Origin of the sequence: Microcystis sp. M169S2, from assembly GCF_020245865.1 — a bacterium.
GTDB classification, from domain to species: domain Bacteria; phylum Cyanobacteriota; class Cyanobacteriia; order Cyanobacteriales; family Microcystaceae; genus Microcystis; species Microcystis ichthyoblabe_A.
Map to the genome: position 1 here is coordinate 1 of NZ_JADBUB010000103.1, position 44,790 is coordinate 44,790.

At 45.4% G+C, this 44,790-nt stretch carries 55 protein-coding genes; 19 read left to right on the top strand and 36 right to left on the bottom strand.

The genetic code is table 11. From position 1 onward, the window contains the following. From IM485_RS10465 to IM485_RS10485, 5 genes are all read right to left on the bottom strand, one after another. Positions 1-138 (bottom strand): DUF2887 domain-containing protein (locus IM485_RS10465; RefSeq protein WP_287637689.1); only part of this gene is annotated, 138 nt, incomplete at its 3' end. 28 nt (positions 139-166) lie between these two features. After that, positions 167-3,637 (bottom strand): DEAD/DEAH box helicase family protein, encoded by a 3,471-nt coding sequence (locus tag IM485_RS10470; RefSeq protein WP_287742922.1) that lies wholly within the window; start codon positions 3,635-3,637, stop codon positions 167-169. Between the two features lie 228 nt (positions 3,638-3,865). Further along, on the bottom strand, positions 3,866-5,107 hold the full coding sequence (locus tag IM485_RS10475; protein WP_287742924.1) for a restriction endonuclease subunit S: 1,242 nt from the start codon (positions 5,105-5,107) through the stop codon (positions 3,866-3,868). 148 nt (positions 5,108-5,255) lie between these two features. After that, positions 5,256-5,447 (bottom strand): hypothetical protein, encoded by a 192-nt coding sequence (locus tag IM485_RS10480; RefSeq protein WP_104397518.1) that lies wholly within the window; start codon positions 5,445-5,447, stop codon positions 5,256-5,258. A 3-nt stretch (positions 5,448-5,450) separates the two neighbouring features. Then, positions 5,451-6,962 (bottom strand): type I restriction-modification system subunit M, encoded by a 1,512-nt coding sequence (locus IM485_RS10485; protein ID WP_287742927.1) that lies wholly within the window; start codon positions 6,960-6,962, stop codon positions 5,451-5,453. Between the two features lie 319 nt (positions 6,963-7,281). Between IM485_RS10485 and IM485_RS10490 the strand changes: the two genes are divergently transcribed. From IM485_RS10490 to IM485_RS10500, 3 genes are all read left to right on the top strand, one after another. Beyond that, the gene (locus IM485_RS10490; protein WP_002734734.1) at positions 7,282-7,473 is read left to right on the top strand and encodes a hypothetical protein; all 192 of its coding nucleotides are present in this window, start codon (positions 7,282-7,284) and stop codon (positions 7,471-7,473) included. Continuing rightward, a complete protein-coding gene (locus IM485_RS10495) occupies positions 7,466-7,600 on the top strand; it encodes a type II toxin-antitoxin system RelE family toxin (protein ID WP_287742930.1) in 135 nt (44 codons plus the stop codon). Before IM485_RS10490 ends, IM485_RS10495 begins: the two co-directional genes overlap by 8 nt. 118 nt (positions 7,601-7,718) lie before the next feature. Continuing rightward, complete coding sequence (locus IM485_RS10500) at positions 7,719-7,829, top strand: type II toxin-antitoxin system RelE family toxin (protein WP_253881464.1); 111 nt, start codon at positions 7,719-7,721, stop codon at positions 7,827-7,829. Between the two features lie 79 nt (positions 7,830-7,908). Here IM485_RS10500 and glmS read toward each other — a convergent pair whose 3' ends face one another. The 24 genes from glmS to IM485_RS10620 form a co-directional block, all read right to left on the bottom strand. Continuing rightward, on the bottom strand, positions 7,909-9,810 hold the full coding sequence (gene glmS, locus IM485_RS10505; RefSeq protein ID WP_287742932.1) for a glutamine--fructose-6-phosphate transaminase (isomerizing): 1,902 nt from the start codon (positions 9,808-9,810) through the stop codon (positions 7,909-7,911). 744 nt (positions 9,811-10,554) lie between these two features. Then, the gene (locus IM485_RS10510) at positions 10,555-11,121 is read right to left on the bottom strand and encodes an adenylate kinase (protein ID WP_287742934.1); all 567 of its coding nucleotides are present in this window, start codon (positions 11,119-11,121) and stop codon (positions 10,555-10,557) included. A gap of 70 nt (positions 11,122-11,191) precedes the next feature. After that, positions 11,192-12,511, bottom strand: coding sequence for a preprotein translocase subunit SecY (gene secY, locus IM485_RS10515; RefSeq protein WP_104397522.1), 1,320 nt, complete (start codon positions 12,509-12,511; stop codon positions 11,192-11,194). After that, a complete protein-coding gene (locus IM485_RS10520; RefSeq protein ID WP_287742936.1) occupies positions 12,495-12,725 on the bottom strand; it encodes a hypothetical protein in 231 nt (76 codons plus the stop codon). Before IM485_RS10520 ends, secY begins: the two co-directional genes overlap by 17 nt. Before the next feature lie 161 nt (positions 12,726-12,886). Then, positions 12,887-13,330, bottom strand: a complete 444-nt coding sequence (gene rplO / locus IM485_RS10525; RefSeq protein ID WP_002780095.1) for a 50S ribosomal protein L15 — start codon at positions 13,328-13,330, stop codon at positions 12,887-12,889. A 10-nt stretch (positions 13,331-13,340) separates the two neighbouring features. Then, positions 13,341-13,862, bottom strand: coding sequence for a 30S ribosomal protein S5 (rpsE, locus tag IM485_RS10530; protein ID WP_002757584.1), 522 nt, complete (start codon positions 13,860-13,862; stop codon positions 13,341-13,343). Positions 13,863-13,888: 26 nt separating this feature from the next. Further along, positions 13,889-14,251, bottom strand: a complete 363-nt coding sequence (rplR, locus tag IM485_RS10535; RefSeq protein WP_002746610.1) for a 50S ribosomal protein L18 — start codon at positions 14,249-14,251, stop codon at positions 13,889-13,891. 3 nt (positions 14,252-14,254) lie between these two features. Continuing rightward, positions 14,255-14,815 (bottom strand): 50S ribosomal protein L6, encoded by a 561-nt coding sequence (gene rplF / locus IM485_RS10540; protein ID WP_104397523.1) that lies wholly within the window; start codon positions 14,813-14,815, stop codon positions 14,255-14,257. 105 nt (positions 14,816-14,920) lie between these two features. Continuing rightward, the gene (gene rpsH, locus IM485_RS10545) at positions 14,921-15,322 is read right to left on the bottom strand and encodes a 30S ribosomal protein S8 (RefSeq protein WP_002734721.1); all 402 of its coding nucleotides are present in this window, start codon (positions 15,320-15,322) and stop codon (positions 14,921-14,923) included. Between the two features lie 222 nt (positions 15,323-15,544). Beyond that, positions 15,545-16,084 (bottom strand): 50S ribosomal protein L5, encoded by a 540-nt coding sequence (gene rplE / locus IM485_RS10550; protein ID WP_002734750.1) that lies wholly within the window; start codon positions 16,082-16,084, stop codon positions 15,545-15,547. A gap of 54 nt (positions 16,085-16,138) precedes the next feature. Next, positions 16,139-16,492 (bottom strand): 50S ribosomal protein L24, encoded by a 354-nt coding sequence (gene rplX / locus IM485_RS10555; protein WP_002733835.1) that lies wholly within the window; start codon positions 16,490-16,492, stop codon positions 16,139-16,141. 73 nt (positions 16,493-16,565) lie between these two features. Next, the gene (gene rplN, locus IM485_RS10560; RefSeq protein ID WP_002732358.1) at positions 16,566-16,934 is read right to left on the bottom strand and encodes a 50S ribosomal protein L14; all 369 of its coding nucleotides are present in this window, start codon (positions 16,932-16,934) and stop codon (positions 16,566-16,568) included. 20 nt (positions 16,935-16,954) lie between these two features. Beyond that, on the bottom strand, positions 16,955-17,197 hold the full coding sequence (gene rpsQ / locus IM485_RS10565; protein ID WP_002796423.1) for a 30S ribosomal protein S17: 243 nt from the start codon (positions 17,195-17,197) through the stop codon (positions 16,955-16,957). 6 nt (positions 17,198-17,203) lie between these two features. Beyond that, positions 17,204-17,422 (bottom strand): 50S ribosomal protein L29, encoded by a 219-nt coding sequence (gene rpmC, locus IM485_RS10570; RefSeq protein WP_002746608.1) that lies wholly within the window; start codon positions 17,420-17,422, stop codon positions 17,204-17,206. Then, a complete protein-coding gene (rplP, locus tag IM485_RS10575) occupies positions 17,422-17,841 on the bottom strand; it encodes a 50S ribosomal protein L16 (protein ID WP_002734310.1) in 420 nt (139 codons plus the stop codon). The genes rpmC and rplP overlap by 1 nt, the downstream gene beginning before the upstream one ends. Positions 17,842-17,871: 30 nt before the next feature. Beyond that, the gene (gene rpsC / locus IM485_RS10580; protein WP_008197249.1) at positions 17,872-18,600 is read right to left on the bottom strand and encodes a 30S ribosomal protein S3; all 729 of its coding nucleotides are present in this window, start codon (positions 18,598-18,600) and stop codon (positions 17,872-17,874) included. A gap of 23 nt (positions 18,601-18,623) precedes the next feature. Further along, on the bottom strand, positions 18,624-18,983 hold the full coding sequence (gene rplV / locus IM485_RS10585; protein ID WP_002734454.1) for a 50S ribosomal protein L22: 360 nt from the start codon (positions 18,981-18,983) through the stop codon (positions 18,624-18,626). Positions 18,984-19,104: 121 nt separating this feature from the next. Further along, positions 19,105-19,386 carry a 30S ribosomal protein S19 gene (gene rpsS / locus IM485_RS10590; RefSeq protein WP_002753908.1) on the bottom strand — a complete coding sequence of 94 codons (282 nt, stop codon included), beginning with the start codon at positions 19,384-19,386 and terminating at the stop codon, positions 19,105-19,107. A 30-nt stretch (positions 19,387-19,416) separates the two neighbouring features. Then, complete coding sequence (gene rplB, locus IM485_RS10595) at positions 19,417-20,250, bottom strand: 50S ribosomal protein L2 (protein WP_002771036.1); 834 nt, start codon at positions 20,248-20,250, stop codon at positions 19,417-19,419. A 33-nt stretch (positions 20,251-20,283) separates the two neighbouring features. Further along, positions 20,284-20,589 carry a 50S ribosomal protein L23 gene (locus IM485_RS10600; protein WP_002746599.1) on the bottom strand — a complete coding sequence of 102 codons (306 nt, stop codon included), beginning with the start codon at positions 20,587-20,589 and terminating at the stop codon, positions 20,284-20,286. Beyond that, positions 20,579-21,211 carry a 50S ribosomal protein L4 gene (gene rplD, locus IM485_RS10605; RefSeq protein WP_002732765.1) on the bottom strand — a complete coding sequence of 211 codons (633 nt, stop codon included), beginning with the start codon at positions 21,209-21,211 and terminating at the stop codon, positions 20,579-20,581. Before rplD ends, IM485_RS10600 begins: the two co-directional genes overlap by 11 nt. A 20-nt stretch (positions 21,212-21,231) precedes the next feature. After that, entirely contained in the window at positions 21,232-21,870 is a 639-nt protein-coding gene (gene rplC / locus IM485_RS10610) for a 50S ribosomal protein L3 (RefSeq protein WP_002734589.1), read from the bottom strand. Positions 21,871-22,691: 821 nt separating this feature from the next. Then, positions 22,692-23,030 (bottom strand): P-II family nitrogen regulator, encoded by a 339-nt coding sequence (locus IM485_RS10615; protein WP_002746593.1) that lies wholly within the window; start codon positions 23,028-23,030, stop codon positions 22,692-22,694. A 182-nt stretch (positions 23,031-23,212) separates the two neighbouring features. After that, entirely contained in the window at positions 23,213-23,698 is a 486-nt protein-coding gene (locus tag IM485_RS10620) for a DUF4079 domain-containing protein (protein WP_104397524.1), read from the bottom strand. A gap of 198 nt (positions 23,699-23,896) precedes the next feature. Here IM485_RS10620 and IM485_RS10625 point away from each other — a divergent pair, with 198 nt between their 5' ends. Next, positions 23,897-24,556, top strand: coding sequence for a phosphoribosyltransferase (locus IM485_RS10625; protein ID WP_287742938.1), 660 nt, complete (start codon positions 23,897-23,899; stop codon positions 24,554-24,556). 122 nt (positions 24,557-24,678) lie between these two features. On the opposite strand, the gene IM485_RS10630 is transcribed toward IM485_RS10625, so the two are convergent. Further along, entirely contained in the window at positions 24,679-24,981 is a 303-nt protein-coding gene (locus IM485_RS10630) for a YkvA family protein (protein WP_104397526.1), read from the bottom strand. Positions 24,982-25,225: 244 nt separating this feature from the next. Between IM485_RS10630 and IM485_RS10635 the strand changes: the two genes are divergently transcribed. From IM485_RS10635 to accD, 3 genes are all read left to right on the top strand, one after another. Further along, a complete protein-coding gene (locus IM485_RS10635) occupies positions 25,226-26,035 on the top strand; it encodes a prepilin peptidase (protein ID WP_104397527.1) in 810 nt (269 codons plus the stop codon). 101 nt (positions 26,036-26,136) lie between these two features. Beyond that, on the top strand, positions 26,137-26,286 hold the full coding sequence (locus IM485_RS10640) for a hypothetical protein (protein ID WP_192576009.1): 150 nt from the start codon (positions 26,137-26,139) through the stop codon (positions 26,284-26,286). 19 nt (positions 26,287-26,305) lie between these two features. Beyond that, positions 26,306-27,256, top strand: coding sequence for an acetyl-CoA carboxylase, carboxyltransferase subunit beta (gene accD / locus IM485_RS10645; RefSeq protein ID WP_104397528.1), 951 nt, complete (start codon positions 26,306-26,308; stop codon positions 27,254-27,256). Between the two features lie 131 nt (positions 27,257-27,387). Here accD and IM485_RS10650 read toward each other — a convergent pair whose 3' ends face one another. After that, a complete protein-coding gene (locus tag IM485_RS10650; protein ID WP_104397529.1) occupies positions 27,388-27,771 on the bottom strand; it encodes a Fur family transcriptional regulator in 384 nt (127 codons plus the stop codon). 31 nt (positions 27,772-27,802) lie between these two features. Between IM485_RS10650 and purS the strand changes: the two genes are divergently transcribed. The 6 genes from purS (at position 27,803) to IM485_RS10680 (ending at position 32,138) form a co-directional block, all read left to right on the top strand. Beyond that, a complete protein-coding gene (gene purS / locus IM485_RS10655; protein ID WP_008197271.1) occupies positions 27,803-28,060 on the top strand; it encodes a phosphoribosylformylglycinamidine synthase subunit PurS in 258 nt (85 codons plus the stop codon). Positions 28,061-28,174: 114 nt separating this feature from the next. After that, positions 28,175-28,861, top strand: coding sequence for a phosphoribosylformylglycinamidine synthase subunit PurQ (gene purQ / locus IM485_RS10660; protein ID WP_287742944.1), 687 nt, complete (start codon positions 28,175-28,177; stop codon positions 28,859-28,861). A 426-nt stretch (positions 28,862-29,287) separates the two neighbouring features. Then, a complete protein-coding gene (cdf31, locus tag IM485_RS10665; RefSeq protein ID WP_287742945.1) occupies positions 29,288-30,214 on the top strand; it encodes a CDF family zinc efflux transporter Cdf31 in 927 nt (308 codons plus the stop codon). Between the two features lie 46 nt (positions 30,215-30,260). Continuing rightward, positions 30,261-31,337, top strand: a complete 1,077-nt coding sequence (gene rfbB / locus IM485_RS10670; protein ID WP_287742947.1) for a dTDP-glucose 4,6-dehydratase — start codon at positions 30,261-30,263, stop codon at positions 31,335-31,337. A gap of 194 nt (positions 31,338-31,531) precedes the next feature. Then, complete coding sequence (rpsP, locus tag IM485_RS10675) at positions 31,532-31,780, top strand: 30S ribosomal protein S16 (RefSeq protein ID WP_002780060.1); 249 nt, start codon at positions 31,532-31,534, stop codon at positions 31,778-31,780. Then, positions 31,773-32,138, top strand: coding sequence for a KH domain-containing protein (locus tag IM485_RS10680; RefSeq protein ID WP_104397532.1), 366 nt, complete (start codon positions 31,773-31,775; stop codon positions 32,136-32,138). Before rpsP ends, IM485_RS10680 begins: the two co-directional genes overlap by 8 nt. Positions 32,139-32,147: 9 nt before the next feature. On the opposite strand, the gene obgE is transcribed toward IM485_RS10680, so the two are convergent. Both obgE and IM485_RS10690 read right to left on the bottom strand, forming a co-directional pair. Then, the gene (obgE, locus tag IM485_RS10685) at positions 32,148-33,176 is read right to left on the bottom strand and encodes a GTPase ObgE (RefSeq protein WP_104397533.1); all 1,029 of its coding nucleotides are present in this window, start codon (positions 33,174-33,176) and stop codon (positions 32,148-32,150) included. Positions 33,177-33,563: 387 nt separating this feature from the next. After that, positions 33,564-33,785, bottom strand: a complete 222-nt coding sequence (locus IM485_RS10690) for a hypothetical protein (RefSeq protein ID WP_104397534.1) — start codon at positions 33,783-33,785, stop codon at positions 33,564-33,566. A gap of 170 nt (positions 33,786-33,955) precedes the next feature. Between IM485_RS10690 and sppA the strand changes: the two genes are divergently transcribed. Continuing rightward, the gene (gene sppA, locus IM485_RS10695) at positions 33,956-35,767 is read left to right on the top strand and encodes a signal peptide peptidase SppA (protein WP_287742951.1); all 1,812 of its coding nucleotides are present in this window, start codon (positions 33,956-33,958) and stop codon (positions 35,765-35,767) included. Positions 35,768-35,820: 53 nt separating this feature from the next. Next, positions 35,821-37,980 (top strand): ComEC/Rec2 family competence protein, encoded by a 2,160-nt coding sequence (locus IM485_RS10700; protein ID WP_287742954.1) that lies wholly within the window; start codon positions 35,821-35,823, stop codon positions 37,978-37,980. On the opposite strand, the gene IM485_RS10705 is transcribed toward IM485_RS10700, so the two are convergent. Beyond that, positions 37,970-38,500, bottom strand: a complete 531-nt coding sequence (locus IM485_RS10705; protein WP_194014217.1) for a universal stress protein — start codon at positions 38,498-38,500, stop codon at positions 37,970-37,972. The genes IM485_RS10700 and IM485_RS10705 overlap by 11 nt on opposite strands. 758 nt (positions 38,501-39,258) lie before the next feature. Here IM485_RS10705 and IM485_RS10710 point away from each other — a divergent pair. Further along, positions 39,259-39,645, top strand: coding sequence for a hypothetical protein (locus tag IM485_RS10710; protein WP_103113165.1), 387 nt, complete (start codon positions 39,259-39,261; stop codon positions 39,643-39,645). 2 nt (positions 39,646-39,647) lie between these two features. Continuing rightward, on the top strand, positions 39,648-40,592 hold the full coding sequence (locus IM485_RS10715) for an NAD(P)-dependent alcohol dehydrogenase (protein ID WP_194016219.1): 945 nt from the start codon (positions 39,648-39,650) through the stop codon (positions 40,590-40,592). Between the two features lie 235 nt (positions 40,593-40,827). Here the strand turns inward: IM485_RS10715 and IM485_RS10720 are convergent, their stop codons facing one another. Beyond that, positions 40,828-42,063 (bottom strand): bifunctional sterol desaturase/short chain dehydrogenase, encoded by a 1,236-nt coding sequence (locus IM485_RS10720; RefSeq protein WP_287742956.1) that lies wholly within the window; start codon positions 42,061-42,063, stop codon positions 40,828-40,830. A 211-nt stretch (positions 42,064-42,274) separates the two neighbouring features. Between IM485_RS10720 and IM485_RS10725 the strand changes: the two genes are divergently transcribed. Beyond that, positions 42,275-43,702 carry a glycosyltransferase family 2 protein gene (locus IM485_RS10725; protein ID WP_287742958.1) on the top strand — a complete coding sequence of 476 codons (1,428 nt, stop codon included), beginning with the start codon at positions 42,275-42,277 and terminating at the stop codon, positions 43,700-43,702. 138 nt (positions 43,703-43,840) lie between these two features. On the opposite strand, the gene IM485_RS10730 is transcribed toward IM485_RS10725, so the two are convergent. Beyond that, a complete protein-coding gene (locus tag IM485_RS10730; RefSeq protein ID WP_104397542.1) occupies positions 43,841-44,059 on the bottom strand; it encodes a hypothetical protein in 219 nt (72 codons plus the stop codon). 27 nt (positions 44,060-44,086) lie between these two features. Here IM485_RS10730 and IM485_RS10735 point away from each other — a divergent pair. Next, positions 44,087-44,790: RpnC/YadD family protein (locus tag IM485_RS10735; protein ID WP_287742961.1), on the top strand; the 704-nt coding region annotated here is incomplete at its 3' end.

Consider the following 44,790-nt stretch of genomic DNA (forward strand, 5'->3'; position numbering starts at 1 on the left):
AAGACGAAAAGAAAGTTGTTTGACTTCCACTGAGTCAAAGCGGTAGTTATTCGCTTCGCTGATAGGGAGTTGAATTAATTCAAAGAAGATAGAGGGGAATGATTGAAAGAGTTGATAAAAAATCGTGTCAGTTTTCATGCTTTTATTTCTTCATCCGCGCTTACTCTTAGACCGCATCAACGGACTCATTAAACGATCGCACAATCGAGACGATCCGATCAGCTTCCTGATCATTAAACATCCCATCTAGCCCTTCGGGATGGTTATCAGTAAAGGGAGGCTCGTAGAGCGCCCCCGGATTGATAACTCCGTTTTTAGTGAGGATATCGATGATATTTTCGATAAAACGGATTTGATTGGCCGAGAAGTTTGTCCCCTGCAAATAACGGGCAAAAGCTTGTTTAGCCGCTTGGCGTGCCGCTACGCGGATCCCTGCGGGATCAAGTCCGACGATTTCCAGGATCAGGAGCTTGAGGCTTTTTGTCTGGCCAAAGACCTCCTCAAAACGCTGACGGCTCTCAATTTCTGCGGCCGAAAATAGCATCTCCTCTAGGGCAGATAAATCCGTCTCCGTTAGGGGGATATTGCGCCGCAACTTAGCGATCGCAAGGTGATCCTGATGCTGACGGATATAGGCCTCGACTTTCCGGCGATACTGTTCGCGACTAAAACCGGTCTGATGGAGGTCACTGAGCCGTGTCGAAGTGTTGGGAATATCGACAATCTGCACCTCCCCCATCTCATCGACAAAATCGGTGATCACGATCTGCTGCTTTTGGCGATCAATAAACTTGACCAGATCCCGGACACGCACCCGAATCCCCTCCACCATTGACGGCGTTGCTCTGGTCCACCAGCTTTCGTCCTGCACCTCGCGAATAAAGGCCAATTGTCCCTTAATCATCGGGATATCGGGCTTAGTATCCAGTTGACCGAGAATATCCCGCACTTTGTCCCGCAATCGCTCATAACTACGGTCGGCCTTGAGAATGGCTAATTGCAGTTTCACACAGAGAAGGTCGAATTCCTTGGCCAGGGGATCCTCATTGGGCAGACTATTGGGTAAACCGGCCAAGCAGTCGGCAATGGTGGCCGCGTCCTCCTGACTCAGGTTGTTCCAACGCTGGCGCTGACTAAAGGTCTCCACCTGCGGCAAGCGACGACGCACGAGGAAATTATCCCGGGGCATGGTGGCGATGTGTTGATGGAGTGCATCGAGCAAACTCGTGTATAGGTCGCCGGATCGATCGACTTTGTAAGTAGAGGACTGCTCTCTTGCCCTAGGTGTCGCGCTTGGCTGGGCGGGAGCGAGACGGGTTGCCAACTCGAGGCGATGTTTCACTAGGCGACTGGTGAGGCTTTCGGGTATTTTCTGGCTTGTTTCATCGATATCCTGCTCGAAATACTCGAAATTCCCGCAGAGGTCAAAGACCAGAAACTCGGTTTTATGGTTGCCAGGCCCAAACAAGTCCTGACAGAGACGGGTCCCGCGCCCGATCATCTGATTGAACTTCACCCGGGAGAATACGGGCTTAAAAAAGACCAAATTGACCACTTCCGGCACATCTACGCCGGTATCGAGCATATCCACCGAGACGGCCAAAATCGGTTCTTTGTTGGCTTCGCTGAAGTCATCGAGCAGACTCTGGGCGTAATTGTCGTGACTGTCAATAATTTTGGCGAAATGGCCTTTGTAGTGAGGATAGTTACTGTTAAAGCGATCGCAGATAAATTGGGCGTGTCGGTGATTACGGGCAAAAATAATCGTTTTACCCAATCGATCGCCACTGTTGACCTTTAGCCCCCGTTGCATCAATAATTCTAATGCTTGATCCACGGTGTCGATATTGAACAACCAGTCATTAAAGGCAGCTGCGTTAATTGCCTGCGGTAGTTCGCCGCTTTCCTCGTCCCGGAACTTCTCCTCGTAGTCTAGCTGCTCCTGTGGGGTTAGCTCACTGTATTTAACCCCAGTACGCAGAAACTTAAACGGCACAGTAACGCCCTTGGGGGGGACGAGGTGGCCATCCCTAACGGCATCATTTAACTCGTAGGCGAAGGTAGGCACGCCCTGGGGTAGCTGGAAAATGCGGTAGGTGTCCCGGTCTATTTCCGAGCGCGGCGTGGCAGTTAGCCCCACCAGCAGGGCATCAAAATAATCGAATATTTCGCCGTATTTCTGATAAATGGAGCGATGGGCCTCATCGATGATCACTAGGTCAAAATAACCCACCCCAAAGATTCGCCCCTCTGCATCCATGCGATCGATGGCGTTGAGCATGGTTTGATAGGTGGAGAAGAGGACGTTAGCCCCCGTCACGTCCTTGCTGCGGGTCAGATGCAGGACGGTAACGCTGGGTAGATGACGCTGAAAGGCTCGATAGGCTTGCTTTAATAGGGCATTGCGATCGGCCAGAAACAGGACTCGGTTTACCCAATTGGCGCTCTTGAGCAGTTCCACCAATGCGATCGCAGTTCGAGTTTTACCGGTTCCCGTGGCCATAACCAACAGGGACTTACGGGCGCACTTTTCTTCAAAGGTTTCGGTAATGCGGCGGATGGCCTCTTTCTGGTAGGGGCGGCCGACAATATCCTCGTTAATGGCGGTGTTGCTGAGGCGTTTACGGTGGGAACGGCGGAAAATTAGCCGTTCTAGCTCGGTTTTTCGCAGGAAACCGAGGACGGGACGGGGGGGATAGGTGAGATCATCCCAGAGATAGGTTTCATAGCCGTTGCTGTAGAAAATAACGGGGCGTTGGTTGTAGTTTTTTTCTAAGCAGTCGGCGTAGAGTTTGGCCTGATTTTGGCCGCTGTCGGGGCTTTTGCTGCTGCGTTTTGCCTCCACAACGGCGAGGGGTTTGCCGTCGTCGCCCCATAGTACATAATCGGCGAAACCGCGTCCGGTATCTCCGGGCTTTTGGATGGGCATCCCCTGCAGCTCGAACTCGGTGACGTTGGCTGCTTTGGTATCCCAGCCAGCCTCTTGGAGTAGTACATCGATCAGGTAGCGGCGGGTGTCGGCTTCGTTGTAGTCGTGCTGGTCAGCGATTGCTCGATTTTGGGCGAGGAGGGCATCCCGTTCGGCCCTAGCGGCTGCCAGTTCGGCCTCGGTTTGGCGCTGTTTTGCTTCGGCCAATTGGCGCAGGGCATCGCTTTGGGATAGGCGTTTTTCCAGGTCTTGCAGTTGTTTGGGAGCGGGGGGTGCGGCCGGGGGTATCTTCTGGCGATCGAAGCGAATATCGCCCAATTCTCGCCCATTCTGCCCATAGTAGCGCACGAGCCAGTAGGTGAGATGAAATAGTTCCTCGATCAGGTGCAGGGAGTCCCGTTCACTGATGGGGCTGGTATGGTGGGCGGCGTTGTTGCCGATTCTGTGGATGGTGCGAATTTTGCCGAAAAGTCCTGGTTTAAGGTTATCTTTAAAGGTTTGCTCGTGGATAAGAGCGCCTAGGCTATTGTCCCGGGGCGGTTGCAGGTAGGGGTCGTTTTCATAGAGCCAGCAGACCATTTGTTCTAGGACAAAACGGGTATAGAAGCAACTGGCCCGGGGGTTGCTGAAGACTAATCCCTCCGCTTGGCTGGCATGATCGTAGATTGTCGGGAATTGATCTCGCAGGAAGGAGAAGTTTGAGTCCATATTGCGCTCCCCAGTCTATAACTCTATTATTCCCAAAGTTTTGGCTATCTCTATATTTTACCTGATTATTGTTTAACAGTTATATAAAAAAACAGCAAGTTCGGTTATTTTATCTAGGTTTTTCCCTAGTGACAGTGTGAGATGATAGGAATCTTGGTTAATTGTCCAACGGTCTTTTTTAATGGCATTTCCCACAAGATTATGGCAGTAATCCGCCAGCTGCCATGGCTACAGTTCCCCTCTAAATGCTCTTTGTAAAAGGGAATTAAAGAGATTTTCGGATTGTTCAAGGGCAGATCGATAATAACTCAATTGCTTCTCAACACCTTGACGGAGCTTGACATATTTTTTTTGTTCTTCTATGGGGGGGGTGAAAATCGTGAATTTTTTCAACTCTCTAAGATTAAGGGTCTTTTGAGCTACCCCTCTTGCTTGTTTATCTGCTTGTTGTCTTATCCAATCTGATTGCATCATACCCAACAAAAATTCTGGCTCAATAGTTCGAGAATCTGGTTTAATATGTGCAATGTGTCGCTGAAAACAAAAACGATTTTTGGTTCTTACCAATGCGGCATTTCCATAACTACCAACCGTTGTATAGAGAATGTCATTGATCTCGATAGGACAACGGGAAGTTAGCTCAAACCATGATTCTTCTGTGATATGCTTGCTTACTTTGAAATCAATTTCACCATTAACAATGTTGCTTACAAATATGAAAGGAATCCCCTCATCTGCCCAATTAGGAGGTTGATGTGTACCGTCAGTCACCCTATTGCAGACATTTTGAAGTTCACATATCTCCCACCCTTTCGGATTAGTAACAGGATCACCGAACATCTCTAGGAAAGTCGATTTTAATAACTCCTCAGTCAACCGAATCGCCTCTTTGCGCTTGCGTCGCACCCCATCCGCTTTATCTAAAATTGCCGCAATTCTTCGCTGTTCTTCGATGGGTGGGAGGGGGATTTCTAGGCTTAATAAGTCTTCCTTGCTGAGGTTTATCTGCACTCCGCCGCCAGCAAACCGTAAATAATGTTGTTTTGCCCTATTTGTACCTAAAACACGCTTGAGATAGGGAAAAAAAATAGAGTCTTTATCTTTTATGACTAATTTTCCTACACGTTGGTTAAGTAAAACATTTCTGCCCTTAGTAGAGACAACAGTTGGAACTCCTAATATTTTCGGTTCAGTTGCCATGTCGGTCATAGCAATTATGACATCATTATCTTTCAGCAAAAATTGTTGATATTTATCTGCGTATGGATCAGGTAGAAATTTTGGATGATAATCTAGATCAAATTCCCCATCTGGTCGAATATTACTCATTCGACAACTCAGTGTATTAGAAGAGTCAACGTAATCCGTTGATTTGAAGGCATAGCCATTTTGTAAATCACATAGGCTACCGAGTTTAACTATTTTCCAGTCATCGGGAAAAACACCCTTATTACTTGTATATAGCTTCATCCCAACATCTCCTTTAATGCGTGTAAAACCTGATCAATCTTATTTTCAAACATAAATCAAATATCCTTTCGGTGGACTAAATCGGTGGGTTACGACGGATTGTTAGATTGACTTTAACGCCTAGATTGTTGCCGTCTAACCCACCCTACTATAAACTCTTCTCCCCCCTTTTTAAGGGGGGTTGGGGGGGATCGGATGGCAGTGTGGCAAGCAAATCTAAGCACGCTGCTTCCGGTGTCCCCGGAGGTACTTCCAGAAGCGACTCAATCTCCAGTAAAGCGGCCTCATACTCGGATTCGGTTTTGAGAGGATGTAGGTCTAATGGCTGTAGATTTTTCATCTCCTAATCTCCTAACATCTCCTCTAATGCGTCCAAATCCTGACGAATATCAGCCTCTAAAGCCCTTAACTTCTGTAAAATCACCTTCGGCGGCTCATAGCTCACTTCCTCGTACTCTATCTCCTTATAACGGTTAATTGATAGATCATAAGCATTGGACTGAATCTCCTCGCGAGGCACAAAAAACGCCTTCCCTGTGCGGTCACTGAGCTTTGTCGAAGTGCGATTGGTATCCTTAGCGGAGTCGCGTTGCTGCCAACAGCGCAGCAAGTCTGGGATATCATTATCGGCAATCGGTTGGCGCTTATCATCGAGAGAGAAACCATCCGCCACCATGTCATAAAACCAAACGAAGTCAGTCCCCTTTTCCCTTACCCCCAGCTTCGTAAAAATCAGGATCGCAGTAGATACCCCCGCGTAAGGTTTAAACACCCCCGACGGCATCGATATCACCCCCTCTAGCTTATGTTCTTCTACCAAGATGGTGCGGATGTCCTTATGGGCCTTGGACGAGCCAAATAGCACCCCATCCGGCACAATTACCGCACCTTTTCCCCCCGTCTTCAGCAAGCGCAAAAACAGGGCCATGAATAATAACTCGGTTTTAGTGGTGTCAATGATTTTCGATAAATCCTTGGCAATAGTGGACTTCTCCACCGAACCCTTAAACGGTGGATTAGCCAGAATCATGGTAAAACTATCCTCTACCCCGGCGTGATCCTCCGATAGGGAATCCCGGGCCTCGATAATCGGCTGCTCGATACCGTGTAACATCAGGTTCATGCTGCCAATGCGTAACATCGTCGCATCGAAATCAAAACCGTGGAACATTTGGTTATTGAAATGCTCTAGGTTGCCGCGTTCATGGAGCAAACGTCCCCCCTCACTGTCCTTTAACTCCCGCACATACTCGGCAGCCGCCACTAAAAAGCCTCCTGTGCCACAGGCCGGATCACAGATAACCTCCCGGGGTCCCGGCGCTAATAACTCCACCATCATTTTGATAATATGGCGCGGTGTGCGAAACTGTCCGTTAGTCCCGGCTGTACTCAGTTTCGAGAGCATATACTCGTAAAGGTCGCCTTTGGTGTCCCGATCCTCCATGGGGATTTTTTCAATTTGTTCGATTACTGTCCCCAGCAGGGCCGGGGAGGCGATGAGAAACACCGCGTCCTTCATGTGTTTAGCGTAGGTGCTACCCTTGGACAATTGCCCCAGATCTTTGATAAAGGGAAACGCTTCATCCCGGACAATCTGGAGCATTGTCTCGGCATCATCGAGATTTTTGAAGTGGGACCAACGGATATGCTGTTGGCTGGGGGTAAAGGTGGGATTTTCGAGGTTTTCGCCTAATCTTTGGGATTTACGCTCCTTAGCTAGTTCTAGGTCATCTAGGCGCTTGATGAAGAGTAAATAGGAAATCTGCTCGATTACCGAAAGCGGGTTACTAATGCCGTTATTCCAGAAGGTTGTCCAAAGTTTATCTATTTTGGATTTTAATTCGCCGGTGATCATCGCTGTTTATTTGTTCACTGCTTTTAATATTGCAGTAATATTGTACTGAAAATCGGGGGATCTCTTAGGTTTTCTGGGTAAAATATATTCTAAGTAGCTGGTTATAATTGAATTAAAGATGGATTTTAGGTTCGATCCCCCCTGCCCCCCTTGATAAGGGGAGTGCCGATCCCCCCTTAGTCCCCCCTTGATAAGGGGGGCATCTGATAATTTTTAACGCCTACCTACTTAAAACTGGCGAGGAGGTGGAACAAACCACAAAGACACAAAGGACACAAAGATCGATCGCTCCTATATAAGTTCAAGTTATCAAACAATTATGAAAGGAATTAACTTTGTGATTAATGAAAAAGGGGAAAAGAAAGCTGTTCTCATTGACTTAGAAGAATGGGGAGAGCTTTGGGAAGACTTTTCTGATATTTTAGTCTCTCGTAGTCGAGAAAATGAATCAGAAATTTCTTGGGATGAATTAAAACAAGAATTAGAAACAGAAAATACATTCGATGAGTAATTATCAAATTCGATTGAAAACCTCTGCGGCTAAAGAATTTAAAAAATTACCTTCTTCGATTAGGCAACGGGTGAGTGACAGTCTTGAGAAATTACAGCAAGATCCCCGTCCCTCTGGTGTTGTATAGCAAAGAGCGGGGTGGTTAGGACAATCAATCGCTGAAACCCTTGACCGATAAGAGTTTGAAAATTGAAAGCGTCCTAACTAACTCGTTCTATGCCATAAAACTAAAAGGAGAAGATAAAATGTATCGGCTTCGTGTTGGTGATTACCGCATTGTTTACACAATAGAGGATAATGATAAAATAATAAAGGTTACTAGAATCGGACACCGACAAGATGTTTATCAAGAATAAAAAATTAAAATGCCCATGTAAGCTAAGACGCATTTTAACCGCCTATCCTTAGATTAGCTGAATCTCCCCCAACCGAACCCTATTCCACCGTGACACTTTTGGCTAAATTGCGCGGCTGATCCACGTCTAAACCGCGACGGTACGCGATATGATAGGAGAGCAATTGTAGGGGAATTACTGTTAAAATTGGCGATAATAATTCCTCAATTTCCGGCACATACAACAAATCATTAAAGACTTTTGGTGCTTCCGTATCGCTGTCAGCAACTACTCCCAATAACCGCGCATCCCTTGCTTTTGCTTCCTGTGCATTGGAGAGAACTTTATCATAAACTACCCCCGGCATCGCAATCGCTACTACGGGAACTTTTGCATCTAAAAGCGCGATTGGTCCGTGTTTCATTTCTCCGGCTGGATAGCCTTCCGCATGAATATAACTGATTTCTTTGAGTTTTAAAGCCCCTTCTAAGGCAATGGGGAAATTAATCCCCCGTCCCAAGAAAATAAAGTCCTGGGTGTCATTAAATTCATGGGCCAATTCTTCGATCGCTTTTTCCTGTGTTTCTAAGACAGTTTCGATCGATCTTGGCAGCGATCGCATTTGATTAATAATTTGCTCGATTCTCTCTAAAGACAGAGTTTGACGACGATAGGATAAATCCAAAGCTAAGAGATAAAAACCCAATAACTGGGCGGTAAAACTCTTAGTTGCCGCCACCCCGATTTCGATCCCCGCCTGAGTATTAATAATCTGATCGACCATTTGTGCTAGGGTACTTTCGGGGCGATTAGTAATCCCGATAATCCGGGCCTGATATTTTTTTCCTAATCCTAAACGACGCTGTTTTTCCGTTTCCAACGCCGCTAAAGTGTCGGCTGTTTCCCCCGATTGCGTCACCCCGATGGTTAAAGTATTGGGCATCAGGGGGGTGGGTGCATAGCGAAATTCCGAGGCGTACTGTACCCTTGTGGGAATACCTGCCAACTGCTCAATCAAGTATTTACCCACTAAACTAGCGTGCCAACTGGTTCCACAGGCTAAAATCTGAATATGTTCTAAATTTTCGTAAATTTCCTCAGAAAAATTAAGATTTATCGGGTTGACATTATCCCCATTTTGTGCTGTCCAATGGGGATGCAGATAGGTCCCTAAACAGTCGCGCACCACTCCGGGTTGTTCGTGGATTTCCTTGAGCATGAAGTGACGATAGCCCTGTTTTTCTACGTTGGTCGGACTCCAATCGAGGACTCTGGGGCTTTTACGGACTCTTTTCCCTTCAAAATTATAAATTTCTACTCCCAAGGGTGTTAACTGAGCGATTTCGCCATTATCCAAGGACAGCACTGCCCGGGTATGGGGAACCAAAGCACTGACATCGGAGGCACAGAAAAACTCCCCTTGACCAAAACCGATGATTAAAGGGGCGTGTTGCCGCACCACAATCAATTCATCGGGATAATCGGGACTAATCACTCCTAGGGCAAAAGCACCCTCTAAACGTTCAATTGCCCTTAAAACTGCCTTGAGGAAAGGACTCACCCCTAAGTCTTCTTCATCGGTAGGTTTGGGTAGATAACTGGCGATTAGATGGGGAATAACTTCTGTGTCGGTTTCCGAGTCAAATATGCAGCCTTTTTCCTTTAATTCTGTTCTTAATGCCTGAAAATTTTCGATAATGCCATTCTGTACCACTGCCACCCGTTGACTATTATCGGTGTGGGGATGGGCATTACTTTCTACGGGTTTGCCGTGGGTTGCCCAACGGGTGTGACCGATGCCAATTTGGGAGGGATTAACTTCCTGTTCTAATTTTTCCCGCAGATTGTAGAGTTTTCCCTGGGCGCGGACTCGATGTAATTCACCTTCGAGAATTGTGGCAATCCCTGCCGAATCATAACCCCGATATTCTAAACGTTCCAATCCAGCTAGGAGAATATCGATCGCTGTTTGGGTTCCGATATAGCCAACAATTCCGCACATTCTTTCGCTGACCCCATTTAGGCTAAGTCCAATCTATTCTATCGCAAGCGTGACACTTGTTTGCTTAGAGGCCCAAGACGCAGGGGTAAGGGCAAAGTTTCCCTTCTAGGAGATTAGGGTGTGGGGTGTAGGGTGTAGGGTGTGGGGTGTGGGGTGTGGGGTGTAGGGTGTAGGGTGTGGGGTGTGGGGTGTAGGGTGTGGGGAGAACAAATAAAAGCAATATAGATCACTCAGCAGCACACTTTGTTCTTTTTGTCAAAAAAACTTTCTCTTTGCAACAAAACTACACAATTAATTGATCAACGGGTTGGGTTTTAAAAGGCTCTTTAACCTCCATTTATTGCTGTTGCTGAATAGGTGAGTGTAGATTTAGCAAGGGTTTTCAGGATCAACAGATAGCTAAAACCCTAAAAAGCACAGAAAAACCTATCATTTCATACTGCGAAATTATACCATAATCGCTGGAAGTATTGCAACCTCGTAAACAAATGAGAATTATTTTCAATAAATTCTTAGGAAAAGACAATTATTGCGAAATGTAAATTTAAATATTCTCAACTATTAAAGCTTGTTTTATATAAAAAACTTATAATACTAAATCCGTTGAGTATAGGCTACATATCAGGACAGGCACTCATGCAAGAGGCAAAAGAGGGAATAAATAATCAGTTTTTAATAACTGGATTTAGTTCACAACTGACTGATCACTGATTACTGATAACTGATCACTGACTGAGAGAAACTCTAAACAGGAGTCACAACTGCTGTTAAAGCCGCCGTAACCGTGTCCATCGGTTGATTACCGTCGATATGGTTAAGAGTCCCTTTTTGACCGTAATAATCTAAAACCGGGGCAGTTTGGTCGATATAAACCTGTAGGCGACGGGCGATCGTTTCTTTGGTATCATCTTGACGACCGCGTTGCATGAGACGCTCAATCAAGACCGTATCTGGTACAGCCAAATTGACCACAAATGTGTAACTATCGGCCAATTCTTCCAGTAATGCGTCTAAAAAGCTCGCCTGTGCCACCGTGCGGGGAAAACCGTCAAGAATCCAACCCTTAGCACTGTCAGGCTGTTTTAAACGTTCCTGAATTAAACCTAATAACAACTCATCGGGGACTAATTCGCCCTTTTCCACATAAGCTTGTGCTTGCTGACCAAGTTCTGTCTTCTCTGTAATTGCTTGACGTAAAATTTCACCGGTAGAAATATGGGGAATCGTCAGAGATTCCGCTAATTTTGCCGCTTGGGTCCCTTTTCCCGATCCGGGCGGTCCCAAAAATATCACACCGATCCGTTTGCTCATGGATTAAATATAGGGTTTTAAGGGAAAAAACAACCAGTAACCGCTAAAAGGTCACTGGCTGACTATCTAACTACTGTTTAATCATGCCCTCATAGCGTTGAGAGATGACATAGGTTTGAATTTGTTTCGCCGTATCAATCGCCACCCCCACCAGAATTAACAGGGAAGTTGCCCCCAAACCGCGAAAAGTGGTGACACCGGTGGCGCTTTCTACTACAGTCGGCACAGTAGCCACCAAACTTAAAAAGAGAGCGCCCAAAAGGGTGAGACGATTCAGCACCCCTTCCAGATAATTAGTAGTAGCGGTCCCCGGTCGAATCCCCGGAATACTGGTCCCCATTTTTTTCAGGTTTTGGGACATATCCTTGGGGTTAACGATCAGGGAAGCGTAGAAGAAACTAAAACCGAGAATCAGTAAGCTATAAAAAGCCACATAACCCCAACTATCGGGACGCAGGGCATTAACCAACTGGACTAAAACCTGACCGACCGGGTTATCCGTGGGTAAAGCTTGCACCAATTGGAAAGGTAAGACCAACACTGCCGAGGCGAAAATAATCGGCATCACGCCCCCTTGATTGAGTCGTAGGGGTAGATAACTGGTTCTTTCCCGATAGAGACGACGACCGACCTGACGACGGGCAGAAACAATCGGAATCCGACGGGTTCCTTCCTGAACAAAAACAATGCCGATAATCATCACCAAGAAAACCAGCAAGAGAATCACCACTTGAGCGATCGCTTGTCGGCCACCCTGTTGAGCAAAAGTAATCGTATCACCGAGGGTTTTTGGTAAAACAGCGACAATGTTGACAAAAATCAGCAAAGATGCTCCATTTCCCAGACCGCGTTCCGTAATCAGTTCCGAAATCCACATCACGAACATAGAACCGGCCACTAAAGCGAGAACCGTAGCAGCGATCGAGGGTAAAGTTCCAGCCACAACGCCGTTAGCCACCAATAAACCGAGAGTAATACCGATACTTTGAATAATTGCCCAACCAAAGGCAACATAACGGGTAATTTGGGCAATTTTTCGCCGTCCTGCTTCTCCTTCATTTTTCTGTAAATCTTCCAAAGAAGGAAGGGCAGCGGTGAGTAGTTGCACGATAATTGAGGCGTTGATATAGGGAAGAATACCGAGGGCAAAAATCCCTAACGTCGATAATCCTCCCCCGGTAAACAGGTCAAGGATTCCCAAAGCGGCGTTACTTTGAATAATTTCTGCTAATCTTGCCCGATCCAATCCGGGTATCGGTACAAACATCCCAAAACGGAGCAGAACCAGTAAACCCAATGTAATCAACAAGCGACCGCGTAAACCGGCCGCTTGTGCCATTTGCATAAACGTTTCCTGTGCCGTGGGAGCCTTATCACGACTGACGACCATTAACAGTTACCTCTAGTGCAGTTTTTTTATGGGAAAAAGTAATCGAGGGGGAAAACTTTCTCGATTTTTTTAAGATTTCCCCTGTCTTTCTTATGATATAGCAATCCGGTCTTGGGGGTTGGGTGTTAGGGTGTGGGTGTGGGGTGTAGGGTGTGGGGTGTGGGGTGTGGGGTGTGGGGTGTGGGGTGTAGGGTGTAGGGTGTGGGGAGAACAAAGCTGCCCTTTACCTTTTGCCTTTTGCCTTTTGCCTTTTGCCTTTTGCCTTTTGCCTTTTGCCTTTTGCCTTTTGCCTTTTGCCTTTTGCCTTTTGCCTTTTATCTCCTGTCTCCTGTCTCGGAGTCTCCTGTCTCGGAGTCTCCTGTCTCGGAGTCTCCGTTAAATTTCTTCCCAAGTACCTTGAGCGGCGGTAATTTTCTCTTTAGCACTATTGCTAAAAGCAGCGGCCTTAACCTTGAGGGGAACGGTAATTTCACCATCACCCAGAACTTTTAAAGGGCCGTCGTTACTGGTGAGAATTTTAGCTTTTAGCAGACTTTCCAGGGTAACTTCCGTATTAGCGGGTAAAGAAGCCAATTTTCTCAGATTAACAATCGTGTATTGACGGGGGTTAACCAAAGGAAAATGCTTTAATTTGGGAACCCGACGATAGAGGGGCATTTGTCCCCCCTCAAAACCGGGGCGAGTCCCTGTCCCAGAGCGAGATTTTTGTCCGCGCATTCCCAGACCGCAACTAGCGCCCTGGCCGGCCGAGACACCCCGTCCCACACGACGACGGCGTTTAGTGGACCCCGGTTGGGGGGCGATTTCGTGGAGTTTCATGGTGATTTCTTTAGGTGTACAAATGTTCTACAGATACGCCTCGATCTTTAGCCACTTCCGAGAAAGTGCGGAGAGTTTCCAGGGCGTTAACAGCCGCTCTAGCGTTATTGAGGGGGTTATCGCTACCGAGTTGTTTAGCGAGGATATTTTTCACCCCGGCTAATTCTAAAACGGTACGGACAGCACCCCCGGCAATAACCCCAGTCCCCGGAGCAGCCGGACGCATAAGCACCTGAGCGCCACCGGAAGCGCCCCGGGTGAGGTGGGTGATAGAACTAGCTTTAGTTAAGGAGACTTCAATTAGCTGTTTTTTGCCATCGGCCACACCTTTACGGACAGCCCCGATAACATCCCCTGCTTTGCCGACTCCCACTCCCACCTGGCCGTTTTCATTACCGACCACGACAATAGCTCGGAAGCTGAGTTTTTTACCACCCTTAACCACTTTACTAACCCGGCGGATCTGGATGACCCGCTCTTGCCAAGTGGTTTCTTTTTCTTTTTCGCGGTTGCCTTTGCGACGTTTTGCCATAGTTTTATCAGTGTTGAAAGGATATTTTAGAAGTTTAAGCCGGCTGACCGAGCCGCTTCTGCTAAGGCTTTGACGCGACCGTGATAGAGATTGCCACCGCGATCAAAAACCACTTGTTCGATGCCTCTTTCTAGGGCCCGTTGGGCCACCAGTTTACCCACGGCAGCCGAGGCTTCTTGGGTAGCGGTGGATTCCAATTCCCCGCGCAAGGTTGCCTCTAGGGTAGAAGCGGCCGCGAGGGTATGTTGGGCCACGTCGTCGATAATTTGGGCGTAGATGTGGTTATTAGAACGAAATACGGATAAACGGGGCCGTTCAGCAGTGCCATTAATTTTGCGACGCACACGCTGGTGACGACGACGGACTGATTCTTTGCGACTAAGTTTCATGGTTTATTTTTTACCTCCTTTACCGCCTTTACCGCCAGCTTTACCAACTTTGCGACGGACGACTTCACCAAGATAGCGAATCCCTTTTCCTTTATAAGGTTCGGGGGGACGAACTTCGCGGATTTTAGCGGCAATGTTACCGACCGCTTCTTTGTCGATGCCACTGACGATAACTTGGGTATTATTTTCTACTGCTACGGAAACACCATCGGGCATCTCCATTTCCACAGGTTTACTGTAACCAACATTAAGAACTAATTTACTACCCTGCGCCTGGGCGCGGTAGCCCACCCCTTGGATATCGAGGCGTTTTTGAAAGCCGGTAGCGACTCCTTCTACCATGTTGGCCACTAGAGTTCTACAGAGTCCGTGGCGTTCTCTGGCGGTACGGGAATCGTCTTGACGGGTAACGAGGATGGTTTCGCCATCTTTATTGATGGTGACGGCGGTGGGTAGGGTTCTCTGGAGAGTTCCTTTGGGCCCTTTGACCGTCACGGTAGCACCATCGATATCGACGGTGACTTTATTGGGAATAGGAATCGGGCGTTTGCCAATACGAGACATAACAGTTATCAGTTATCAGTGGGTCAGATATCCCGGAAGAGTTATCAGTGGGTCAGCTATCGGGTTTAAACTTGCAAAGGCTGACGGCTGATAGCTTATCCTTGTTTACCAGATGTAGCAAAGGACTTCGCCGCCAACGTTTTGTTTACGCGCTTCGCGATCAGTCATAATGCCTTTAGAGGTGGAAACAATGGCGATGCCAATGCCACCGAGGACGCGCGGTAAGTCTTTACTGTTGGAATAAACTCGCAGGCCCGGTTTACTGACTCTGGTGAGGGTAGTAATGATCGGTTGACGGTTTTTGCCTTTATATTTGAGGGAAAGAACTAATTGAGATTTAATCCCCTCACCCACTTCCTCAAAGTCAGCAATAAAGCCTTCGTCCTTGAGAACTTGAGCAATACTGCGCGTCATCCGCGTGGTGGGAATTTGAGTAGTGGTCTGCCGAACCGCGCAAGCGTTACGGATGCGGGTCAGCATATCCGAGATGGTATCGTTAGCAGACATGAATTACCTGTTTTTCTCCTAAATTGGGATCAACATCAGTGGTCAGTTATCAGTTATCAGTTATCAGTTATCAGTTATCAGATTTGAGTATTAAGTGAGTAGTATTAAATAGCAGTTTCCTGCTGTCTTTTCACTCAATCACTGTTTGCTGTTCACTGTTTACTGTTTGCTGTTTACTGTTCACTTATTTACCGGTCACTGTTTACTTTTCTCTTGATTGATTTATCTAAAGGGCATTCCCATCTCTTTGAGGAGGGCGCGTCCTTCTTCGTCGTTTTTAGCGGTGGTGATGATTGAGATGTCCATCCCACGAATTTGATCGATTTTGTCGTATTCAATTTCAGGGAAGATCAACTGTTCACGAATGCCTAAACTGTAGTTACCACGACCATCAAAACTGTTACCACTGATACCGCGAAAGTCGCGAATACGTGGTAAGGCCAGATTAATTAGACGGTCTAAAAAAGCGTACATTCGATCGCCGCGCAATGTCACCATGACACCCACGGGCATTCCTTCGCGAATTTTGAAGCCCGCGATCGCTTTTTTAGCTCTAGTCACTACCGGTTGTTGTCCGGTGATGGTGGACAGTTCCTCCTTGGAAGACTCCAAAGCTTTGGCATTTTGTGAAGCTTCCCCAAGACCGCGGTTAACAGTAATTTTGATAACTTTAGGTACTTGGTGGATATTGGTATAACCAAATTGTTCTTTCAGTTTAGGAACAATGGTTTCTTGATAGGTAGTTTTTAGTTTTTGGCTCATAGTTTTGCTGCTTACTTTTCCTGGGCTTGGTCAGGAACTAGAATTGATGGGAAACTAATCGATAATTTCGCCAGTTTTCTTCAGTATCCGCACTTTCCGACCGTCTTCGGTAAAGGTATAACCCACCCGACTGGCGATTTTTTTCTTCTCGGAATAAAGCATCACTTTGGAACTGTGAATCGGTGCTTCGTAGGTAACGATTTGACCCGATTCCCCTTCCTGTTGGGGTTTAGTATGTTTGGTGCGGATATTAACTCCCTTGACCACCACGGTACTTTCTTGGGGTAGGGCCCGTAAAATTTCGCCCACCTTGCCCTTATCGGAACCGGCGATTACTTGAACGACATCCCCTTTTTTAACGTGCATTTTTTGCCTTTGGGGCGGGGTTTGAATGTTTTTCTTACTCATTTTTTTTTGACCTCAAAGTGTGAAAAGTTTTAGACTAGCCATCAGCCAATTGCCTTGGTACTTTTCACTTTGATCAGAGAACTTCTGGGGCTAAGGAAACAATTTTGGTGTAGTTTTTATCGCGCAATTCCCGAGCGACTGGACCAAAAACCCGCGTACCTTTGGGATTACCGTCATTATTAATAATCACGGCGGCGTTATCATCAAAACGGATGCTCATGCCACTATCGCGACGGACGGTTTGACGGGTCCGCACAATCACCGCCGTCACCACATCGGATTTTTTCACGGGCATATTGGGGATAGCGTCCTTAACCACGGCGATAATTTTGTCACCGATGCCACCGTAGGTACAGTTACCTGTTCCCAGCACCCGCAGACACATTAGTTTCCGCGCCCCGCTATTGTCAGCGACATTTAAGTAGGTTTGTTGTTGAATCACGGTTTTTACCTAGGTGAAATTTAATTATCGGTTAATATTTCCGCCACTTCCCAACGTTTGGTTTTACTGAGGGGGCGGGTTTCACGAATACGAACTCGATCGCCTTGTTTGGCTTGATTTTCTGCGTCGTGAGCCTTAAATTTCTGGGTTTTTACGACGATTTTGCCGTATTTAGGGTGGGGAGAGCGGTTTTCAATGGCTACCACTACGGTTTTATCCATTTTGTCGCTGACCACTACCCCAACTCTTTCTTTAACTGCCATAGCGGGTTATGCCTCCGGGGTGGACTGGGCTAGTTGGCGCTCTCGTTCTACGGTCAATAATTGGCCGAGACGGTGGCGGGTGTGTTTGAATTCGTGGGTTTTTTCCAATCGGCGGGTGGCCTGTTGCAAACGCAATTCAAACAGTTTCTTTTTGGCATCGAGGATAGCGTCGGCGATGTCGTCATCGCTCATCTTCCTCACTTCGGCGATTTTCGGTAGAGCCATTAGACAAAATCCTCCTCGCGAGTGATAAATTTGGTCTTAATTGGTAATTTTTGGGCGGCTAGGCGCATTGCTTCCCGGGCCACGGGTTCGGCTACCCCGGCAATTTCAAACATAATGAACCCCGGTTTAACCACGGCCACCCAGAATTCGGGGGAACCTTTCCCGGAACCCATCCGAGTTTCTGCAGCCCGTTGGGTGACGGGTTTATCAGGAAAAACGCGGATCCAGATTTTGCCACCCCGACGGATATAACGAGTCATTGCCCGTCTGGCCGCTTCGATTTGACGGGAAGTAATCCAACAGGGTTCGGTGGCTTGCAGGGCGAAATCGCCGAAATTAATCGTATTTCCGCCGGTGGCCAGCCCGCGCATCCGTCCGCGCTGTTGTTTGCGGAATTTTGTTCTTTTGGGACTTAACATGAGCTATTTACCACTGATAAATATTAGGGATCAACCCTCACTAGAGCGATCTTCAAACTGTTGACGGCGACGCTGTTGACGGCGCGGTGCTTGAGCGGGAACGGCGGCGGCAATTTCTTCTTGGCCGGGGATAATTTCGCCCTTAAAGATCCAAACTTTCACGCCTAGAATCCCGTAGATGGTGCTGGCGGTTTTGTAGGAGTAATCGATATCGGCCCGCAGGGTATGCAGGGGAACCCGTCCTTCCCGCACCCATTCAGTCCGAGCGATTTCTGCCCCGTTGAGACGGCCGCTAACTTGAATTTTGATCCCTTTGACTTCGGCCCTTTGCGCCCGTTGGATAGCTTGCCGCACCACACGACGGAAGGAAACCCGTCTTTCTAGTTGTTGGGCGATGTATTCGGCGATCAGGTTGGCATCGGCATCAACGCGAGCCACTTCGATGACGTTAATACGAATTTGACGCTGGCCACCGAGGGCTTTTTGCAAACCTAGGCGCAGCTGTTCGATTCCCGTGCCACCACGACCGACGACGACCCCGGGGCGAGCGGTATGGATGGAAATATCTACTTGATCGGCCTTGCGTTCGATGCGAATATCGGCGATACCTGCATTAGAGAGGTTTTTTTCGACGTAATCACGAATACGGCGATCTTCTTGCACTAATTCGGGGTAACGTTTCGCGTCGGCATACCAGCAGGATTTGTGATCTTTGATAACGCCGAGACGAAAACCGAGGGGATGGATTTTTTGTCCCATTGTGGTTTTTTTAGTTAAGGTGATTAGTCTTCGAGGCTAGGAGCGACGGCGACGGTGATATGACAGGTGGGTTTGCGAATTTGGTAGGCGCGGCCTTGGGCCCGGGGTCGAAAACGTTTTAGGGTCGGACCGCCATCGGCAAAGGCTTGGCTAACCACCAAAGTGGCGGGATCGAGTCCTTCGTTATTTTCGGCGTTGGCAACAGCGGAACGCAGGACCTTCAGGATCGGGTCACAGGCCCGGTAGGGCATGAATTCGAGAATAATTAGGGCTTCCCGATAGGAGCGACCGCGGATCTGATCGAGTACCCGTCTGACTTTCAGGGGTGACATCCGAATATAGCGGGCGATCGCTTTGACTTCGTTAGAGGTATCGATGGTCATTTCAGTTATCAGTTATCAGTTATCAGTTATCAGTCATCAGTCTTGGTGATTTATGGTCACGACTCTTCGGCCTTGCTCAGAGGCCACTATCTAGCTGACGACTGAGGGAGTAGCGGCTGATTTATTTCCGTCCTGCTTTTTTGTCGCTCTTGGCGTGGCCGCGGAAGGTGCGGGTGGGAGCGAATTCACCGAGTTTATGACCGACCATCTGCTCGGAAACGTAGACGGGAACGTGCTGTTTGCCGTTGTGAACGGCGATCGTGTGACCGACCATATCGGGAATGATGGTCGAGGCCCGGGACCAAGTTTTAATCACTTGTTTACTGCCCTGGGCGTTGAGTTTTTCGATTTTTTCCATCAGGTGGCCGGCGACAAATGGCCCCTTTTTCAGTGAACGACCCATAATTTTCAGTCAAAAGTAAAGTAATAGTTTCTAACCCTGGTTACGACGGCGCACGATCAGATCGCTACTGCGTTTTTTCTTGTTGCGAGTTTTGCGACCGAGGGCGGGTTTACCCCAAGGAGTCATCGGGCCGGAACGTCCGATCGGAGCGCGACCCTCTCCACCTCCATGCGGGTGATCCACTGGGTTCATGACGCTACCCCGAACATGAGGTCTTTGACCGCGGTGACGGGTACGACCGGCTTTACCGAGACTGATGTTTCTCGCTTCGGCGTTACCGACTTTTCCGATGGTGGCGTAGCATTCACGCCGGATCATGCGTACTTCTTTGGAGGGGAGGCGGATGGTAACGTAATCGCCTTCTTTGGCTACCACTTGGGCGAAACCACCAGCAGCCCGCACCATTTGACCACCGCGACCGGGGACGAGTTCGATGTTATGAACTTCTGTCCCTAGGGGGATGCGACTTAAAGGGAGGGCATTACCGACCTCGAAGGGAGCGTTTTCTCCGGCGATGACGGTATCACCAACGCCTAAACCGGCGGGGGCGATGATGTAGCGTTTTTCCCCGTCTTTGTAGAAAAGCAGGGCAATGCGGGCGTTACGGTTAGGATCGTATTCGATCGCCGCTACTGTGGCGGGAATATCCCGTTTATCGCGACGAAAATCGATAATCCGGTAGAGGCGTTTATGGCCGCCGCCCCGGTGACGACTGGTGACGACACCGCGATTATTACGCCCTTGTTTGCTGTGTTTGTGATGAGTTAGGGACTTTTCCGGTTCGGTTTTGGTGATCTCCTTAAAGTCGGAGATGGCCGCCTGCCTTGTCCCGGGGGTTAAAGGTCTAAAAGAGCGAATACCCATAGTTTAGTTTTCCGTTATCGGGTTTCTTGGTGGTTATACGTCGGGATAGAGGGCGATCGAGTCGCCTTCCGCTAGGGTCACGATCGCGCGTTTGTATTGGGGTTTGTAACCGAGGAAACGGCCGACGCGTTTTTTCTGACGAGAGGGGCGGCTGGTGTTTACTTTCGTTACTTTCACGTCAAACAGTAGTTCGATCGCCGCTTGAATTTCCGGCTTGGTCGCTTTCAAGGCGACATCGAAGACGTATTTATTTTGTTCTAGGAGTAGGGTGGCTTTCTCGGTGACGATCGGCTTTAGGATCAGATCGGCGAGTTGTCTGGCTTCAGTTTTAAGCACCATAGACCTCCTCAATTTTAGCTAGGGCTGCGGCGGTGGCGATAACTCGATCAGCTAGGATGACATCATAGACGTTGAGACTATCGGCGCGAATAATTTTGAGATTGCAGATATTACGTCCCGATAAATAGACATTTTCGGGAATTTCCGTCAAAATCAGCAGAATTTTTTCCTCTGGACTGGCTCCCCAGCGACTTAAGGCAGCGGTGAGTTCCTTGGTTTTGGGTTGGGAGAATTGTTCGGCGAAGCTTTCAACCACGATAAAGTTATCGGCCTGGCTGATCAAAGCGGTTCTCAGGGCTAATCTTTTCTCTTTGCGATTGACCTTAACCTCAAAATCTCTCGGTTTTGGTCCGAAGATGACACCGCCACCACGCCAGAGGGGAGAACGGATCGAACCGGCCCGGGCGCGACCGGTGCCTTTTTGCCGCCAGGGTTTGCGACCACCGCCGCGCACTTCCGAGCGGGTTTTGCTGGAGGCATTACCTTGGCGGGCCGCCGCTAGATGGCTGACGACGACGCGGTGAATTAGATGTTTGGCGGTTTCGGGTTTAGCGGTTTTCAGTTCCAGGGTGCCTGTTCCCGCTTCTTCCCCTTGCCAATTTTTGACTGTGTAGTTAACCATGGCTTTAATCTTTCCTTGCCCTATTTACCAAATTTCTTGGCGGGGGTGATGTTTAACAGGGTTCCTGGTTTACCCGGGACGGCTCCTTTGATCAGGATCAGGTTGCGTTCGCTATCGATTTTGACCACGGACAGTTTGCGGATGGTCACTTGGGTGGCTCCGTATTGTCCGGCCATTCTCTTACCCGGGAAAACCCGGCCAGGGGTAGTACCAGCACCGGTGGAACCGGGGAGACGGTGGTTTTTGGAACCGTGGGTCATGTTACCGCGTTTGAAGTTATGGCGTTTTTGATAGCCGGAGAAACCTCGTCCGATGGTGGTTCCAGCCACATCGACTAAATCGCCTTCTTGGAAGATAGCGGCGGTAATTTCTTGGCCTAAAGTGTAGGCGGATGCGTCCTCGAGACGGTATTCGATTAAATGCCGCAGGGGGGAGACACCGGCTTTGGCTAAATGACCGAGTAGCGGTTTGTTGAGGGCTTTTTCTTTGACGGTTTTGTATCCCACTTGGATGGATTCATAACCGTCAGTTTTTTTCGTTTTGACTTGGGTGACGGGACACGGACCGGCTTGAACGACGGTGACGGGAATGGCGACTCCCGTTTTGTTGTCGAAGATTTGGGTCATGCCCAGTTTTGTACCGAGGATACCGATAGACACGGATTGTTCTCTTTATCTTTACTAGACGACAATCAAAAATAACGTGGCCGTGGCTATAGGAGCGAGAAAAATCTTTCCCGCTTTATCAGCCTGCCCAACTTGAATAACTTTTTTCGAGTTATTTAAGCTGGCATCCCGTTAAATTCGTAAGTAGGACTAGACAGGGTTGCTGGTTCTGCCTAGATTGTTGCTGGTCTTTGTTTCTTGGGGACTTAAAGGGTTTATCTTCAGTATCCCGGCGAAGACCGAGCGACCAAGGCGGTTCTGCTCGGTAGTGCCCTTAGCACCACCTAACACCGATTTTGGCCACAATCAAACATTATATAATATTTGTGACTTTTTAGGCAAGGGTTTTTTTCAGTCACCGGCAATGATCCTATCTAGTCCGGCTGAAGGAAGGGGTGACAAGGAGGTTGAAGTCTAGGCTGGGTGCAGGGTCTAGCCTGTGGTTTTTTTTTGGAAAATCTCCTCGCTGTCACCCTTCAAATTGATTAACTTAATTCTCCCGTCCTCATTTCGGGGAAAGTCTCAAGGTTTTTCCTTACCCCCCACACCCTGTCTCACTTTCAATCTGCTTGTCATCCCTTCAGGTTTCTGGCACTTTTTTAGCCAAAAAATTCGCAAAACTCTTTTATAGCAAGGCTTAAACTGATATTCAGCAGATTGCAATTATAGTATTTATCTTAATGGTGAGGTACAAAGTTTTGGTTTGGGGGAATCGGTCGTTGGTGGTCGCTATCAAATTAGGTTACACTGCTTGATGGGAATTGCTTTCAATGGGGGGGGATGACAGCATTGTACTATCATCCCTTGTTTGGAGGTTAAATCGCTTGGAGGTCTTTTTCTCCGGTACGGATGCGGACGATCTGTTCCACGGGGGAGATGAAGATTTTACCGTCTCCGATTTCACCGGTACGGGCTGCCGAAATCAGCTTATCGACGACCATATCGACTTGCTTATCTTCGACGACGATCTCGATCTTGAGTTTTTGGAGAAATTCGACGGTGTACTCGGAACCGCGATAACGTTCCGATTGACCTTTCTGACGACCGAAACCTCTAACTTCGGAGACAGTCATGCCGACAATGCCCGCGTTAACTAGGGCGATTTTCACCTCTTCCAGTTTAAAGGGTCGGATAATCGCTTCTACTTTCTTCAAAATATCTATCTCCTCGTTGCGTGACGATACCTTCTTGGTGAATTAACTGTTAATTCTAAACGCAGAATCCCGACAATAGCGCTTAAAGTCATGATTTCTTCAATTATTGGCCTTGGTCACAATCTTCACCGTGAAAAATTTCTGGGTGGGAATTGGCCCACCCGAAGCCATGAATAAACCAACTAGAGAGATAATCCTAACTGAAGACCAAAAACACCGTGAACCAGCAGTAAAATTAGGGCAATACTGCCGATATAGGCGTGAATAGTCCGGAAAAGTTCTTTTTTACCGCCAGCGAAGCCAGTGAGGGACAATAATCCATTGAAAGCTAATAAACCGATCGCGATCGATCCTGTCCAGAAATGGCTGCTTTCAAGGATGGGATGTTTCTGCATGACTAGGGATAAAATACCGCCGGTGTAACCGAGAGTGATAAATAAAAACAGCCAGGGGGCGAGTTTGCGGTGATCAGCCCGATTTTTGGCCACTACTTCCCCATCTTGGCTTAAACGGCTTTGCCAACCGGCATAGGCAGTATAACTACCCATAACTAAAACCACGATCCCCATCATGACTGGATGTCCCCAATGAACGATCGGTTCAGGAGTTCCGAGACTGCGAAAGGCAGCGGCGATCGGCTCTAGCGCATCACTTAAACTTTGATTCATGTTTGTTACCTAACTTTACAAAACCCTTTTGCCTAAGATTTTAGCCGATCTCCGACCTGGAACAACTGCGGTTAGCCGAAAAAATGTCAAGCCTTTGCTAAATTTCTTAACATTTCCGCTAGAGATGAGCGGGGAAATATAGAATAAAGGCAGAGGAAACCAGGGATCCCCACGGGGATTAACCCCTAGGAGGGCATTATGACTTATCTGCTTAAAGATCGGCGATCAGCAGGGAGACTATTAGCTAGTTACTTGACAGAATATACCAATAGTGCTGGGTTGCTGGTGTTGGCTTTGCCCCGGGGTGGGGTTCCGATCGCCTTTGAAATTGCCCAAAGGTTACATTTACCGCTAGATCTGTGTTTAGTGCGAAAATTAGGTGTACCGGAGCGAAAAGAGTTAGCTTTTGGGGCGATCGGTCAGAATGGTGTGCGGGTAATCAATGAAAGTATCGTTGACGACTTGCACCTATCGGAGGCGATGATGGAAAGGGTAGCAAAGGAAGAAATGATCGAATTAGAGCGACGTGATCGCTTATATCGAGGTGAACGCCCATTTCCAGTCTTGAAGGGGAAAACGATTATTCTAGTAGATGATGGGATCGCTACGGGAGCAACGATTAAAGCGGCGATTCTGACCCTTAAGGCTGAAAATCCCGCTGCTATTATTGTTACCGTTCCTGTTGCCCCGCCGGAAGTCTGTGATCAATTAGAAAAATTAGTTGATCGAGTAATTTGCCTACATAAACCCTACGAATTGAGATCAATTTCTCTTTGGTACGAGGACTTTTCCCAAACCAGCGATGAGGAAGTGCAAACACTTTTAGCCAGTGTCGATAGTTCTTTGATTCAAGTTTAGGGAGATGGGGAGTGGGGAAGTGGGGAGAAGGGTGTAGGAAGACCACTTCGTGTGCGTTGCGGGGGGAGAATAAATAACAGCAATCTCCTGAATTCAGAAGTCAAAATTGAGACTTCAGAGTTCTAACTTTTGACTTCTAAGGCATCGGTATCAACGGTATTGGTTGGGGAAGAAACTTCAGTTTGATTATTTACTCTCCCTGGACGGCGATTGCGATAATCAAGAACTAATCGGGATAATTCCGTGGTTAAAAGGGTGAGGACAATCCCATCATCGATCCAACCAATAATGGGGAAAACGTCAGGAGAAATATCGAGGGGGCTAAAAAGATAAACCATAGTTCCCAGAATGATAATCCAACGATATTTAGGGTGAGTGATTTTGCTGCTGTACCAGTTGTAAAAAGATTCAACAATCGGTTTCATTAATTTGTCCTCGTTCACTGGGATAATTTAATTTTGTCAGGTTCTACTTGGGGGTGATAGTGCGGTTTTACACCCATTATGTAGGGTTATCCCCGCTAATTATCCACTAAAAAAGCCCAGAAGAAAATTCACCTTTAGGGATGAGCTTTAAGTATTATTACTGGATGCTTAAGAGGGGAGATAGTGGCATCTTTTCCCCTATAATAGGCGATGACAAACTAATCAATTATCTGCCAGTTTAAGGATGGAAACCCTCTTTCATCTAGTTACTTTTGCCTTTGTCTTCACTTTTGGTGCCTCGGTGGGCAGTTTTTTAAACGTGGTCATCTATAGATTACCTCAGGGGATATCTCTAGTTTATCCCCCTTCCCACTGTCCGAAATGTCACCACAGGTTGGGTAAAAGCGAGAATATACCTGTTTTCGGCTGGTTATGGCTAGGAGGTCGTTGTCGCTGGTGTAAAACCCCGATTTCTGCCCGTTATCCAGCGGTCGAAACTTTTACCGGTTTGTTATTTTGTCTGGTTTTAGAAGATTTTAGCTTTTCTTGGCAGACCCTCGGCTATTGGATTCTCCTAAGTTGGTTATTAGCTTTAGCTTTGATTGATTTTGACACGATGACGCTTCCTAACTCCCTCACCCAATCGGGATTAGTTTTAGGGATAGTTTTTCAGACTCTCTTGGGTTGGCAAAATAATCAAAGTGTTATCTATCTCTTTTCAGCGATCGCTAGTGCGGTTTTAGGAGTCTGGTTATTTGATCTGATCCAGTGGGGGGGGAGTTTTGCCCTCGGACAACAGGCCATGGGGGGAGGAGATGCAAAATTAGCGGCCATGATCGGTGCTTGGTTAGGATGGCAAGCATTATTAGTCACCGCTTTTCTGGCCTGCGCTATTGGGGCGGCCATCGGTATGACGGGAATTTTTCTGGGTAAAATGGGGAAAAAACAAGCTATACCCTTTGGTCCATTTCTTGCCCTCGGCGCTCTGATGAGTGTCTTTTGGAGTGATAAGATCATCTCAGCCTATCAAACCATTTTTTTTCCTTTCTTGTAAAAAAGTTATCCTGTAATTAAATCTTGATACAATAGTCTTCCGTGTCTTGGATCACCATTAGAACAACCCCCAGTCTAGGGTAAGCCGATTGGCTACAGGAAATGCTCAAAGCTCACGACATCCCCAGTCGCGTTATTGCTATTGGCCTTGGTATTTATTGCGGCCAGGGTCATCAGGCCGCCCTACAAGTACGTCCCCAGGATCGCTGGACAGCACTTTTGTTATTAAGTCCTCTAGAAGAAAGTAGATAAATTGTCTTTATTTTAAACTATGTCTCTATTTGATTGGTTTGCAAATCGCCAAAAAACAGAACCCAAGGTTCAACAACAACAGGAACGAGAAATAGCCGATGGTTTGTGGACAAAATGCCCCAATTGCGGCGTTTTGGCCTATACGAAGGATTTATTAGCTAATCAACTGGTGTGTCTCGATTGCGGTCATCATAATCGGGTGGAAAGTGAAGAAAGAATTCGCCAATTAGTCGATGCCAATACTTGGAATTGCCTCGATGAACAGATTCGACCGACGGATCCCCTCAAATTTCGCGATCGAAAAAGTTATAGCGATCGCCTGCGGGAAACCCAAGAAAAAACCGGTCTGACGGATGCTGTCCGGACGGGAATGGGGACGATCGACGGTTTACCCTTCGCTTTAGGGGTGATGGACTTCCGTTTTATGGGGGGTAGCATGGGATCGGTGGTGGGAGAAAAACTCTGTCGTTTGACGGAACGCGCTACTGATGAAAGTTTACCCCTGGTGATCATCTGCGCTTCCGGCGGAGCGAGAATGCAGGAAGGAATGTTAAGTTTAATGCAGATGGCCAAGATTTCTGGCGCTCTTAACCGGCATCGGGAGGCAAAATTACTCTATATTCCCGTCCTGACTAATCCCACCACGGGAGGAGTCACGGCCAGTTTTGCCATGTTGGGAGATATTATTATCGCTGAACCGAAGGCTACTATCGGTTTTGCTGGTAAACGGGTAATTGAACAGACTTTGCGCGAGAAATTGCCGGAAGGTTTCCAAACATCGGAATACTTATTAAAACACGGGTTTGTCGATGCGATCGTTCCCCGTACCCATCTCAAGAAAACCCTGGCCCAATTAATCAGTTTACATCAGCCCTTTTTCCCCTTGTTATCCCCCCTGAACAGCCATCATCAATACAGTCAACCAGAGTTAATCCCCCTGAAAACAGCCCAGGGACAAACAACAGTTTAATCCCTGTAAGACGGCCCTGGAGTTGAAAGTCTGAGCATTTGTCCTAAATTTACCCGATCAGTAATTTCAATGTAGTACAGCCCACAGCCCACACCCCGCCCCCAGGAAAAACTTTTTGTCCCAAACCCTACTTAACCAGGTTGACAGTGATCGCAAAGTCCAAAAAATTCGAGAGTATGGTAATAAACCTTGAATTGGTGGGATTTTTCGAGTTTTTCTTCCAATTCATGAACGGGACACTCATTAAAGACGATAGACCGACCGCAATGAATACAGGTAAGATGGTGTTGATCCTGCTGAACGGAACTGTAGAGGGATTCTCCTGTGGCTAGGGTTCTCACCTGCACCGCACCCTGTAGCTTTAGGGATTCTAGGGCGCGGTAAACAGTGGCTAACCCCATATTTTGGTCACGCTGACGGAGTTCCACAAACAATTCCTGAGCGGATACTGCCCGATTTAAGGTTTTGAGTAAGTGGATAATGCGCTCTTGCGATCGGGTGCGTTGGGATTTCATATCAAAAAGGTCAGCGATCAAAATTAATTCTATGCCAAAAAATTATCAGTGCTGTATTTATGTTACCCTGCGTCCCTCGGTTCTCGATCCGGCGGGTACGGCGGTAGAGTCGGGATTAAAGCAATTAGGTTATGATACTGTGGCTGGGGTGCGAATTGGTAAGTATATTGAGCTTACTGTGACAGCAGCGGATGAAACCAGCGCCCGCGCACAATTGGATCAAATGTGCGATCAACTATTGGCTAATCCTGTGATTGAAAATTATCGCTTTGATTTGCATTGTCAGTAGATAGGGGATAGAGATTAGGGGATAGGGAAATGGGGAAATTCACCCAATACCCCAATACCCCAACACCCATCTGATGAGAGCTTTCTGCACAATGAATTAACCAAGTTAAAAATTATGAAGTTTGGGATTATTGTTTTCCCCGGATCGAATTGCGATCGAGATGTGGCAACGGTGACGGAGGGGATTTTTCAGCAACCCACCCGCTATATTTGGCATCAAGAGACGGATTTAGGGGATGTGGATGTGATCGTGGTGCCGGGGGGATTTAGTTACGGCGATTATTTGCGCTGTGGTGCGATCGCTCAATTTTCGCCAGCGATGAAAACTGTCCGAGAAGAAGCCGAAAAAGGTAAATTAGTTTTAGGCATCTGTAACGGTTTTCAGGTATTAACGGAAATCGGGCTGCTACCCGGTGCGTTAATTCGCAATCGCGATCTACATTTTATCTGCGATCGAGTGCCGGTAAAAGTGGAAAATAATCAATCTGTCTGGACGCGGGGTTATCAACCGCAACAGGTGCTTAATTTGCCGATTGCCCACGGGGAAGGGCGTTATTATGCCGCAGAAGATACGTTAAAATCTCTGGAGGATAACGGACAAATTCTCTTTCGTTACTGTACTGCCACAGGAGAGGCAAATGAGTCGGGAAATCCTAACGGATCGTTAAATAATATTGCAGGAATTACCAATAAAGCAGGAAATGTGCTAGGAATGATGCCTCATCCCGAACGCGCCGCCGATCGGATGCTCAATTTGACCGATGGGAGTCTGTTATTTCAGGAGTTGATCAATTGTTGTTGACTAGACCTCTTGTAAAAATCAAAAATTGTTGTTAGGGTCAGGAGTCAGGAGTCGGTCGTCAGTAGTCAGGAGAATTAAAAATGAATAATAATCAATTAAATGGTCTATTTACCGACTTTAGGCAATTCAATCCTTATTTTTGCCCTTTTTCAACCCTCAAGTAGTTGGGGTTTTGGGGTTTTGGGGTTTTAGTTGAAATTTCCCTGATAAGTAGCTGGTTATAATTAAATTAAAAATGGACTTTAGGTTCGATCCCCCCTGCCCCCCTTGATAAGGGGGGTGCCGATAGGCGGGGGGATCCCCCCTGCCCCCCTTGATAAGGGGGGTGTCTGATAATTTTTAACGCCTACCTACTTAACTGATAACTGATAACTGTTAACTTACCCACTGATAACTGATAACTGATAACTGATAACTGATAATCCTGTGGCTGTTTTAAAAGATAATCGGGCTACCGTCCAAAAAGTTCTCTGGATCACCCTACTGCTGAACATTTTGGTTATGGCGATCAAAGCGGGGGTGGGTTTGAGAATTGGTGCTTTAAGTCTGCAAGCGGATGCTCTCCATAGTGTCACCGATAGTGCGAATAATGTCTTGGGATTGGTAGCGATGCGGTTTTCCTCTCCCTATCCCGATCGAGATCATCCCTACGGACATCTGAAATACGAAGCGATCGGAGCTTTAGCGATCGCCGCATTTTTGGGGATTGCCTGTTTTGAAATCTTGCAAGGGGCGATCATGCGTATTATCAAAGGAGGAAAACCTGTCGAGATTGCAGGTCCTGAGTTATGGCTATTAATTATCGTTTTAGGGGTGAATATTTTTGTCACCTATTATGAGAGATCCGTGGGGCAGCGTGTCGGTAGTGTGATTTTGATTGCCGATGCTCGTCATACCATGAGTGATGTGTGGGTGACAATTACGGTTTTATTGGGGTTAGTTGGGGTTTGGGTGGGCAATACGGCTAATATTCCCCAATTACAATGGTTAGATGCGATTTTGTCCTTTCCTGTCGCTTTTTTGGTGTTTAGCAGTGGTTGGAAAGTCCTGATGGAGAATTTACCTTTGTTAGTGGATGAAATGGCGATCGCTCCTGAAGTGATTCATCAAATTGTCCTGGAGGTGCCGGGGGTGCTTAACTGTCATGCGATCGCGTCTCGGGGAGTGGTGGGAAGACAGGTATTTATAGAAATGCACCTAATTGTCTCCGCTCAAGATGTAGAAACTGCTCACGCAATCACGGAAGCGGTGGAAGCAAGATTAAGCCAACAATTTAGCCCTGTGAGAATTTTAATTCACGTTGAACCGCCGGATTATCACTCCGATCAGATCACTTTTGATGAAGAAGTGTGAAGCAAAAAAGCCTAAAATAAGTAGCGAACTTTTGCTAGAGGTGGCCATGGCGACAGAAAATCAAGCTAGAAGCATAGTAATTACTGGTGGAGCAGGATTTATCGGCTCGAATTTTGTTCATCATTGGTGCGAGAATTATCCTGAGGATCGTGTTATTGTTCTCGATGCTCTTACCTATGCGGGCAATTTGCATAATTTAGCGACACTGAAAGATAGAAAGAATCTCCGTTTTCTGCAAGGGGATATCTGCGATCGAGCTTTAGTTGATGAGTTATTTGCCAGTGAAAATATCGATACAGTTGCCCATTTTGCCGCCGAATCCCATGTGGATCGATCGATTCTTGGTCCTGGAGCTTTTGTGCAAACTAATGTGGTGGGAACTTTTACTCTATTAGAAAGTTTTCGGCAACATTGGTTAAGTAATCATCAACCCGATAAATATCGTTTTCTGCACGTTTCCACCGATGAAGTTTATGGCAGTTTAGGAGTAGATGATCCAGCTTTTACCGAAACTACTCCTTATGCTCCTAATAGTCCCTATTCTGCCTCAAAAGCGGGGAGTGACCATCTAGCGAGAGCTTATTTTCACACCTACGGAATGCCGACAATTATTACTAATTGCTCTAATAATTATGGTTCCTATCATTTTCCCGAAAAGTTAATTCCTTTGATGTGTATTAATATTCTTTTGGGTAAACCTTTACCTGTTTATGGTGATGGTCAAAATGTTCGAGATTGGTTATATGTGCGGGATCATTGTCAAGCTTTAGATACAGTTATTCACAAAGGAAAAGCGGGAGAAACCTATAATGTTGGCGGAAATAATGAGGTAAAAAATATCGATTTAGTCAGGATGTTATGTGATTTAATGGATGAATTGGCCACCGATTTACCCGTGAAACCCGCTCGGAATTTAATTACTTTTGTCAGGGACCGGCCCGGACATGATCGCCGGTATGCTATTGATGCCAGTAAAATTCGCACCGAATTAGGTTGGCAACCCGAAGAAACGGTAGAGGGGGGATTAAGAAAAACCATTCAATGGTATCTCGATCATCGGGATTGGTGGCAACCCTTGTTATCCAAAGAATATCAAGAGTATTATGGGAAAGTTTACGGTTAGAGAAGGGTAAAAACTTTAATCTTAATTTTAGGTGTGTTAGCGAAAACTAACACACTTAAACCTTGTACCTCACCATTAAGATATTGGCGTTATTTTCAATAATATCCAATGGCTGCCGACCGTTCCCTCGATCGCCACTTGTGGAAATACCGCCGGGATGAGTTAGAATCGGAAAGAAGAATTTTTGAGTAGCTATGATCAAATTACGTCTAAAACGCTTTGGTAAAAAACGCGAAGCCAGTTATCGTATCGTTGCGGCCGTTAGCACCAGTCGTCGCGATGGTCGTCCCCTAGAGGAGTTAGGATTCTACAATCCCCGTACCGATGAAGTGCGTCTGGATGAAGAAGGAATCATCCGACGCTTACAACAAGGAGCGCAACCGACGGACACCGTGCGCGGCATTCTCACCAAACAGAAAATTTTCGAGAAAATCAATGCCTAGTACCCCCAATTATCTCGAACTGGTGAAATTTATGATCGAGCCGTTTTTGGAAGATCCAGCCAGTCTGAGATTGGATATCGAGCGCTGTAAGGAAAATGAACGTCTTTGGGTGCGTGTAGCCTTCGATGATGCCGATAAAGGCAAAGTTTACGGCCGGGGAGGACGCAATTTACAGGCGATTAGAACTACCCTAGAAATGGCGGCCGCGAGTGCGGGTCGCTCTGTTTATCTAGAAGTCTATGCGGCCGAAAATGAAGGCGAACAGCGCCGCACCCGTCGTTCTAATGGTAACTTTGAAGGTACGGAAAGAAGACCGAGCAATCGCCGACCACCCGCACCCCGGCAGCTCAACAACTAACGAGCGATTTTAGGAAAACAGGGAAGGGGTTTCATCCTCGACCCTCTCCAGTTGCTCTAATTGCTGCCAAACTTTGGCGAGTAGAGTGGTTAATCCGGCTCCTGTTACGGCGGAAATAGTCAAAATCTCGGCATTGGTTATTTTAGCAAACTGCTTTTGGTAGTTATCTATCGTTTCCTCGTCCACAGCATCAATTTTGTTGAAAACCAGTATTTGCGATCGCTTTTCTAAGCCTCGACCATAGGCGGCTAATTCCCCTTGGATAATTTGATAATCGGCGATCGGGTTTTCTGCTGTCAAAGAGACAAGATGAATTAACAGGCGTGTGCGTTCGATATGGCGCAAAAATTCGTGTCCTAAGCCGATTCCTAGGTGCGCTCCCTCGATTAATCCAGGAATATCGGCGAATACCGTCCCATCTCCCGTAGGTTTGCGTACCACTCCCAAGTTAGGAATGAGAGTCGTAAAGGGATAATCGGCGATTTTGGGACGAGCAGAGGAAACGGCCGAGATTAGGGTGGATTTTCCCGCATTGGGCAGCCCAATAATGCCCACTTCCGCTAATAACTTCAATTCTAGGCGTAAATGGCGTTTTTCCCCGTCTAAACCGGGTAAAGCGTATTCGGGTGCGCGGTTATTATTGCTTAAAAAGTGGCGGTTGCCTAATCCCCCTTTTCCCCCGGCAGCCACGATTAAAGTCTGTTCGGGAGTGACCAAATCGCCGATAATTTCCTCGCTATCGAGATCGTAAACCACTGTACCACAGGGAACTTTAATAATGCGATCGCTACCGTTGGACCCGGTGCAGTTGTTCGGGCCGCCCCGTTTACCGTCATCGGCCTTAAAATAGCGACTATACTGGAAATCTAGCAGGGTTTGCAGGTTCTGAGTCGCCACAAAAATCACCGAACCACCTTTTCCCCCATTACCTCCGGCCGGACCGCCGGCGGGGACGTATTTCTCCCGACGGAAAGCGACAATTCCATCACCTCCCTTACCCCCTTCCACTTCTATTTCGGCGCGATCAATAAACTGCATAAGATTAAGTAGTTAAAGTGAAAAAATGATCAAGCTTAAAGCTGTTATATGTTAATATCTTGCCAATTTAAAGCTTCTGCAAATCCCTGAAAATGTTTGACATTAGTAGTAGTGTGGAAGGAACCACAGAGACACAAAGGACACAAAGATCGCTACCATATAAGTTAAACTTATCACACAAAGAATAAGAGAGCCGATATTGTTTTTTTATAACTGCCAATGAGCAAGAATAAGTAATAGGACAAAATTAACTTCTTAGTTAGGATAGGCAAAAGGCACTCATGCAAGAGGTAGTTAGATATGTCTAATTAATTGTGTCCAGCTACTTAATAATATCCACATCAATATTGTAATTATCAGCCGTTTATTTGCCAATCTTTAGAGTTTCTAGCCAAGGCTATAAAGCTTTAAACCTAAAGGACGAGCATTATCAATCGCGGTCTGAAAATTGAGCAAACACTGGGAAATTTGTTGGTCTTGCTCATCGGTTATTTGTGACCGTTTTTGTCGTCTTTGTTCTAAGATAGCCAAAGCCGAACGATTTCGTTTAATTTGTTCTTTTCGATCCCAATCTGGATAATTGACAAGTTTGGGTTTTAATTGATTCATCTCTTTTACTGGAAATTATCTATCACAATCTTAGCCGATCCCTTGACACTTCACAACTCCAGTCACTATCTCCAAGGTTTTTAGTACATTTGTTCGGAAATAAAAAACTTGTTTCTGGGCGGGGAATCCCTACAATAGGAAACAGGATAATTAGTAGCAGATGAAAACCGATGGGCCAGTTTTTTAAACAAACTTTCGCTAGTTGCTTGGGAACTTTATTGGGATTATTGGCATTTTCGGTCTTAGGTGTGGGAGGATTAGCATTTTTACTGCTTTCCTTGCTTATTTCTAGCGATAGCTCCTCAGTTAAGGAAAAATCGGTCTTAGTTTTTAACTTGGCCACCAATATCAGCGATGCTCCCCATAGTTCCAGTTTAGCCGATAGTTTGACCGGTGAGAGTACGACCACTTTAAATTTGCGACAGGTGATAGCGGCGATCGAAAAGGCCACCCTTGATGATAATATTGTCGGTCTGTTGCTCTACGGTCGCGGCACTGTCGGTGAATATGGCTATGCTACCCTGACGGAAGTGCGGCAAGCTTTGGCAAAATTTCGCCAATCGGGTAAAAAAATTATCGCCTACGATGTGGAATGGACGGAAAAGGAATATTATCTCGCTTCCGTTGCTGAAAAGGTCATTATTAATCCCGTGGGGAGAATGGAAATTAATGGTTTAAGTAGTCAACAAACCTTTTTTGCCGATGCACTAGAAAAGTATGGTGTGGGGGTACAAGTGGTAAAAGTGGGTTCTTTTAAAGGTGCAGTGGAACCCTATACGCGTCAGGATTTAAGTGTCCAGAATCGTCAGCAACTGCAAACCCTACTCGATACAATTTGGTCTAATTATAGTTCCACAGTGGCCAAAAGTCGCAATTTAACCCCCCAACAGGTGCAAACTATTTCTAATACTCAAGGTATTCTGGAAGCAACCACGGCGAAAAAGGCGGGTTTTGTCGATGAAGTTGCCTATTTAGATCGCGTAATTGTTTTGGCCAAGGAGTTGACAGGAGAAGCAAAAAATAAAACTAATGAGGAGGAAAATTCTGGCTCTTTTTCGCAAATTTCTTTAGCTAATTATGCTAGTTCTCTTGATGAGGAGGAAGATAGTAGCAATCAAATAGCGATAGTTTATGCAGAAGGGACAATCGTAGAAGGTCAGGGAGATAGAGGGGAAATTGGTGGGGATAAATTGGCGAAGGAACTGCGAAAATTACAGGAGAAGGAGGAGGTGAAAGCGGTAGTTTTGAGAATTAATAGTCCGGGGGGAAGTGCCACCGCTTCTGAGGTGATTCTGCGGGAAATTAAGCGTTTAGATGCGAAAAAACCAGTAATTATTTCTATGGGTGATGTGGCAGCTTCTGGGGGTTATTGGATCGCCATGGGGGGTCAAAGAATTTTTGCTGATAATGATACAATTACTGGTTCGATAGGTGTGTTTGGATTATTGTTAAATATCCAGAAGATTGCTAATAATAATGGCATCGATTGGGATACGGTGAAAACTGGAAAATTGGCCGATATATCTACTATTACCAGACCGAAAAATCCCCAAGAATTAGAAATTTATCAGGGGTCAGTTAATCAGTTTTATGATTTATTTATCGAGACGGTGGCCCAGGGGCGAAAATTATCATCAGACAAGGTTAGAAGTGTGGCCCAAGGTCGCGTGTGGACGGGAAAAGATGCGGTTAAAATTGGTTTAGTTGATCAAATTGGTGGTCTAGAAACGGCCGTGCAATACGCAGCCAAAACAGCTAAATTAGGGGATGATTGGAGTATTAAAGAATATCCTCGATCGCAAAGTTGGCAAGAAGAACTTTTTTCTAATTTCTTGCAAACCTATCTTCCTCCTCTCACTAAAAATAATCACCCTTTGACGCAGGAATGGCAAAATTTTCAGCAGGAATTATTGAAGTTACCTACATTTAACGATCCCCATAGTGTTTATGCTAAGTTACTTTTTAATCTCGATTTTCGCTAATATTAGGTAAAAATAATGCTCCCTAATTCTGAAATTCTTTGACAAAAATTTCTATGAATCGCCCTAATAGCGTTATTCTTGGTTTAGCCTATATTCTGGGATTATTATCTACAGGTCTGCTAGATTTTAGTCCCCAGTTAAACCGATGGCAAGAAGTGGTAATTAGAATTGTTATTCTTGGTTTAATTACCCTGTTAACCACAACTTTTATCCGTCGTTTTTGGTGGCAAAGTCCCCCGAAACAAATTTGGCTGATAGCGGGATTAATAGCTATCTTTGCGGTTGTTTATCTGGAAATTCGTACTCCTTACCCCAGCGCAAATGATATCAGTAATCTTTTAAAAAATAATGTAGTTAACTCTATTAAAATCACGGGGAATATTATATCAGAAATTCGTCTCAATCGCCGAGAAAATTTACAATTTTGGTTAGAAGTAAAAGAATTTAGCCTCAAGAATTTACCGAGAGAAAAATCCACGGGTAAACTCTACGTTACTCTACCCAATCTAGCAAAAAATCAGGTTTATCCCGGACAAGAAATAACAATTAAAGGATTACTTTATCGTCCCCGTCGTGCCAATAATCCTAGTGCTTTTGACTTTGCTAATTATCTAGCGCGTCGGGGTGCTTTTGCTGGTTTAAAAGGGGAAATAATTATCAATAAAAAGTCACCGACTTGGGGAGTTTGGCAGATTCGTCAGCGCATTGTTGAGGCACAAATTCAAGGACTAGGCCAAGAAAAAGGGACTTTATTAAGTTCGATTACCCTCGGACGACAAGCAGTTAATTTACCAGCAAAAATCACTGATTTATTTATTAAAACTGGATTAGCTCACATTTTAGCAGCTTCTGGCTTTCATGTGGCTATTTTGTTGGGATTTGTTTTAACTATTACTCGCAATTTATCCCCTAAAAAACAGTTTATTATTGCCGTTACTATCTTAATAATTTATGGCACTTTAACAGGGTTACAACCTTCAGTTATGCGGGCGATTTTGATGGGAATTGGGGCATTAATCGGGCTGCTTTATAATCGACAAGTTAATAGTTTAGGTTCCCTGTTACTAGCGGCTACAATTCTATTATTATGGCAACCTCTCTGGATTTGGGATTTAGGATTTCAGTTAAGTTTTTTGGCGACTTTGGGATTAATTATTACCGTTCCTTTCCTGAAAAATAAAATTGACTATTTACCTAATTTAATCGCTGAACCTATAGCTATTAGTCTAGCTGCCACTCTCTGGACTATGCCTTTATTAATGTTTACCTTTAACTCGATCTCTCTTTATAATATCCCGATTAATATTATCACAACTCCCCTAGTTACCCTAATTAGTTTAGGAGGAGTTTTTACTGCTTTTTTAGGCTTAATTTATCCCCCTTTGGGCAGTATCGGCGCTAGTATTCTCTATTACCCTCTAAAGTTATTACTGCAAATTACCCACTTTTTTAGTCTGCTTCCTTTTAGTACCTACTCCACAGGTAAATTATCGTTAGGAGTGATGTTAATTATTTATATTTGCCTTACCTTAATCTGCTGCAATGTCTGGTTTCGTCAACGGTGGCATTTAGTCGGTTTATTTATCCTCACTTTAATTTTAATACCGATTATTTATCAACATTTTACTTTAACTCAGGTGACAGTTTTAGCCACCAAATCGCAACCGGTAATCATTATTCAAAATCGAGGAAATACTCTCTTAATTAATGGGGAGGAACCCGCAACAGCACGTTATACAGTTTTACCCTTTTTGCGACAGGAGGGAATTAATCAAATACAAGGGGCAATAACCGTCAATAATTCGGCGCAATTCTCAACTATCAGTGAGAGCATACCGATCAAAAAAACTATTAATTTATCCCAGTTAGAAAAATTTAATCTTGGTGAAATTACTGGACAATTGATCGAGAAAAATTTATTTCAATTTCAGGTAAAAAATCAATCTTGGCTATGGATTATCAACCCGAAAAATCCCGTTAATTTATCCCAAAAACTCAACCCGCTAGTGTTATTATGGCAGGGAAGCAATCTAGATAAACAATGGTTAGAGTCCATTCGACCTCAAACAGCGATCGCTGTTACTAACAATCTCTCCCGTAATGCCAGAAATCAACTGAGAAAGGCCAGTATTAAGACTTACTGGACTGGGAGAGATGGGGCAATTCAATGGACAGCAAAAAATGGATTTCAACCCTTTCTAATTAATGAGTGATGTGTACCACCAAAACTGAACAGGGAGCATGATGTACCACATAATTACTGACACTACCTAAGATTAACTCAGATAAACCCGATCGACCGTGACGACCAACAATAATTAAATCTATCCCCTCTTGCTGGGCAACTTGACAAATTTTCTGTCCCGGATCACCGATATAATAATCAGCCTTGGCCGTGATATTATCTTCCTTAGCTCGATCGACTAAACCGTTTAACCAAGCTTGTAATTCTGCTTGCATTTCTTCGGTGATTTGCTGTTCTAAGGCGATCATATCGGGGGGATAACCGCCACCATAACCGATCAGATTACCATAAATAAAAGTTTCCGTGTAGGGGGTCAAAGGTTTGGACAGACTATAAACAATTCGCAACTCACTAGCGTAGGTTTTCGCTAAGAGAATAGCCGTATTCAACACCTCTGGAGTGGGATCTTGATAATCCACAGCCACGAGAATTTTATTATAGAGTTTGTTGGTATCCCGATCGACTGAGATTGTTTCCGTATTATCCATAGAATTAGCCTCCTCGATAGCAGATAACGTCAGGGTTGAAGTTAATCTTTTTTCCCATCGGCTGCCAGCAATACCCCGGGGAAATAGTCAAAAATTGCTGAAAGCTGATGATTGATCGCTGACGATCCCCTACCTCTAGTGTGACATTTTTAGGATAATGTAGCTGAATTAGCAAAAAAATTAACAATTTACCCTACTGTCACCCCCTGTTCTGTGGTAACCCATCAGCATTTGTTGATACATATCATAGTCAGAACAGGATCAAGATTACATCTATATTGGCGCTAATGGGGGATGATAGATTGAAAGCGGATGTTTAAAGCTGTCCGGGCGTGTGAACCTCTTACAAATAGATTATATTTATAGATGTTAGTTCTTTTACACGCCTTTTTTTCCCTTTTTATATACCTATGGTAAAAATCAAGAATTGTCCCTCGGGTAGATCGAGGCGATAATAACTAGAAAAATGGCTCTCTTAGGTTTAGTGAGTAAAATGTATTCTAAGATACAGTCCTGCTGGCGAGCGAGTTGAAAGAACCACTCCAGACACAGAGGACACAAAGATTGATCGCTTCTATAGTAAGTTAAACTGGTCGCAACGCGCTCGCTACGCGAGATCACACAAAGAATAAGAGAGTCGAAAAATGGCTAATTAGTCGGATAAGTGAGATTTTTCTCTTTTTCTCTTGCCTTGAGAGATTTGCCAAGGGCAGCTGAAGTATATAATCTAATTAGAGCGAGTTCTAAACCAACAACTTATGATTAGTCGCTACATTGTTGCATGGCTCCCGATGATCGTAATCGGAATTAGTAACGGTATTCTCAGGGAAAGCACCTACGGAAAATATCTCGATGAACTACGCGCTCATCAAATTTCTACCCTGATAGGAATCATTTTTTTTAGTCTTTATATTGGCAATCTTGTCTATTTTTGGCATCTAGAATCCTCCAGTCAAGCAATTACTATCGGTTTAATTTGGTTACTATTAACAGTGGGTTTTGAGTTTCTGTTTGGTCATTTTATCGCCGGTCACTCTTGGTCAAGATTAGGGCAAGATTATAATCTTTTAGCGGGACGAGTTTGGATTTTGGTTCTCTTGGTCATTACTTTTGCTCCTCTACTATTTTATCAACTTTTTTCTTAATTATGAAAGCTATTATCATTAATCGCTATGGCGATAGTAATGTTCTCGAATACACAGACATAGAAAAGCCAATTCCCCAAGGGAAAGAAGTCTTAATTAAGATTATGGCAGCGGGAATTAATCCGATTGATTGGAAGATTCGTCGGGGGATGCTCAAAATAGCCACAGGTAATAAATTTCCCCTGCAATTAGGTTTTGATTATGGAGGAATTATCGTTGAAAAAGGCAGTCAGGTGGAACAATTCCAGATCGGAGATGAGGTTTTTGGTTTTCTCAATCAATTACCCGGTAGAACCTATGCTGAATATGCAATTATTCCCGCTTCCCTATTAGTTAAAAAACCGCATAATCAGAGTTTTATTGAAGCTGCCGCCACTCCTTTAGCAGCTTCTACCGCTTTGCAAGTCTTGCGCGATTTTGGCAATATTCAAGCGGGGAATCGGATTTTAGTTAATGGTGCATCGGGAGGAGTGGGTAGCTTTGCTGTGCAGATAGGGAAAATTTTCTCCGCGCAAGTAGATGGAGTTTGTAGTAGTAAAAATATCGATTATGTCACCTCTTTAGGAGCAGATAAAGTTATAGATTATACCCAAGAAGATTGGAGAAAAAATGAGCAGAAATATGATATAATATTCGATGCTGTGGGCAAGTCTTCTTTTTGGCACTGTCGTCAACTTTTAAAACCCCAAGGCACCTATATAACCACCCTCCCAAATCCCGGAATTATCTTCCTAAATTATCTCGGTGCTTGGTTGCCCCAAAAAGGGAAACTGATATTTTTTGCTCAAGCACAAGCGTCTGACTGGCAATTTCTCAAAGAAGCGATCGAATCGGGTAAATTAACTGTTAGAATCGATCGCACCTATACTTTTTCCCAGGTGGCAGCAGCTCATAATTATAGTGAATCGGAAAGGGTGCGAGGAAAAATAGTCTTGATCCCCGATTAAGGATAAATAGTTAGGGTTTGCTGAATAAATCTGAAAACCTTGTTGGGTAACACTTTTAGACCTTTTGTCAATCAAAAAGTACCAGATATGGGAGTGATCGGGGGGAAAATCCCTGGACTTTTTCCCTGAAAATTAGGTAATTAACCCCCTGAAAATGGGTAAAACCCTACACCCCACACCCCACACCCCACACCCTGTCCCCACCAACAAACTTTTTGCTGCAAACCCTAAATAGTTAGGGATTTTCCCGATTTTTTGGGGAACGAGTAAATAGTTTTAAGTAGGTAGAAACAGAGAATTCTTTAATTGGGAAGGTGATAAAAGTCAAGGGATTAATAGTAATAATAATATTGCGGCTATCCCTCTGTACCGCCTTGATAATCTGTTTAGCCACCCAATCGGCGGACATAATACCCACAGGATTTAAATTACTCTTAAAAGGGCCAAGAATTAGCTTTCTTACCACACAGGGAGCATCTAAACGACGCAGGGTAATCATATCACCGATCGCTCGTTTACTGAGTTCGTAGAGGGGACTAAAGGCAGGATTAACCTCTGCTTCCGAGGTATTCACCCAGACTTCCTTGCGGGCAATTTGCTCGTTAGTGCGGACAGTTTTGAAGAATAATTCCATTAAACGCCAGACGGAAAAAGTGTTCACTTGGTAGGCTAATTCGATCGCTTCTGGGGTTCTTTGGCCGTGGACATTAACGCCATGATTTAAAATTAGTATATCTACAGACTTAAATAGGTCCTCAAGTTGCGTTTCTTCACCTATTTGCCATTTTACGGTTTTTACAGGTACTGATTCGCCGTTAATTTCAATAGCGATCGCATTCTCCCCGGAAGTGAGCGCGATCACCTTGGCTCCCTTCAATTGTAGGTACTTCAACAGCGATCGCCCTAAAGTTCCATTTGCTCCGGTAATGGCGATCGTTTTACCCTTGAGAGAAAGTGCCGTCCCCATCAATTTATCCATAAAGGTGAAAGTTCCACAATAATAAGCCTTTTGGTTATCAAAATGGTGTCGCCAGTGGTAGGTACGATTAACGCGCCATTGAGCCGGTAAACTCTCAAATTGCCCTGGACGATGGGTTAAATCGGTTAATTCCTCCAGATTAGCGATACCTAAACCTCGACCGATCGCCGTACTGAGAAAAGCCAAAGTATAAAGGGAACCTAACCAACCCAACCAAGGGCGATCGAAACCCCAAGAGTAGGCCAGTAGTACCGGTAAAACACTGGCAGCCAACATAACCAAGGCCTCCGGTACATCATTGTACCAGTGCGCCCGACGATAAATTTCCTCGCTCATTACCGACAGATCGGGACGAAAAACCCGATGATGCCAGACGTGCAGACGATAAAGGGGCTGCCAATGGTGAGCTAGGGCATGATAGCTATCACGCACGATCTCCACCCAAATAATTGAGCCACAAATCAGTCCGACACAGAGGAGCAGGTTTGACATAGGGGATAAATGTTAAATTTTCTCAACGAATGTAAACAAAGCAATCTTAGCCGAAAAAGCGCATTTATCGGGTAAAAGGAACCAATAGCCTGAAAAACTGGGGTTTCTTTACCGAAAAAACTTAAGATTCTGTTAAAAATTTTAACAATTTTCGGTAAGATAAAGCAAGAAACAAGCTTCTATTTGAACAGTTACTTAACCTGAGTCGATTATGGCAGAAAATTATTGGTCGCGAGAGGATGATAACGAAGAATTAGACCCGATTGGTTCCCTCCTATCTGACTGGTCCGATCCCGAAGATGAGGAGGACGAATTTAGGAGCGAAATTTTTCAAGGCCGATCGGGACGCAGACAGAAAGCGGCTTTTAGCCTCATGGCGATCTGGACAATAATTATCGGACTTCATTGGCTGAGTTGGGGTTATTGGGCGATTATCGCCCTAACTATGGTACTATCGGGGCAAGCTTTGCGGCTGCTGTTCACCAAACCGGAAACGCCGCCAATTCCCTTACTGGATCAGGATTTAGCCTCTGTCCCCAGGGTTTCTCTCTTAGTAGCGGCCAAAAATGAAGAAACCGTAATCACGAAACTGGTTAATTATCTCTGTCATCTAGACTATCCCCAAGATAAGTTAGAAGTTTGGATCGTCGATGACTATAGCACCGACAACACGGGTGCGATTCTCGATCGCCTTGCTTTAGAATATCCCCAATTAAAAATTCTCCATCGTCCTGCTAATGCCGGAGGTGGCAAATCCGGCGCCTTGAATCAGGTTTTATCCCTGACTAACGGGGAAATTATTGGCGTATTCGATGCCGATGCGGGATTATCCTCCGATTTACTCCGTCATGTGGTCCCAATGTTCGACGATCGAGAAGTGGGTGCGGTACAGGTGCGAAAAGCGATCGCCAATGCCGACGAAAACTTCTGGACAAAAGGACAAGCGGTAGAAATGATCTTTGATAGTTGTTTCCAACAGCAACGGATCGCAGTGGGAGGGATCGGAGAATTGCGCGGAAATGGTCAATTTGTCCGACGTAGTGCCTTAAATCGTTGCGGGGGTTGGAATGAACAAACGATCACCGACGATCTTGATTTAACTATTCGTCTCCATATCGATAATTGGAAAATTAATGTCTTAAATTTTCCCGCAGTAGCGGAAGAAGGGGTGAAAACCGCGATCGCTTTATGGCATCAGCGCAATCGTTGGGCCGAAGGTGGTTTTCAGCGTTATCTCGACTATTGGAAAGCAATTTTAAAGTCTCCCATGCCTTGGCCGAAAAAGTTTGATTTAATTGCTTTTTTGATTGTTCAATATATCTTACCTGCAGCCGCTATTCCCGATCTTTTAATCACAATTACCCAGCACCAAGCTCCGATTTTAACGCCTTTAACTGGTTTGGCTCTTTCCCTTTCTCTCTGGGGGATGGTGACAGGATTAATCCGAGTCAATACGGGTAAAAAATTCACTTTTGTTCTCGGTTTAGACATCCTTGCTCAAACCATTCGCGGCATGATTTATATGATGCACTGGTTTATTATTATTCCCAGTGTCAGCCTCCGGATGGCTTTGCGTCCTAAACGTTTAAAATGGGTGAAAACCGTTCATCTGGGGGAACATCTCAGTGCCGAAGTTTAATTTTCGAGGATAGACTCCAAAAACTTTGGCCTTATCAGGCCGGAAATCCCCTGTCAGTAAAGGTTACAGCCTTTGGAAACCCCTTTGGGAAAAATTTCCAATTTCCTTAATCATGCTTGCTGCCAATAATGTGTTAATTTAGATACAGAATTGAATTCCGTGACAGCACTGGGGTGGCGAAAAGCGCTCGCTCCAGTTTTTTTTCTCGAGAAAACGGGTTTCTTCAAGAAACCCGTTTTCTGTAGTTTTTTTTGCGGGAAGCATCCCCCTCTCCTCGTAGGTTAAGGGGGTGAGGTCATAACAATCCGTTGCCAAAACCGACTTTTCAGAATACAATAGATAAGAGTAGTCATTCATCGCTCAGATTAGTTAAGATGATATTACATGACTAATAATATTGACCATGATCGATTATTTAAGGAGTTAATCTCCACCTTTTTTGTCGAATTTATCGAGTTGTTTTTCCCTCAATTGATAGATTATTTAGATAGGGACTCGATTACTTTTTTAGACAAAGAAGTATTCACCGATGTCACCGAAGGAGAAAGGTATGAAAGCGATTTAGTCGTACAAGTTAAGTTTCGAGGAAAAGAATCTTTTTTTCTGATTCATGTAGAGGCGCAGGAAAGTTCCCGCAAGTGGTTTAATCGGCGAATGTTTACTTATTTTGCTCGCTTTCATGAGAAATTTGTCTTACCGATTTATCCGATTGTAATTTTTTCTTATTCAAAGCCAAAAAGAGAAGCGATTAGTCAATATGTAGTCGATTTTCCTGATTTTAAGGTATTAGAATTTAACTATCAAGTAGTGCAGTTAAATCGATTAAATTGGCGAGATTTTCTCAATCAACAGAATCCAGTTGCTTCAGCTTTGATGGCTAAGATGAACATTGCCGAGAAAGAGCGAGCCAAGGTGAAGGCGGAATGTCTGCGCTTGTTAATCACTTTAAGCTTAAATCCAGCGAAAATGCAATTAATTTCTGGATTTATTGATACATATCTTAATCTTAATCCAGTGGAAGAGAGACAATTCCAAGAAGAGATTAGCACATTTAGTCAACCCGTACAGGAGGGAGTTATGCAAATTAC

Bases quoted from the DNA above. Each gene is read 5' to 3' on its own strand.
- IM485_RS10720 (WP_287742956.1), bottom strand. From the start codon at position 42,063: ATGTCAAACCTGCTCCTCTGTGTCGGACTGATTTGTGGCTCAATTATT.
- IM485_RS10480 (WP_104397518.1), bottom strand. From the start codon at position 5,447: ATGAAAAATCTACAGCCATTAGACCTACATCCTCTCAAAACCGAATCC.
- IM485_RS10475 (WP_287742924.1), bottom strand. From the start codon at position 5,107: ATGAAGCTATATACAAGTAATAAGGGTGTTTTTCCCGATGACTGGAAA.
- IM485_RS10485 (WP_287742927.1), bottom strand. From the start codon at position 6,962: ATGATCACCGGCGAATTAAAATCCAAAATAGATAAACTTTGGACAACC.
- IM485_RS10630 (WP_104397526.1), bottom strand. From the start codon at position 24,981: ATGAAACCGATTGTTGAATCTTTTTACAACTGGTACAGCAGCAAAATC.
- IM485_RS10470 (WP_287742922.1), bottom strand. From the start codon at position 3,637: ATGGACTCAAACTTCTCCTTCCTGCGAGATCAATTCCCGACAATCTAC.
- secY (WP_104397522.1), bottom strand. From the start codon at position 12,511: ATGGTCGTCAGTCGTGATAAGGCTCCCACGGCACAGGAAACGTTTATG.
- rpsC (WP_008197249.1), bottom strand. From the start codon at position 18,600: ATGGGACAAAAAATCCATCCCCTCGGTTTTCGTCTCGGCGTTATCAAA.
- IM485_RS10490 (WP_002734734.1), top strand. From the start codon at position 7,282: ATGAAAGGAATTAACTTTGTGATTAATGAAAAAGGGGAAAAGAAAGCT.
- IM485_RS10635 (WP_104397527.1), top strand. From the start codon at position 25,226: ATGGAAACCCTCTTTCATCTAGTTACTTTTGCCTTTGTCTTCACTTTT.
- accD (WP_104397528.1), top strand. From the start codon at position 26,306: ATGTCTCTATTTGATTGGTTTGCAAATCGCCAAAAAACAGAACCCAAG.
- IM485_RS10700 (WP_287742954.1), top strand. From the start codon at position 35,821: ATGAATCGCCCTAATAGCGTTATTCTTGGTTTAGCCTATATTCTGGGA.
- IM485_RS10730 (WP_104397542.1), bottom strand. From the start codon at position 44,059: ATGAATGACTACTCTTATCTATTGTATTCTGAAAAGTCGGTTTTGGCA.
- IM485_RS10500 (WP_253881464.1), top strand. From the start codon at position 7,719: ATGTATCGGCTTCGTGTTGGTGATTACCGCATTGTTTACACAATAGAG.
- IM485_RS10650 (WP_104397529.1), bottom strand. From the start codon at position 27,771: ATGAAATCCCAACGCACCCGATCGCAAGAGCGCATTATCCACTTACTC.
- rplV (WP_002734454.1), bottom strand. From the start codon at position 18,983: ATGACCATCGATACCTCTAACGAAGTCAAAGCGATCGCCCGCTATATT.
- rfbB (WP_287742947.1), top strand. From the start codon at position 30,261: ATGGCGACAGAAAATCAAGCTAGAAGCATAGTAATTACTGGTGGAGCA.
- rpsQ (WP_002796423.1), bottom strand. From the start codon at position 17,197: ATGGCAGTTAAAGAAAGAGTTGGGGTAGTGGTCAGCGACAAAATGGAT.
- rpsE (WP_002757584.1), bottom strand. From the start codon at position 13,862: ATGGCAAAACGTCGCAAAGGCAACCGCGAAAAAGAAAAAGAAACCACT.
- rplP (WP_002734310.1), bottom strand. From the start codon at position 17,841: ATGTTAAGTCCCAAAAGAACAAAATTCCGCAAACAACAGCGCGGACGG.
- rplX (WP_002733835.1), bottom strand. From the start codon at position 16,492: ATGAGTAAGAAAAACATTCAAACCCCGCCCCAAAGGCAAAAAATGCAC.
- IM485_RS10510 (WP_287742934.1), bottom strand. From the start codon at position 11,121: ATGAGCAAACGGATCGGTGTGATATTTTTGGGACCGCCCGGATCGGGA.
- rplB (WP_002771036.1), bottom strand. From the start codon at position 20,250: ATGGGTATTCGCTCTTTTAGACCTTTAACCCCCGGGACAAGGCAGGCG.
- IM485_RS10680 (WP_104397532.1), top strand. From the start codon at position 31,773: ATGCCTAGTACCCCCAATTATCTCGAACTGGTGAAATTTATGATCGAG.
- rpsP (WP_002780060.1), top strand. From the start codon at position 31,532: ATGATCAAATTACGTCTAAAACGCTTTGGTAAAAAACGCGAAGCCAGT.
- IM485_RS10690 (WP_104397534.1), bottom strand. From the start codon at position 33,785: ATGAATCAATTAAAACCCAAACTTGTCAATTATCCAGATTGGGATCGA.
- rpsH (WP_002734721.1), bottom strand. From the start codon at position 15,322: ATGTCTGCTAACGATACCATCTCGGATATGCTGACCCGCATCCGTAAC.
- IM485_RS10600 (WP_002746599.1), bottom strand. From the start codon at position 20,589: ATGGTGCTTAAAACTGAAGCCAGACAACTCGCCGATCTGATCCTAAAG.
- purS (WP_008197271.1), top strand. From the start codon at position 27,803: ATGCCAAAAAATTATCAGTGCTGTATTTATGTTACCCTGCGTCCCTCG.
- IM485_RS10625 (WP_287742938.1), top strand. From the start codon at position 23,897: ATGACTTATCTGCTTAAAGATCGGCGATCAGCAGGGAGACTATTAGCT.
- IM485_RS10495 (WP_287742930.1), top strand. From the start codon at position 7,466: ATGAGTAATTATCAAATTCGATTGAAAACCTCTGCGGCTAAAGAATTT.
- rplR (WP_002746610.1), bottom strand. From the start codon at position 14,251: ATGAAACTTAGTCGCAAAGAATCAGTCCGTCGTCGTCACCAGCGTGTG.
- rpmC (WP_002746608.1), bottom strand. From the start codon at position 17,422: ATGGCTCTACCGAAAATCGCCGAAGTGAGGAAGATGAGCGATGACGAC.
- glmS (WP_287742932.1), bottom strand. From the start codon at position 9,810: ATGTGCGGAATTGTTGGCTATATCGGAACCCAAACAGCGATCGATATT.
- rplE (WP_002734750.1), bottom strand. From the start codon at position 16,084: ATGAGCCAAAAACTAAAAACTACCTATCAAGAAACCATTGTTCCTAAA.
- rplD (WP_002732765.1), bottom strand. From the start codon at position 21,211: ATGGTTAACTACACAGTCAAAAATTGGCAAGGGGAAGAAGCGGGAACA.
- IM485_RS10640 (WP_192576009.1), top strand. From the start codon at position 26,137: ATGCTCAAAGCTCACGACATCCCCAGTCGCGTTATTGCTATTGGCCTT.
- purQ (WP_287742944.1), top strand. From the start codon at position 28,175: ATGAAGTTTGGGATTATTGTTTTCCCCGGATCGAATTGCGATCGAGAT.
- rplO (WP_002780095.1), bottom strand. From the start codon at position 13,330: ATGAAACTCCACGAAATCGCCCCCCAACCGGGGTCCACTAAACGCCGT.
- IM485_RS10710 (WP_103113165.1), top strand. From the start codon at position 39,259: ATGATTAGTCGCTACATTGTTGCATGGCTCCCGATGATCGTAATCGGA.
- IM485_RS10715 (WP_194016219.1), top strand. From the start codon at position 39,648: ATGAAAGCTATTATCATTAATCGCTATGGCGATAGTAATGTTCTCGAA.
- rpsS (WP_002753908.1), bottom strand. From the start codon at position 19,386: ATGGGTCGTTCACTGAAAAAGGGGCCATTTGTCGCCGGCCACCTGATG.
- sppA (WP_287742951.1), top strand. From the start codon at position 33,956: ATGGGCCAGTTTTTTAAACAAACTTTCGCTAGTTGCTTGGGAACTTTA.
- IM485_RS10725 (WP_287742958.1), top strand. From the start codon at position 42,275: ATGGCAGAAAATTATTGGTCGCGAGAGGATGATAACGAAGAATTAGAC.
- IM485_RS10620 (WP_104397524.1), bottom strand. From the start codon at position 23,698: ATGAATCAAAGTTTAAGTGATGCGCTAGAGCCGATCGCCGCTGCCTTT.
- rplF (WP_104397523.1), bottom strand. From the start codon at position 14,815: ATGTCTCGTATTGGCAAACGCCCGATTCCTATTCCCAATAAAGTCACC.
- obgE (WP_104397533.1), bottom strand. From the start codon at position 33,176: ATGCAGTTTATTGATCGCGCCGAAATAGAAGTGGAAGGGGGTAAGGGA.
- IM485_RS10705 (WP_194014217.1), bottom strand. From the start codon at position 38,500: ATGGATAATACGGAAACAATCTCAGTCGATCGGGATACCAACAAACTC.